The sequence below is a fragment of the Reyranella soli genome (assembly GCF_007992495.1).
Classification (GTDB): domain Bacteria; phylum Pseudomonadota; class Alphaproteobacteria; order Reyranellales; family Reyranellaceae; genus Reyranella; species Reyranella soli.
In genome coordinates, this window is sequence record NZ_BKAJ01000071.1 from 1 (window position 1) to 54304 (window position 54304).

Sequence of the window (54304 nt, forward strand, 5' to 3'; positions counted from 1 at the left end):
CCTCCCCCGTCATACGGGGGAGGATAAAGGAGGGGGCAAGCCACAGTCCGCGCTTAGGCCAGTTTCAGATCAGAATGATCGATACTTCGATAGATCACCCCTGGGGCTTTCCCCCTCCTGTATCCTCCCCCGTATGACGGGGGAGGAGATGAAGTGGTAGCCGGATGTCCCGCCTCCCCGCCGATCCCGAAGGCTTCATCCGCGCCAACACCGCCCTCGAGGCGCCCGCCATGGTGCCGGAGTTCAAGCTGTGGCTGGCCAGCGAATACGTGCCGATCTGGCAGGCCACCGAGGCGTGGCTGGAGGAGCAGAACATCGATCCGCCCTACTGGGCCTTCTGCTGGCCGGGCGGCCAGGCGATCGCGCGCTATCTTCTGGACAATCCTGACCAGGTGCGCGGCAAGCGCGTGATCGATTTTGCCGCCGGTTCCGGCGTCTCCTCGATGGCGGCGGCGCGCGCCGGTGCGGCGTCCGTGCTGGCGAACGACATCGACGCCCTGTCGCTGGTGGCGGCCCAGCTGAATGCCAAAGCCAATGTGCTGTCTTTCGAGGTCAGCACCGAAGACTGGCTGGCCGGACCCGATGGAGCCCCTGCTGCCGACGTGGTGATCGCAGGCGACGTCTGCTACGAGCGCGACATGTCGGCGCGTGCCTTGGCATGGCTGCGCAGCCACGCGCGCCTCGGTCGCCTGGTGTTGCTCGGCGATCCAGGCCGCAATTACTTCAGCGCCCAGGGCCTTCTGGAGCGCGCCCGCTATGAGATTCCGACCTCCCTTCAGCTCGAGAACCGCGGCATGCGGGAGACCGTCGTCTGGCAGGTGTTGCCTCACCTATAGGCAGGCCTAGCCAAGGCCGACACAATTCCTTAACTGTTCTTTCATAATCAATTCGAGTAACACCGCGTGGCCATGCCCAAGGCAACCATCAAGCCACAGGACTTCGCCACTCTTTATGAGGGCTTCACCGCACCGGTGTCGCGCTTCGATTGCGGCCGCAAGTGCGCGCCCCTCAATGGCGGGGAGCCGGTGTGCTGCTCGACCCAGAACGCCGTGCCGGTGGTCCACAAGGTCGAGTTCGACCTGCTGAAGACCCGCACCGACCTGTGGTCGAAGTTCAAGCCCTACGACTATGCCACCCGGCAGATCGTGGCCGAGCTGACCAGCGACTGCATGGCCATCCATTGCAAGGGCGCGCGCCATTGCGAGCGCGACAACCGCACCATCGCCTGCCGCGGCTTCCCCTTCTATCCCTACCTGACGCGGCAGAAGGAGTTCGTCGGCATCGGCACCTACTGGGTGTTCGAGGATCGCTGCTGGATGATGTCCAATCTCGAGATCGTCGACCGCGCCTTCGTCGAGCAGTTCGTCGCCACCTACGAGGCGCTGTTCATCAAGGACCACAGCGAGTTCACGACCTACGTCGACTTCTCCGCCTCGGCGCGCCGTGTCTATTCGCGCTGGAAGCGCGAAATCCCCCTGCTCGGCCGCCAGGGCGAGCTGCTGATCGTCGAGCCCTCGACCGGCAACATCCGGCCGGGCAAGAAGAAGGACTATCCCAAGATCGCGCCCTTCAACTCCGAAAAAGAGTATCGTGAGGCGGTGAAGGAAGCGGGCGGCGAGGTTCCGAAGGAAGGATTGCGCGCCGCCTGACCCCCCAGGGAGCAGCGGATCATGCGCCGAACTATTCTCGTCACGCTTCTGTCGTTGCTGGCGCTGCCGGCGTGGGCCCCAGCATGGGCCGAGGACATCGGCTCGGTCGGCTACCGCTTCAAGTGGCTCGGTCCCAACGACAAGATCGTCGTGGAAGCGTTCGACGATCCCGACATATCCGGTGTCACCTGCTACATCTCGCGCGCTCGCACCGGCGGTATCAAGGGCGCGCTGGGCCTGGCCGAGGATCCGCCCTATGCCTCGATCTCCTGCCACCAGGTGGCGCCGATCGACGCCGACAAGGTCGAGAAGGTCAAAAGCCCGCACGAGGTGTTCAGCGAGCGCGCCTCGCTGATCTTCAAGACCACCCAGGTCGTGCGCTTCTTCGACGCAAAGCGCCGCGCACTGGTCTATCTCACCTACACCGACCGCATCATCGAAGGCAGCCCGCAGAACTCGATCAGCGTCGTACCGATCGGCTTCCGGTAGATTCTTGCCGGACCGGGGGCCTCCAGGCCCGCTCATACTCTTCCGGACCGCGAGCCTTCGGCTCGCTCATGATTCATGAGCGGACCTGGAGGTCCGCGGTCCGGCAAGACCAATCAGTATTTAACCTTCGGCTGGAAGTCGCCACGGCCTTCCGGGGTGACGTCGAACATGTTCCACAGCGGGTCTACAAGGTCGTTGTGGCGATACTCCTGGCCGGGCTCGGCCGGCACGTACAGGAGCTCAGACGCCCAGAAGTGCCGGATCGTTCCGTCTTCTTCGCGCCGGAACACGTTCAGGATCGGCATGTCCCATTCTTCGCCGGGCTTGAACTCCTGCTGGTCGCGCATGGCCTCCGACAGAGCCGTCGAATCGCCGTAGTAGTCGCGGTCGTAGGTGTTGTCCGCCGTCGACAACAGCCGCAGATGCTGCCAGCCGCGCTGCTTGGCGAGATCCTGCAAACGCTTGAACGGTGACTTCGCCACAACGACGAGGTTGATGCGCTGGCAGATATGGAGCGCCGCGCCATCCAGCCCATCGAGGAAGTGCGTGCAGCCGGGACATGGTTCGGCGCGCTCCGGCCCGAACATGAAGCTGTAGACCGCGAGCGTCTCCTTGCCCGGCGCGAACAGCTCCGAGAGCTTGAGGCGTCCAGTCCTGCCGCTCGGCCGCTTGCCCTCGAAGACATAGTCCTCAGGGATCTCGCCGCCCTTCGGCAGGGCGCGGCGCTGCTGGGCAACACGCTCGATGTGCCGGCGCAGCTCCATTTCCTCCTGCAGCAAGGCGTTGCGCGCCTGACGGTAAGAGGTGCTTTCGTTGGGGAAGTGCAGGTGCTCTAGGCTCTGGTTCATTTCGCCGAAACGACCCACGGCCCCGTTCGGTTGCCTTGGGCGTGCCATAGCCACAGCCCAACACTGCATAGGCAATAGCCAGCCCGACGGTGCGGACTTCGACATAGGGGATATGCGCCACCACGCGCGACTTGATCAACACGTCGTACACGCCGCCGACGCCCAGGCTGCCATCGGAACAAGGCCTTCATCGATCCACCCGTCAACGATACAGGAAGGTTCCCAGCAGCACCCAGCGCGCCGCATCTTTCCCGCGCTTGGCGACCAGCGGCGTCGTGTAGTGCCAGAACGGCAGGCGATAGGCCGTCACCGTCGCCGGCTGCGCCACCGACACGATCTCACTGAAATGACCGGCCCGGCTGTAGACCAGCCATTGGTGGGCGACGCCCTGTGAGCACAGGCTGAGGTGCAAGTCGATGTAGCCCGAGCGCGCATCCTTGTTCTCGGGATGATGGTCGTTGTGCGGGCCGGCATAGTCGCCCGGGCCGTAGCGCAGCACCTGCAGGCCCCAGCCAGCAGCGAGGCGGCGGCCCACCAGTGCTTCGGCGAAGGCGCGGAAGGAGGCCGACCGCATCATGCGCGCAAGCCCGATGCGCTCTGCCGCTTTCACGCCGCGCTCGCGCCGGCTCTCGAAATAGATCGTGCGCGCGCGGCTGGTCTTGGGCAGCAGCTCGCCGTAGTCGTGGCGCATGGCGGAGATGCTTTCAGGCGGAATCGGCCGCTCCATGAGCTCGAGCTCGTCGACCAGCGACGCCTCAAGCGCCCGCCGCACGCGCTCGGCCTTGGAGCGGTCGATCAGGTCCGCTTTTGCCAGGAAGCGCGTCCGGGGATTGGCCAGCGCACCGCAAAGCGGGTGAGCGCCCGCCAGCACCCGCCGGCCCGTAGCGCTCAGCAGGTCCTCGAACTCCGTTGGAATGGCCGTCCGCGACATGATCCTCAACCGAGATTGCGGCAATCGCCTGTATCACACTGGATAGTTGTGTTGAACCTGTTTGATTCCCGCCGGCCCGGTCATTATGGATCGCCATGCCTTACGCCTCGCTTCGGGATTTCATTGCCCGGCTGGAACAAAGTGGCCGGCTGGTGCGCGTCAAGGCGCCGGTCTCGCCGCACCTGGAGATGACCGAGATCCAGACCCGCCTGCTGGCCGAGAAGGGCCCGGCGGTGCTGTTCGAGAACGTGGTGCGGGCCGACGGCACGCGCTCGGACATTCCGGTGCTGGTCAATCTGTTCGGCACTGTCGAGCGCGTCGCGTGGGGCATGGACCGCGAACCGCATGAGCTGCGCCAGGTCGGCGAGACGCTGGCCTTCCTGCGCCAGCCCGAGCCACCCGGCGGCTGGCGCGAGGCGCTCGACATGCTGCCCATGCTGCGCACCGTCATGGCGATGAAGCCGCGCACCATCAACAGCGCGCCCTGCCAGGAGATCGTGCTCAGCGGCGACGACATCGACCTTGGCCGCCTGCCCATCCAGACCTGCTGGCCGGGCGAGCCCGCGCCGCTCATCACCTGGCCGCTGGTCGTCACCCAGGGCCCCAACCCGAAAGGCGACAAGCAGGACAGCTTCAACCTCGGCATCTATCGCCTGCAGGTGACCGGGAAGAACACGACGTTGATGCGCTGGCTGAAGCATCGCGGCGGGGCGCAGCATCACCAACGCTGGAAAGGCGCCGGCAAGCGCGAGCCCCTGCCCGCCGCCGTCGTGATCGGCGCCGATCCCGGCACCATCCTCGCCGCCGTGACGCCGGTACCCGACACCCTGTCGGAGTACCAGTTCGCCGGCCTGCTGCGCGGCAAGAAGGTCGAACTGGTCGACTGCCGGACCGTGCCGTTGAAGGTGCCGGCCGAGGCCGAGATCGTGCTGGAAGGCCATGTCAGCCTCGACGACTACGGTGACGAAGGCCCCTTCGGCGATCACACCGGCTACTACAACAGCGTCGAGCGCTTTCCCGTGTTCACGCTGAGCGCCATCACCATGCGGCGCAATCCGATCTACCTCTCGACCTTCACCGGCCGGCCACCCGACGAGCCGAGCGTGCTGGGCGAGGCGCTGAACGAGGTGTTCATCCCCCTCTTCCAGCAGCAGTTCCCCGAGATCGTCGATTTCTGGCTGCCGCCCGAAGGCTGCTCCTACCGCATCGCCGTGGTGTCGATGAAGAAGGCCTACGCCGGCCACGCCAAGCGCGTGATGATGGGCGTGTGGAGCTATCTGCGGCAGTTCATGTACACCAAGTGGGTGGTCGTGGTGGACGCCGACATCGACGCGCGCAACTGGAAGGACGTGATGTGGGCGGTGAGCACGCGCATGGACCCGGCGCGCGACATCACCGTGATCGAGAACACGCCGATCGACTATCTCGACTTCGCCAGCCCGGTGTCGGGCCTGGGATCGAAGATCGGCCTCGACGCAACGACCAAGTTCCCCGGCGAGACCAACCGCGAATGGGGCCGCCAGATCCGCATGGATCAGGCCGTCATCGACAAGGTCGATGCGATGTGGAGCGAGCTCGGGTTGCCGGGCAGCGGGAAGAAGATCTGGCGCTGATCAGCGCCGCATTCCGGTCAGCACGTTCTCCGCGACGAGCTTTCGTCCGACCGCTGCGTCCGCTTCCGCGGCGCCTCGCGTCGCGCCGCTGATTGCCACCTTGTCGAGTCCGAGGGCTTGCACCTCCTTCAGGCGCTCGATGCAGCGTTCGGGTGGGCCAACAATGGCCATGCGGTCGACGAAGTCGTCGGTGAGCGTCGTCGCCTGGCGGGAGTCGCCTCTTGTATGCGCCTTCATGTCGTAGTTGCTGTGCAGCGCCTTGAGCACCTGCTGGTCACCGGCTGAGGTCGGCACCTCGGTCTTGCCGTGCATCACCGAGAAGCGCGCGAAGGTCGTGAGGCCGCCGCGCACCAGGCTGCGGGCGACATCCATGTCGGTGTGGCAGCCGAGATTGAGATAGGCGCCGAAGGTGATGCCGTCGGGATCGAGACCCGCCTCCTTGCGCGTCTTCTTCGCCAGCGCAATGCCCCACGTCAGGCGCTCGACGTCGGCGCCCAGCGCGAACATCACGCGGTCGGCCAGAAGGGCGGCGATGGCGATCACCTTGGGGCCGCTGGCCGCGACCTCGACCGGCACCTTGGCGCCGCCCGCGATCCAGGCGATGCGGCTCGACGGCGGCGCGTCGTGCAGGTGCAGTCCCGACATCGGCGGCGCCACGTCGGACGGGATATCGATGTCGTCGAAGGCGACGGCCTCGCCCTTGAGGTAGGTCTGGAGCTGGCGCAGATAGCGCTCGAACTGGGACAGTCGCGCCGGCGCGCGGCCAAGATGGGCCAGGGCCGAATCACCGCGGCCGATGCCCAGCACGGCGCGGCCGCCCGAGACGCGGTTGACGCTGGTGATGGCGGTCGCCGTCGCCGCGGCATGGCGCGTCACCGAGTTGGTGACGCCGGTGCCCAGCCCCAGCCCGGTCGTTGTCGTGGCAGCCAACGCCAGGGCGACATAGGGATCGCCCGACAGGTTCTGCGAATCGACGACCAGCATGCCGTCCCAGCCGGCGGCCTCGATTTCCTGCGCGGTGCGCGCGGCGCCGCGCGCCGAGGCCACGGTGGTCATCCACAATTGCACGTCATCCCTCCCCTGCGAGCTTGGTGCGTCCGTTGTGGGATGGACCGGCGGCGATGTAAACTCCCTTAACATGAGCTGGAAAAAGCGCGATCGCGAGGAGCGGGGCTATCACCATGGCAATCTGCGCGAAGCGCTGATCCAGGCCGCGCGCGAACTCATCAAGGAGAAAGGCCCGGCAGGCTTTACCTTCGCCGATGCCGCTCGCTCGGCGGGCGTCAGTGCGGCCGCCCCCTATCGCCATTTCCGCGATCGCGAGGCCCTGCTGGCCGACGTGGCGCGCGAGGGCTTCCAGCGCTTCGAGGCCATGCTGTCGACCGGCTGGGCAGGCGGCAAACCGGATGCACTCACCGCCTTCAACAATGTCGGCAAGGCCTATCTCGCCTTCGCCCGCGCCGAGCCCGCCTACTACGCCGCCATGTTCGAGTCAGGCCTGCCGCCCGATCTCAATGCAGATCTGCGCGCCGCCGCCGATCGCGCCTTTGGCGTGCTGCGCAGCGCCGCCGATGCCCTGGTGGCCCTGCTACCGGCCGGCAAGCGGCCGCCGGCCCTGATGATGAGCCTGCATGTCTGGGCGATGGCGCACGGCATAGCCTCGCTGTTCGGCCGCGGCGACGCCGGCCGCCGCACCCTGCCGATGACGGCCGAGGAGCTGCTGGAATCGCAAATGCTCATTTACCTACAGGGATTGGGTTTTCCCCAAAAAGTCTGACCGGCCCTTGACTCCGCGGGCCACGATGCCCAATGTAAATGTCGTTAACATTTACATCCGTTAACGCGCAAACGAGGGAGCCCCGCCATGACGGGCAGCTTGATGGAACGACTGGACGACATCCCGAAGCCCGCCTGGATCGCCCTTCTGGTCGTGAGCTTCATCCTCTTCTGGCCGATCGGCCTCGCCCTTCTCATCTACCTGAAATGGAGTGGACGCATGTTTTGCTCTCGCCGTTATGGCCACTGGTCCGGACCTGATGGCCGCGAAGCCCGTCGCGAAGCGCGCGAGGAATGGCGCGCCTGGAAGCGTCGTCATCGCTGGGGCGGCCCGAGCAGCGGCAACGTCGCCTTTGACGAGTACCGCGAGGAGACGCTGCGCAAGCTCGACGAGGAGCAGCGCGAGTTCCGCGACTTCCTCGACCGGCTGCGCGCCGCCAAGGACCGCGCCGAGTTCGACGACTTCATGAACGAGCGCCGCAACCGGCCGCCCGCCGCCGAACCGCCGGCTCCGACTCCCTCCGTTTAAACAGCCGGCTCTCCGCCCCTCCCGTCGCCCCCGACGGGAGGGGTTTTTCGTGGTCAATAGTCAAGCTTCATCGGCAGCCTGAGCTCGACCGACCGCTCAGCGAGATCGAGCAGCACGGCGAAGGCATAGCGGGCGTTCTGCTCGAGCGGCGCATTGTCGGCGAGCGCATCGCGCCCCCAGAGAGTGACGGTGTCGGCGTTCGCCTTCCAGGTCGCGGCATTGAGCTCCTCGAGCTGACGCCGCAAGGTCGCCGTCGAGCCCACGACCACGCGCCGGCCGTCGACATCCTCGCCCTCGAAGGTGAATTCGAACGGGTTGGGCAGCCACAGCTCGACGTTGTGCACGAGGTGGGAGTAGCGCGAGCGAAAGCCCGCGACGTTGCTGCGCATCAGGACGGGATCGTTGTCCCATTCCTCGGGCAGGGTGGCCGGCAGGCGCATCGCCGGGTGCTCGGCGTAGGCTGCCCACAGAACCAGCGATCCGAAGCCGTCCCATCCCGGGCGGCCCGTGTAGTAGGGCGCATCGAGGTCCTCGCTCCAGTCGAGCGGCTGGGCGATGCGGGTGTCGAGTGACTGGTTGAGCTCGACGCGCCAGGTGAGGATCGCCTGGAGGATTTCCTGGATATCCGGCTCCGGGTCGCCGGAGCCGACACGGCGCCCGATGCGGAACTGCGTGCCGCGCTCGCGAGCCGTTCTCTCCGAAACATTTTCCCACTCACCGGCATAGTAGCGCGTGAGCGACCCGACATAGACGTCGAGGGCCATGAACGAGGGGTCCTTTTTGCTTGTCCGGGCGGTGATCCGCCTCTGCCACTTCCAGTTGTTCTAGGCGGAATTTGAACCCGCGCAAACCACCGAAAGCAAATACCTGACTGACAGCGCGCGCATCGACATTTCCGTTGCGCAGGACAGCGTTGCAGGCCCCTCAGGGAACACTATCCACAATAGAATTCCACACAGGATATTCTATGGGAAGCTTAATGACGCCTATTGCGGCTCGATGTTGAGGCTCTTCACCAGCTCGATCCAGACCGGTCCCTGCTCCGCCAGGACCTTCTCGAAGAAGACATGGTCCTGGGCCGCCGTGTCGATGCCGAAGGTGTCGAGGATCTTCTGGATGCGCTCGCTCTTGCCCGCCTCGACCATCATGTCGGAAAGCTTGATCACGATGTCCTTGGGCATCGCGGCCGGCCCGACCAGGCAGATGAAGCCCTGCACCTGGAAGGCCTTGTCGTTGATCCCCTGCTCCAGGAACGTGGCGACATCGGGCAGCTTGCGCATGCGTGTGTTGGTCGGGACGGCGATCGCCCGGCCGTTGCCGCTTTGCAGCACGCCCGCCGCCGCGGCGTAGCTGCCGCTGCCGCCCTGCACCGCACCGGAGCCGACGTCGATCCACATCGGCGCCTCGCCGCGATAGTGGACGGCTTCCATCTTGAGCTCGAGCGAGCGGTTCAGCGCCTCGACGGCGCAATGGCTGTAGGAGCCCGCGCCGTAGGTGCCCAAGCTGACCTTGTTGTTGCGGGCGTACGCGGCGAACTCCTTGATGTTGTTGGCCGGCACGTTCTTGTTGACGATGGTCGGCAGGTGGCCCGCGTCCATCCATGAGATCGGCACGAAATCCTTGTCGGGGTCGTAGGGCAGCTTCTTGAACAGCACCTTGTTCATGATCATCGTGGTCGAGATCGTCCACATCAGCGTGTGGCCGTCGGGGGGCGCGCTCTTGACCTGCTCGGCGGCGATGGCGCCCGAGGCGCCCGCCTTGTTCTCCACCGTGACCGGCTGGCCGGTCTTCTGCGAAATCGCCTCGCCGTAGGCGCGCGCGAACGTGTCGGTGAGGCCACCAGCCGGGTAGCCGCAGATGATCCTGATGGGCTTGCTTGGCCAGGCCTGGGCGATGGCCGGGGCCGGAAGAGCGGCCAACGCAGCGGCGGCGGAACCATAGCGCAGCAACTCGCGACGCGACGCACGCACGATCATGAACATCCTCCCTGCGGCGCGTCTTTTGATTGACGACGGTCTTGACCGTTCTTGCTCGCGCCAAGCGTTTAGCATGGCTGCTAATTCAGGGACCGTAAAGGCGGTCCGCCGGCGAATATATGGCGACTTCGTTCCTTGGAGCGCGGACCTCCAGGTCCGCTCATGCTCTTCTGGACCGCGAGCTTCCAGCTCGCTCATGATTCATGAGCGCGCTGGGTCGCGTCAGACGCGACCAAGCGCGCGGTCCGGAAGACGAAGACCCATGAGCGGACCTGGTGGTCCGAGCTCCAATGAGTCCGGGTTATTGCGGCTCGATGTTCAAGCTCTTGACGACCTCGATCAGGACCGGCCCTTCCTCGTCGAGGATCTTCTTGAAGAAGACGCGGTCGCGGGCCGCCTCGTCGATGCCGAAGGTGTCGATGATCTTCTGGATGCGCTCGGTCTTGCCGCCTTCGACCATGAGATCGGACAGTTTCTGCACGATCTCCTCGGGCGTGCCCGCGGGCGCACAGCAGCCGACCCAGCCGCGCACCTGGAAGGCCTTCTCGGTGAGGCCCTGCTCGTAGAAGGTCGGCACGTCCGGGAGCTTCTTCATGCGCTCCATGGTGGGCACGGCGATCGGCCGGCCGGCCCCCGACTGCAGCACGGCGCTCGCCGAGGCGTAGCTGCCGCTGGCGCCCTGGACCGCGCCGGACGCCACGTCCTGCCACATCAGCGCCTCGCCCCGGTAGTGGACCGCTTCCATCTTGAGCCCGTAGTGGCGGTTGAGCTGCTCGGCCACGACGTGGGCGTAGGAGCCGGTGCCGTAGGTCGCGAGCGATACCTTGCGATCGCGCGCCCAGGCGGCGAACTCGGGAATGGTCTTGGCCGGCACGTCCTTGTTGATGATGGTCGGCAGGTGGCCGGTGTTGAACCAGGCGACCAGGGCGAAGTCCTTGTCGGGATCGTATGGCAGTTTCTTGAACAGCACCTTGTTCTGAACCATCGTCGTGGAGTTGGTGAACATCAGCGTGTAGCCGTCGGCCGGCGCGCTCTTCACCATCTCCGCGCCGATCGCGCCGGCGGCACCCGTCTTGTTCTCAACCACGACCGGCTGGCCGACTTTCTGGCCGACATATTCGCCGTAGGCGCGGGCGAAGACGTCGGTCAGCCCGCCAGCCGGATAGGTGACGATGATCTTGATCGGCTTGTTGGGCCAAGCCTGCGCAATGACTGGCGCCGGGAATGCCGCCAGCGCCGCTGTCGAACCGTAGCGCAACACGTCGCGCCGCGTCGGGCGAACAATCATCTCTGCCTCCCGGACGCGCCCGCCGTGACAGTCTTCTACGCCGTCTTGGTCGCGCCCGATTTCAGCATGGCGTCGATTTCGGCGGCGGTAAAGCCGGCCTCGCGCAGGATCTCGACGCTGTGCTCGCCGAGCCGCGGCTGTAGGCGAGTCACCTCGGGCTTGGTCTTGCTGAAGCGCGGCGGGATGTCGGGCATGCGCAGCTTGCCCTCGGTCGGATGATCGACTTCCTTCCAGAAGCCGGTCGCCTGAAGCTGCGGATCGACGAACAGGTCGTCGAGCGTGTTGACCGGTCCGTGCGGCACGTTCGAGGTCTTGAGCAGTTCGACCCATTCGGCGTTGGTGCGCGTGGCGCAGATCTCGGCCAGGGTCGCGTAATAGTGCTCGACGTTTTTCAGGCGATTGGCGAGCGAGGTGAAGCGCGCATCCGCCGCGAGATCGGGCCGGCCGACCAGGCCGCAGAACTCCTTCCAGTGCCCGTCGGTATAGGGCAGCAGGGCGAAGAAGCCGTCCTTCGAGGGATAGGGCCGCCGCTCCTTGTTGAGCACGCGCTTGTAGCCGGCCGTCTCGAGCGCCGGCCGAAAGGTCTCGCCGTAGAGATGCTCGACCATCACGAACGAGACCAGCGTTTCGTACATCGGCACTTCGACCGCCTGGCCCTTGCCCGTGCGCTCGCGCGCGAACAGGGCGGCCAGCAGGGCGGAGACCACGCCGTTGGAGCTGGTCTTGTCGGCGACGATGGTCGGCAGAAAGCGGGGCTGGCCCGCCACGACGCTCTGCAGCGCGGCCAGCCCCGAGCCTGCCTGGATGATGTCGTCGTACGCCGCCTTCGGCCCCATCGGGCCGGCCGAGCGGTAGCCGTAGGTCGCGAGGTAGACCAGGCGCGGATTGATCTTCTCGAAGGCCTCGTATTCCACGCCCAGGCGCTTGGCCGGCTCGGGCCGATAGTTGTGCATCAGCACGTCGGCGGTCTCGGCCAGCTTGAACAGCGCATTGCGGCCGGCGTCCTGCTTGAGGTCGAGCACGATCGAGCGCTTGGAGCGATTGCAGCCAAGATAGAACGCCGCCATGCCGGGATTGCGCGCCGGCCCGAGCTGGCGCGTGGTGTCGCCCTCGGGCGGCTCGATTTTCACCACATCGGCGCCGAGATCGCCCAATTGCTGCGCCGCCCACGGTCCCAGCACGACGGTCGTGCAATCGAGAATCCGAACGCCGGCCAATGGACCCGCCATGTACGCTTCCTCTTCTTCCAGTGTTTCCATCCGACTAGCACACCCACCCCCGGGCCGGCCACAGATCGGTCACCGGCTGCAGAATGGATGCCGTCGCGAACTTCCACGTACCCCTTTGCATCGGGAGACGCGCAACGTCACCCCCGACCAAACAGGAGGCTGTAATGCGTGGAGTAGCGATGAAGACCATCCTGGCCGCGGCGATCGCGGGCTCCAGCTTGCTCGTTGCCGCCCAGGCCAGCGCCCATGACTACGACAAGTGGGATCGCTGGGAGCACAAGCATCATTGGAAGCATTCGCGCGACTGGGACCGGCCATCGCGTGTGATCGTCGAACGCGAACGCCCGGTCTACATCGCCCCCGCCCGTCCGGTGGTGCTGGCGCCGGTGGCTCCGCTGGTCCCGGCCTACGGTTACGGCGGTGGTGGCGGCTACCACCAGGATCCCAGCGTGAACTTCAACTTCAGCTTCCCGATGCGCTAGCACTCACCCGCGCACCGGCCCTGCCTCCCCCTTTGCAGCCCCCGCGAGGGGGGAGGTTTCGGGCCAGTTGACTCCTGCCGTTTGCGCCCTATTGTGGCGCCCATGCTGCGACTGACGACGCTTCGACTTATTGGCTGATCCGCCGCTCCGGGCCTCCCGGGGCCCTGCGGATCGCTTGTCGTTCGTCTCATACAATCCACCAGTCGCCGCCACCCTCTCCGTATCTATCGCAGTGTTCGCCCCAAAAGGGGTTGCCCAGTAGCCGTTTGGCCGTGCGCGGCGCGAGGAGTCTATCGATGTCACCCCAGAAACCCATGATGCCGACCGCGGGCGAGAAGTACGTACCCTTCAAGCCTATCGACCTGCCCAACCGACAATGGCCGTCCAAGGTCATCACCAAGGCGCCGATCTGGTGCGCGGTGGACCTCCGGGACGGCAACCAGGCGCTGATCGAGCCGATGGATTCCGATCGCAAGACGCGGATGTTCAAGCTGCTCTGCCAGATGGGCTTCAAGGAGATCGAGGTCGGCTTTCCGGCGGCGTCGGAGACCGATTTCGACTTCGTGCGCGAGTTGATCGAGCAGAAGATGATCCCGGACGACGTCACCATCCAGGTGCTGACGCAGAGCCGTCCCGAGCTGATCGAGCGCACCTTCGAGGCCTGCCGCGGCGCCAAGCGCGTCATCGTCCATCTCTACAACTCGACCTCGACGCTGCAGCGCCGCGTCGTGTTCGGCATGGACTATAGCGGCATCATCGACATCGCCGTGTCGGGCGCCAAGCTGGTCAAGAAGCTCGCCGATGCCGATCCCAAGACCGAATGGGTCTACGAGTATTCGCCCGAGAGCTTCACCGGCACCGAGCTCGAGTTCGCGCGCGACATCTGCGCCGCGGTCTGCGACGTCTACCAGCCGACACCGCAGCACAAGGTGATCATCAACCTGCCGGCGACGGTCGAGATGGCCTCGGCCAACATCTACGCCGACCAGATCGAATGGTGCCATCGCAACTTCAAGTACCGCGATGCCATGATCCTGAGCCTGCATCCGCACAACGACCGCGGCACCGGCGTGGCGGCGGCCGAGCTCGGCTACATGGCCGGCGCCGACCGCATCGAAGGCTGCCTGTTCGGCAACGGCGAGCGCACCGGCAATGTCGACCTGGTGACCCTGGGCCTCAACATGTTCACCCAGGGTGTCGATCCGGAGGTCGACTTCTCCAACATCAACGAGATCCGCCAGACGGTCGAGTACTGCAACCAGCTGCCGGTCCATCCACGCCATCCCTATGGCGGCGACCTGGTGTTCACGGCCTTCTCGGGCTCGCACCAGGACGCCATCAACAAGGGCTTCAAGGCGCTCGAGGCCTCGAACAGCAAGGTCTGGGAGGTGCCCTACCTGCCGATCGACCCGGCCGATCTCGGCCGCAGCTACGAGGCGATCATCCGCATCAACAGCCAGTCGGGCAAAGGCGGCATCGCCTACATCCTGAAGACCGACTACGGCATCGACATGCCGCGTCTTCTCCAGGTCGAGTTCTCCAAGGTGATCCAGCAGATCGCCGACGAGACCGGCAAGGAGATCCAGCCGGCGCTGATCTGGGACACCTTCCGCAAGGAGTACCTCGAGAACCGCACACCGGTCGACTTCGTCAGCCACACCACGGTGCCCGAGCCCGGCCATCCCGACGTGCGTCTTCTCGATGCCCAGGTGAAGTTCAACGGCAAGGACCAGAAGATCAGCGGCCGCGGCAACGGCCCGATCGCGGGCTATGTCGATGCCCTGGGCAAGAACTGCGGCGTTGGCATCCGGGTGCGCGACTATCACCAGCACGCCACCGGCGCCGGCTCCGACGCCCAGGCGGTCAGCTTCATCGAAGCTGAAACGAGCGACGGCCGCGTGCTCTGGGGCGTCGGCATGGACTCAAACATTGTTACCGCTTCGTTGAAAGCGGTGACGTCGGCGGCCAATCGGTCGGTTGTCGCCAAATAGGGATTCCGTCCAACAGCGACGCGCTCTACCATCAGAGCGGGCGGGAACTTCCCGCCCGCTCTTTGTCTATCTGGAGGTTCGCATGCATCGTTTCGCTCCCGCCGTCTATGTACTTACCGGCATAATCATCGGCGGCTTGGCAGTGGCCTGCACCGCGGGGGCCAATCAGCCCAACATGCAGGCGGCCTTGAGCTCGCTGCAGGCGGCGAAGGCCGAGCTGATCCAGGCGCGGCCCAACAAGGGCGGCCATCGCGAGCGCGCCATCAACTTCGTCAACGCTGCGATCTCCGAAACCGAGAACGGCATCGCCTACGCCGGCAACTGACACGCCACCGAGAGGACCACTCCATGCTTCGCTCTTTTTCCAAGTCGCCGATCGCAATCCTGGTCACCGGCATCACCATCGGCACGATCGCCGGCGCCTGCATCGCCATGGCGGCCCAGCCCAACATGCAGGAAGCGTTGGGCCAGTTGCAGGCGGCGCGCGCCAGCCTGGTCAAGGCCGAGGCCAACAAGGGCGGCCATCGCGACCGTGCGATCGGCTTCGTCGATTCCGCGATCGCCGAAACCAGGGCGGGCATCGCCTACGCCCGGTGAGGTCGGTTGATCTCGACGAAACGGCTGTTTAGCGCGTAGAAGGGCGGTCATGGCCAAAGCGAAAAAGACCGCCCCCCGCAAGAAGCGCCCGGCGAGCAAGCCTGCTGCGAGTGCGCCGGACGCCAACCTGCTCGCCGACCTGATGAAATGGGCGAAGGCCGCCGGCGCCGACTCGGCCGACGCGCTCTACGTCAACGGCGAGTCCATTTCCGTCGCCCAGCGCATGGGCAAACGCGAGAAGCTCGAGAGCAGCGAAGGCCGCGATCTCGGCCTGCGCGTGTTCGTGGGCCAGCGCCAGGCCTTTGTCTCCTCAACCGACTTCGCGCCGGCCGCCCTGCGCACGCTGGCCAGCCGCGCCGTCGACATGGCGCGCGCCGTACCTGAGGACCCGGTGTGCGGCATCGCGCCGGAGGAACTGCTGGCCAAGGGCTGGCCCGATCTCGATCTCCACGACAGGAAGCGGCCGTCGGCCAAGGCGCTGCTGGCCATGGCGGCGGAGGCCGAGGATGCCGCGCGCGCCGTCAAGGGCGTGACCAACTCGGAAGGCGCCGAGGCAAGCTGGGGCCGCACCGCGGTGATGCTGGCGGCCAGCAACGGCTTCTCGGGCGGCTATCGCCGCAGCGGCTACTCGCTGTCCTGCGCCGTGCTGGGCGGCGAGGGCACGGGCATGGAGCGCGACTATGAATGGTCGAGCGCCGTGCATCTCGAAGACCTCATGGCGCCCGGCACGGTCGGCCGCAACGCCGGCAAGTTCGTCGTGCGCCGGCTCAATCCGCGCAAGGCCAAGAGCGCGCGCGTGCCGGTGATCTACGACCGGCGCATCTCGGGCGGGCTGATCGGCCATCTCGCGGGCGCCATCAACGGCCGTGCCGTGGCGCGCGGCACGTCGTTCCTCAAGGACAAGATGGGCGAGAAGATCTTCGCCGACGGCATCCGCATCCTCGACAACCCGCATCGCAAGCGCGGGCTGGGCAGCCGCCCGTTCGACGCCGAGGGCCTGCCGACCAAGCGCTATGCCGTGATCGACGACGGCCGGCTCACGACCTGGCTGCTCGACCTCGCCGCCGCTCGCCAGCTCAACCTAAAGCCGACGGGCCATGCCGCGCGCGGCACCTCGGGCCCGCCCTCGCCGACGACGTCGAACTTCTATCTCGAGAAGGGCAAGCTCTCGTTCGACGCACTTCTGGGCGACATCAAAAGCGGCCTCTACATCACCGACCTGATCGGCTTCGGCGTCAACGGCGTCACCGGCGACTACAGCCGCGGTGCCTCGGGCTTCTGGATCGAGAACGGCAAGCTCGCCTGGCCGGTGAGCGGCATCACTGTGGCCGGGAACCTGAAGGACATGTTCTTGAACATGACCCCGGCCAACGACCTGCAGTTCAAGAGCTCGACCAATGCGCCGACGGTGCGAATCGAGGGCATGACCATCGCCGGGTCATGATATTGTAGGGGCATGAACCCCCTCCTCAAGACAACGATCCTCGCCGCAACGACGGCATTCCTAGCCGGCACAGGAACAGGGCCGGCACTGGCGCAAGGTGATTTCCTCGACTGCCTGCAGACCATCAAGTCCGAGGCGACACGCCAGGGCGTGTCGGCAGCCATCGCCGACGGCGCCTTCCGCAACCTGACGCCCGACCAGAAGGTGGTCGATCTCGATGGCAAGCAGCCGGAATTCTCGCTGACCTACTCCAAGTATGTCGGCAGCGCGGTGTCGAACGATCGCATCGTCAAGGGCCAGCAGCGCATGGCCCAGCACCGCGCATTGCTCGACCAGCTCCAGGCCGAGTACGGCGTGCCGCCGCAATACATCATGGCCTTCTGGGGCGTCGAGACCAACTACGGCGGCTTCATGGGCGATTTCCAGGTCGTGCGCTCGGTGGCGACCCTGGCCTGCATGACCAAGCGCCGCGACTTCTTCAGCAACGAGACGGTGCAAGCGCTGCGCATCCTCGCCATGAACCACATGACGCGCGAGCAGATGCGCGGCTCGTGGGCCGGCGCCATGGGCAACATGCAGTTCATGCCCTCGACCTTCATGAAGTGGGGCGTCGACCGCACCGGTGACGGCCGCATCGATCTCTGGAACAGCCTGCCCGACGCCTTCGCCTCGGCCGCGAATTTCCTGCGCGGCATCGGGTGGAAGCCGCCGCTGCCGGCGGCAGAAGAGGTCTTCCTGCCGCAGAACTTCCCGCTCGAGCAGGCCGACACCACCATCGAGAAGCCGGTGCGCACCTGGGCGCAGATGGGCGTGCGCAAGGCGGGCAACGCGGCGCTGCCCAACTCCGACGAGCCCTCGTCGATCATCCTGCCGGCCGGCTATCGCGGCCCCGCCTTCATCCTCTATCCCAACTTCAAGGCGGTGATGAACTGGAACCGCTCGACGCTCTATGCGCTGTCGGTCGCCATTCTGGCGCAGCAGATCGCGGGCGGCCCGCCGGTCGCGCAGGGCGCGCCGGCCGACGACGAGCCACTCTCGCGCAACACCATCATCGACATGCAGAACCGCCTGGCCCGCCTCACGCTCTACACCGACGAGGTCGACGGCCTTTTGGGGCCCAAGACGCGCTCGGCAGTGCGGCTCTACCAGAAGCAGATCGGCATGCCCGCCGACGGCCATCCGACGCCGGAGTTCGTGCGCCGGCTGCAACAGGCGCGCTAGTCGCGCCGAAGGCTGCCGTTGACGGCGTTCATCGTCCTGAACAATCGGCGAGGCATTCACGGTCTCGCCGGCGCTTCGCTCCCGGCGGTCGACGCTTGGTGTACTGCCCATTTCGGCCGCGACACGCTGCAGTTCTGCCAGGTGCTGACGGCGCGCTTCAATGCCGGCTTTCTTTCCCTGAGAACGGTATCTGCAGGGCGCCTGTTCGTGCGGGCGAGCGTCTATCAGGCTGGGGTGCGCGTGGCCACGATCGCCCTTCGCTTCGATCCGCCGCAGCGGCGGGCGCATATCAGCTGGCTGGTCGTCACGCCGACCGGCCGCGGCGGCCCGACCAGCCGGCATCTGTTGCAGAACCTCCTTCTGATCGAGCGCGATTGCGGCATCGCCCGCATGACCCTCCAGGCGGGCCTCACCCATGGCGGCTACGTCTGGGCCGTCCACGGCTTCCTGCCCTCGCCGGACACCACCTGGCCAGCCATCGCCGCCCGATTGACGACAAAGTTCGCCGCCATGGCCTCGAGCTTCACGCCGGCCCAGGTGGCCGCGGTCGACGGGCTTCTGCGGTCTCCAGATCGGCGCGCCTTGCGGGCCATTGCAGCGCTCGCCATGCCGTTCGCCGGCACGACGCTCGGCAAGCACCTGCTGATGGGAGAGAGCTGGCCCGGTGAACTTGATCTTTCCGACGTGGCTTCTGCGACTATATATTTGCGGCGAATAGGATTGATCCCATGACCAGGAAGTCGAATCGCACCGCCCTCGCGTTTCGGGTGCCGGCCAATAGCGGACCGAAGCGGCTGGGCGTTCCCTTCACCCATCGCGGCGACAACCGCCGGCTCGTCGCGGTGGAAGAGGTCCTGTTCGCCGAAATGGGCGACCCGGATCTTGCCGGCGCCTTCGCGGGAGCCGAAATCGACCGGCTGGCGGCGATCTTCGGCCTGTCAGCGGAGGAGGTCGCCGAGCTCTACCGGCCTGCCGAGCTCAAGCCGGCCGCAGCAGGCGAACTGCACCGGCGGCGAGCCCGATCGACACGGGCAAGATAAGCGCATTGTCGCCGTCGATCTGGACGGGCTGATCGCGACCTTCGCCGGCGTCGTTCAGCACCGACACTTTCACGGAACGGCCGGTCACCACGCGATAGCCCGCCGTGCGCGGCAAGCGACCCAGCAGCAGCGCCATGCCGTAGCGGAAGGTATGCGAGCGGCCCCAGCGCTCGAACAGGCAGACATGCAGCAGCGGCTCGCCGAGCGCGGCGTTGGGCGCCACGACGTAGGGTCCGGCATAGTGGCGGCTGCGCGTCACGATCACCGACGACGCCTCGTGGCGGACACCGTCGATCTCGACCTGGTAGCGCACCGGCCGATAGCGGCGCGCCTCGACCAGTGAGCGCCAGACATAGGCGGCACGGCCCAGCCGGCGCTTGAGCGGCGCGCTCACGCCCGCCACGACCTTGGCGTCGAAGCCCGCGCCCGCCATCAACGAGAAGCAGCGCGCCCCGGTGCCGTTGGCCGCCTCGCCCGGCTGCATCACAAGCGCGCGGCCCGCCGTCATGGTGCGGGCGACCGCGGCGGCGGAAAAGCCCAGCCCCAGCTCATGCGCCAGCACGTTGGCCGTGCCCAGCGGCACGATGCCCACCGCCGGCGCGTCTTCGCCGCGTCCGGCAAGCCCGTTGACCACCTCGTTGATCGTGCCGTCGCCGCCGGCGACGGCGATCACGCCATAGCGCCTGGCATCACAGGTCGCCGCCAGTCGCCGCGCATCGCCTGCCGCCGTGGTCTCGACGACATCGACCGTCCACCCTTCCGCGCGGACGCGGGCGGCGACGGCATCGACCAGGCCGCGACGACGGCGTCCGGCGGTCGGATTGACGATCAGCAACAGCGCCTTGGCATCGATGGCGTTCATTGAACTGTCACACTCGATTAACAGCCACGCAACCGCCGACATACACAATCCGCTGCGTCACGCGCAATCGTGCCCAACAGATTTTGTGCCGGTCGAGTTTTATCCACATGACCGTGATCGAGCGTCATCAACCTGCCCGCCATCGCGCGATCTTCCTGTCCGATATCCATTTGGGCACGCGTGGTTGCCAAGCCGAGCTGCTGCTCGATTTCCTGAAGAGGAACGAGAGCGAGACTCTGTACCTGGTCGGCGACATTGTCGACGGCTGGCGCCTGAAACGCTGGTGGTACTGGCCGCAGGCGCACAACGACGTGGTGCAGAAGATCATGCGCAAGGCGCGCAAGGGCACCAACGTCATCTACATTCCCGGCAATCACGACGAAGCGGCGCGCCAGTACTGCCAGCTCACCTTCGGCGACGTGAAGGTCGAGGAGGAGGCGATCCACACGCAGCCGGATGGCCGCAAGCTCCTGATCATCCACGGCGATCAGTTCGACGGCATCGTGCGCTATGCGCGCTGGCTCGCCATCCTGGGCGACTGGGCCTACAGCGTGGCGCTGCGCATCAACACCACGTTCAACTGGGCGCGCCGCAAGCTCGGCCTGCCCTACTGGTCGCTGTCGGCGTACCTCAAGCACAGGGTCAAGAACGCGGTCCAGTTCATCGACAACTACGAGCACGCTGTGGCGAGCGAAGCGCGCCGCCGCGGTGTCGACGGCGTGGTGTGCGGCCACATCCACCACGCCGAGATCCGCACCATCGACGGCATCCTCTACTGCAACGACGGCGACTGGGTCGAAAGCTGCACCGCCCTGGTCGAGGACTTCGACGGCCGCCTGCGCATCGTGCGCTGGGCCGAGGAGGTCGCGCGCCGCGACGCCATGCTGCCGCAGCTGGCGCCTGTGCGCCTGGCGGCGGAGTAGCCGGATTGCGCATCGCCATCGTCTCCGACGCCTGGCGGCCGCAGATCAACGGCGTAGTGCGCACCATCGAGACGGTGTCCCAGCTCCTGCGGACCGACGGGCATGAGGTGGAAGTGTTCGGCCCCGACCGCTTCCGCACTCTGCCCTGCCCGAGCTACCCCGAGATCAGGCTATCGCTGTTCCCCAGTGCACGGCTGGCGCACATGCTGAGGCTCTACGCGCCCGACGCCATCCACCTGGTGACCGAGGGACCGCTGGGCTGGGCGGCGCGCAAATTCTGCCTCGCCCGAGACATTCCTTTCACCACCGCCTATCACACGCGCTTTCCGGAATATGTGCAGGCTCGCATCCGCTTGCCGCTATCCTGGAGCTACGCCTTCATGCGCCGCTTCCATGCGCCGTCGGCTGGAGTGCTGGTCGTGGCGCAGTCGATCCGTGACGACCTCACGCAACGCGGCTTCAAGAACCTCGTACCGTGGTCGCGCGGCGTTGACATAGCGGCCTTCCATCCGCGCTCGCGCACCCAGACAGGCGACGCCCGGCCGATCTGGCTCTATGCCGGCCGGGTCGCCATCGAAAAGAACATCAAGGCCTTCCTCGATCTCGACTTGCCGGGCACCAAGTGGGTGGTCGGCGGCGGGCCGCAGCTCGGCGAGCTCAAGCGCCGCTACAAGGATGCGCGCTTCTTCGGCTCGGTCGATACCGACGAGCTATCGTTGCGCTATGCCGAGTCCGACTGCTTCGTCTTCCCCAGCCGCACCGACACGTTCGGCCTGGTCATGGTCGAGGCGCTGGCCTCGGGCATACCGGTTGCGGGCTATCCCGTGCCAGGCCCGCTCGACGTGGTTACCGATCCGAAAGTCGGCGCGCTCGACGAGGATCTGCGCACCGCCTGCCTGGCGGCGATCGACCGCGATCCCGCCGACTGCCGGCGTCACGCCGAGGGCTTCACCTGGGAACGTTGCGCCGCACAATTCCTGGCCGCGCTGCAGCCGATCCCACGCGGCGTCTGGCAACCCTTGAAGCGCCGCGCCTTGCCGGATGCGGCGGCCTCATAAAGGCGGTTGAACTCCTCCAGGCTGCGAACCATCTTGAAGTCAGCCAGTGGAGGTCGCTATGCCAGCCCTCAACCACATCATCATCCCCGCCAAGGACAAGGACGCATCGGCGACCTTCCTCGCCGGGATTCTGGGCGTGCAGCCGCAGCCGCAATGGGGGCCGTTTCGTCCGGTGCAGACCAGCAACGGCGTCACCCTCGACTTCGTCGATTCCAAGGACGTGCGCACCCAGCACTATGCCTTCCTGGTCGACGACCAGGAATTCGACGCTTCGTTCGCGCGCATCCAGAAGGCGGGCGTCGCCTATTTCGCCGACCACGACAAGAGCGGACCCGGCGAGATCAACCATCACTGGGGCGGCCGCGGCGTCTACTTCGAGGATCCCAACGGGCATTTGCTCGAGCTGATCACCAAGCCGTACGGCAACGCGTCGGAGATCCATCCGTAACGCGCTTGATCGCCTCCCCCGTCATACGGGGGAGGCCGGGAGGGGGAAGGCCTCAGCAAGACTTCCGCAAGTTTCAGATCTGAAATTTTCGAGACCGCGTCTGCTGCTCGCCCCCTCCCTACCCTCCCCCGTAAGACGGGGGAGGAAAGAGAAGGGTTACTGAATCTGCATCGTCCGCTGGCCGGCCAGCACGGCCGCGCGACCCGCGTCGAGGCTGGCCTCGCGGATCGAACAGACTGACGAGCCCGGCGGCATCTCGACATCGATGAAGCGCATCTGACCCGGCGCCAGCGTGATCGACGAGGGATTGGCCGAACTGGCCGTGGTGCAGCTCATGGCGTGCCAGCCAGGGGCAAGCTCGACCCTCATCCAGGTCGTTGGCGCCAGGCGACCAATCACCATCGCACCGACCGTCACGTTGATGGGGGGCCCATTGTTCGTGGGATTGTAGAAATACACCGCCGCCATGCCGGCCGGCGGCGGACTGAATTGCTTGCCCGCTGCGTCCTGGGCCGGCGGCGCCATGGAGACCGGCGGCGGCCCGCTGCATCCCGCGACCAGCAACATCGCTGCCCCAACGATGGCGTGACGCATGGTCTCCCTCTCCTCAGCCGTTCGGCGGCTCGCCCGCCTTGATCCAGGCCTGATAGAGCTTCTTGGTGTCGTCGTTGGGCGGATAGGTACCGGTGATCGGGATGCCCTGCGAGACGCGGATGGCGACGAACTTCTCCAGCCGCTCCTGCTCGAAGGAATCGCGCGCCACCTCGTCGGCGAGATGGCGCGGCACGCAGATGGCACCGTCCTCGTCGGCGACGATGACGTCGCCGGGATAGACCGGCACGCCGCGGATGCCGACCGGCGCCTGCACCTCGACGGGATGGAGATGGTTCATGCTGGGCGGCGCGGCGGCGGCCGCGCAATACACCGGGAAATCGTCGATCTTGGAGATCACCGGCGTGTCGCGCATAGCGCCGTCGCTCAGTACGCCCGCCACGCCGCGCACCTTCAACCGGAGCGCCAGGATGTCGCCGATCGTGCCCGAGCGCGTGTTGCCTTCGGTGCCGATCACCAGCACACAGCCGGCCGGCGTCTCCTCGATCGCCTTGCGCTGGGCAGACGGCGGATCCTGGGGTGTCGGCGGCTTGTCGAGATCCTCGCGGCCGGGAATGTAGCGCAGCGTGTAGGCCGGCCCGACCAGCCGCACCGCCTTGGGATTGACCGGACGCACGCCGCTGATCGAGGTGTTGCGAAAGCCACGCTTCAGCATCTGCATCGAGACGGTGGCCGTGCTGGCATACATGAAGTTCTTGATGGTCTCGGCCGACAGCGGCTCGTTGCTCATGGTTCTTCCCCCCCAACATGACTCTCATCCCGAGGGCGAAGCCCGAGGGACCTTTACTGATCCGTAAAGGTCCCTCGCTTCGCTCGGGATGACAACGTTGCCTTCATCAACTCTGGTGCGTCACAACAACGAACCCTGATTGCCGCTGCCGCCATCGCGGCGGCGCGGCGGCGTTGCCGGACGTGGCGCTGGTCCCGCACTATCGGCCACGCGGGCGCCGATCTTGCCGTCGGCGAACTCGATGCTGAGCGTGTCGCCCGCACGCGTGCCGGCAGCGGTCAGCACCGGATGGCCGTCCTGGTCGCGCACCAGCGCGAAGCCGCGCTGCAGCACCGAATGGAAGGAATAGCTCTCCAGCAGCTTGCCGAGCTGCTCGACCTGGCGATGGCCGCGTTCCAGTGTTTCCGTCGCACTGCGACGCAGCCTGTCCGCGTACTGCTCGATGCGGTCTGCGCCGCGCTCCATCTTCTGGCGCGTATCGCTTACATAGCGCTTCATCACGCCTTCCAGCACACGCGCCTCGGCGCTGAGCGCCTGCTGCTTGGCGACCAGCACTGCCACCGGGCTCACCAGCCGGGCCGCCGCCAGGGCATGCGCCCGGCGCTCGACCAGGCCGCGGGTCGCCAGCGCCAGGCGTTCCCCGCTGACGTCGAGCCGCTGCTGGCGCTCCTCGATCAGGCGCAATGGATCGCCCAGGCCGCGCGCCAGGCCGGTCACAGCCAGCGTCGCCTCGCGCAGCACGCGGTTCATGCAGGAGATGGCGCGCTTGCCGAAGTCGAGCGTCTGCGCCACGAGATCCGCCCGTACCGGCACGGCCATCTCGGCCGCCGCCGTCGGCGTCGGCGCGCGACGGTCGGACGCGAAATCGATCAGCGTCGTGTCGGTCTCATGCCCGACCGCCGAGATCAGCGGGATGGTCGAGGCCGCCGCGGCGCGCACCACGATCTCCTCGTTGAAGGCCCACAGGTCTTCCAGGCTGCCGCCGCCGCGCGCCACGATCAGCACGTCGGGCCGCGGCACCGGTCCGCCTTCGGGCAGGCGGTTGAAGCCCGCGATGGCCTTGGCGACCTCGCCCGCCGCCTTCTCGCCCTGCACCGCCACCGGCCAGACCAGCACGTGGCGCGGGAAGCGGTCGGAAATCCGATGCAGGATGTCGCGGATCACCGCGCCGGACGGCGAGGTCACGACACCCACGACCTCGGGCAGGAACGGCAACGCTCGCTTGGCGCTGGCGTCGAACAACCCTTCGGCCGCGAGCTTCTTGCGCCGGTCCTCCAGAAGCTTCAGCAGCGCGCCTTCGCCCGCGAGTTCCAGGCGGTCGACGATGATCTGGTAGCGCGACGAGCCGGCATAGGTCGTGAGCCTGCCGGTGGCGATGACCTCCAGCCCCTCCTCGATGCGGATGCCGAGCCGCGGGATCGTGCCCTTCCAGCACACGCCGTCGATCACGGCGTTCTCGTCCTTCAGCCGGAAATAGCAGTGGCCCGAGCGCGGGAACGACGGCTGGCTGATCTCGCCGCGCACGCGCACGCGCGGAAACGCCGTCTCGATCTCCCGCTTCAGGGCAAACGAAAGCTCGGAAACGGTGAATTCCGGGACGTTGCTGGTGACTTGCTCAGGCGCCGTCGATTCCATGGCCAGACGCTACACCCGTGCATCAATGCGGGCGAGAGGGCCGGTCCAGGAGAGCAGTCGCGCGTCAGAGGTGACTAGTACGGCTCGCATCTTCAGCGCCGTGGCCACAATGAAACGGTCGGCCGGATCAGGATGAAGATCGGCGAGCGCAACCGACTCAATTGCGATCTCCCCATCCAGTGGAATCTCCTCGATACCGAGCTGAAGGGCGTCGATGCGCCACCGATCAACGGACTTCGTCAGAGCAACACGGTTCTTGGCGACCAGTATGGCGACTTCCCAAACGGACGCCGACGAAATCATGACGCGACTCGTACGCAACGCTTCGTCGATCTGCTCGACCGCCCGCGTCCCTATCCGGGCATTGCGTTCGAGTAGCCAAATGAGCGCGTTCGTGTCGAGGACTACGCTCATTCCTTGAGGGCTTCCCACTCGACGTCGAGCGGTTCGTCCAGATCACCCAGGACCTTTATGGACCCCTTCATGGCGCCAAGCAGCGTTGCCGGCTTTTGAACGAAAGGCACGATCTCGGCGATCGGCTTGCCATTCTTGGTCACGATTACCCGCTCATGCTTGGAGGCGACGTCGTCCAGCACGCCCAAAAACTTCGCTTTGCACTCCGAGGCTTTCATGGTTTTTGTCATCTCAGAACCCGCGATGTGACCATGGTCATGACTATTGGTCATATTGGCAGACCAGGGCGTGATTTCAAGGGGTTGTCGATATGCGGATTCTGGTCGTAGGCGGCGGTGGCCGCGAACATTCGCTCTGCTGGGCCATCTCCGCTTCGCCCCTGTGTACAAAGCTCTACTGCGCGCCCGGCAATGCCGGCATCGCGCAGGTAGCTGAATGCATCGACGTAGCCGCGGAGGACATCGCAGGCCAGGTGGCTCTGGCCAGACGGGAAAAGATCGATTTCGTCGTTGTCGGGCCCGAGGTGCCGCTGGCGATGGGTCTGGCGGATCGGCTGGCCGAGGCCGGCCTGAAAGTGTTCGGCCCGTCGCAGAAGGCGGCCCAGCTCGAAAGCTCCAAGGGTTTCACCAAGGAGCTGTGCAAGCGCCACAACATCCCGACCGGCGCCTACGAACGCTTCACCGACGCCGACAAGGCCGCGGCCTACATCAGGGCGCAGGGCGCGCCGATCGTGGTCAAGGCTGATGGGCTCGCCGCCGGCAAGGGCGTCGTCGTGGCCGAGACGGTCGAGCAGGCGATCGAGGCGGCACGCGACATGCTGTCGGGCAACCGCTTCGGCGCGGCCGGCGCCTCGGTGGTGATCGAAGAATTTCTGGTCGGCGAGGAGATGAGCTTCTTTGCCCTCAGCGACGGCGAGCATGTCCTGCCGCTGATCGGCGCCCAGGACCACAAGCGCGCCTTCGACAACGACAAGGGCCCCAACACCGGCGGCATGGGCGCCTATTCGCCGGCGCCGATCTTCGACGCGGCCATGCAGAAACGCGTCATGGACGAGATCATCCTGCCCACGGCGCGCGCCATGGCCGCCGACGGCATGCCATTCAAGGGCGTGTTCTATGCCGGGCTGATGATCACGGCCCAGGGGCCGAAGATCTTCGAGTACAACTGCCGCTTCGGCGATCCCGAGTGCCAGGTGCTGATGATGCGGCTGAAGTCCGACATCCTGCCGGCCCTGATCGCCTGCGCCGACGGCAGCCTGAAGCATTTCGACCTGCGCTGGTCATCGGAATCGGCGCTGACTGTGGTCATGGCCGCCAAGGGCTATCCCGATGCCTACCAGAAAGGCACCGAGATCCGCGGACTCGACGCCGCATCAAAGGTAGAGGGCGTGCAGATTTTCCATGCCGGCACGAAATTCGGAACAATGGGCCCCGACGGCAAGCGCGTGCTGGCCAACGGCGGCCGCGTGCTGAACGTCACGGCCATGGCGCCCACCGTCGCGGAAGCCCGCAACCGCGCCTACCGCGCCGTCGACCTCATAGACTGGCCGGAAGGGTTCTGCCGGCGGGATATCGCATGGCGGGTCGTCGGTTCGCACCGGTGACAGGCCGCTCGCTCAGGGGCTAGGGTCGATCCATGCCCGATTCACCAGACCTCTCGCAGCGCCTGCTGGCGCAGCTTCGCTTCCCCTGCGGCGACGTGCCGGATCCCGGCACCATCAAGAACGTCGCGCCCGGCATCTACTGGCTGCGCATGCCGCTGCCCTTCCAGCTCAACCACATCAACCTGTGGCTGGTCGAGGAGGAGGATGGCTGGACCATCGTCGATACCGGCATCAACACGCCCGAGACGCGCGAACTGTGGGAGAAGATCTTCGCCGAGAAGCTTTCAGGCAAGCCGGTGAAGCGGGTCATCGCGACCCACCTGCATCCCGACCATGTCGGCTTGGCCGGCTGGCTGTGCGGCCGCTGGGGCGCGCCGCTCTGGATGACGCTTGGCGAGTACATGAGCGCCATCGCCGCCCGGAACGACTTCATCGAGAACGAGGATCTGCGCGCTGCCCATCTGGCGCGCAACGGCGTGCCGGCCGATAGCATCCCCCTGTTCCATCGTCACAAGGGCGGCTACGCCAAGGGCGTGGGGCCATTGCCGCCGACCTTCCAGCGCCTGATCCATGCCCATCCCATCACGCTGGGCGGCCATCGCTGGGACGTCATCGTCGGCCGCGGACATGCGCCGGAGCACGCGTCGCTGTGGTGCCCCGAGCTCAACGTGCTGATCGCGGGCGACCAGGTGCTGCCCAAGATCAGCACCAATGTCGGCGTGTGGCCCAACGAGCCTGAAGCCGATTCACTCACCTGGTTCCTCGACGGCTTCTCGCGCTTCCGCCGGTTGCCCGCCAACGCGCTGGTGCTGCCGAGCCACGGCTTCCCCTTCGTCGGCCTGCACACCCGGCTCGACCAGCTCGTCGCCCATCACGACGCGCGGCTGAACGACATGACCGCCGCCATCGCCCATCGCGGCGCCGAAGGCTCCACCGGTTGGGACATGGTGCCGGTTCTCTTCCCGCGCCATCTCGACAACAACCAAATCGTCTTCGCCTTCGGCGAGACCTTGGCGCATCTGCACTGCCTGGAGACGCGCGCCCGCGTGAAGCGTGTCGTCGTCGACGGTGTGTCCCGCTTCGTCGCCCTGGTCGATCCTCACGCCCAGCCGCCGGCAGACGATTCGGACGCCGACGTCATGGATGTCGGAACGGCTTAGTCCTCGAAAGTCGCGAACTCGACGCAGACGCGCTGTCATCCCGAGCGAAGCGAGGGACCTTTCCTGTCGCCTCAAAGGCCCCTCGCTGCGCTCGGGGTGACAGCTACTCGCGCGCCCAGCGATAGCGGACGTCGGGCGTCTTCGGCGAGCATGGGTGTTGGCCTGGAAGCACCAGAGCTCCAGTGCCGCCGCGCCCGAGCGCTTGGCGGCCTCGATCAACAGGCTGCCGGCGCCCGCGCCGATGAAGTCCGGATGGGTGTAGAGCATGCCAACCTCCTCCCCTTGCTGGGCCAGGAACGCGACGATGCCTGTTTCTCCTTCGGCGACCGTGACGGCACATTCCTTCAGGATCACGTTCTCGACGAACCAGCGATCCTCTTCTTCGGTGTGGAGCATGGGCAGGAAGCTGAGCAGCCGATAGGAGGGCGAGAGCACCCGGGCGATCGCCGCAGCGTCTTCGGCCCGCGCCGGGCGGGTTGAGAATTTCGCCATCGCGTCATATTGAACCCGCCTCAGATGCGCGTCGACCTCTTCGACTTCGACCTCCCGGACGAGCTCATAGCCCAGCGGCCCATCCAGCCGCGCGACGCTGCACGCCTGCTCGACGTCGCGCCCGACGGACTGCACGACCGCACGGTGCGCGACCTGCCGTCCCTGCTGCGCCAAGGCGACCTGCTGGTCTTCAACGATACCAAGGTGATCCCGGCCCGGCTCAGGGGCGTGCGCGGCGGCACCGCCGGCCGGCAGGACGTCGCCGTCGAGGCGCTGCTGATCCGCGACCTCGGCGCCGGCCGTTGGCTCTCCTTTGCCCGGCCAACCAAACGCCTGCGGCTGGGCGATCGCATTGGCTTCACGGATTTTGGCGCGACGGTGGAGACCAAGAACGACGACGGCTCGCTGGTCCTCGCCTTCGACACGACGGGCCCGCGCTTTCTCGCGGCCCTCGAGCACAGCGGTGCGGTGCCCCTGCCGCCTTATATCCGCAGCGGCGTAGCCGATGCGCAGGACCGCGCCGATTACCAGACCATGTTCGCCCGCTTCGACGGCTCGGTCGCGGCGCCGACGGCGGGCCTGCACTTCACGCCCGAGCTGATGGCCTCGCTTGCCGACGCCGGTATCGCCACGGCGAGCGTGACCCTGCATGTCGGCGCCGGCACCTTCCAGCCGGTACGCGTGGACGATACCGACGCGCACACCATGCACGCCGAATGGGGCGAGGTGCCGGCCATCACCGCCCAGGCCATCGCCGAGACGCGCGCCCGCGGCGGACGCGTCGTTTCGATCGGAACGACGGCGCTGCGGCTCCTGGAAACGGTGGCGCGCGATCATGACGGCGCCGTCGCCGCCTGGATCGGCGAGACCGACATCTTCATCACGCCGGGCTTTCGTTTCCGCGCCGTCGACCTGCTGCTGACCAACTTTCATTTGCCGCGTTCGACGCTTTTCATGCTGGTCTCGGCTTTCGCCGGCCTGGAGCGCATGAAGGCCGCTTATGCGCATGCCGTGCGCGAGCGATACCGCTTCTATTCCTACGGCGATTGTTGTTTGTTGCGGCGATGAGTCTTTCCTTCGAATTGCTGGGCACCGACGGCGCGGCGCGACGCGGCCGCATCGGCACGGCGCACGGCACCGTCGAGACGCCGGCCTTCATGCCGCTCGGCACCGGCGGCACCGTCAAGGCGATGCTGCCGCAGTCGGTCGCCGAGACCGGCGCGGAGATCGTGCTGGGCAACACCTTCCACCTGATGCTGCGGCCGGGCGCGGAGCGCGTCGCGGCGCAGGGCGGCCTGCACAAGTTCATGAACTGGCCGCGGCCCATACTGACCGATTCGGGTGGCTTCCAGGTGATGTCGCTGAAGGACCTGCGCAAGCTCGATCCCGACGGCGTCACCTTCCGCTCGCCGTTCGACGGCTCGCAGCATCGGCTGACGCCCGAGCGCTCGATCAAGATCCAGCACCTGCTCGACACCAACATCACCATGTCGTTCGACGAATGCACGAGTTGGCCGGTTGCCGAGGACGCCGCCGCCTTCTCCATGCGACTGTCGATGAAATGGGCCGAGCGCGGCCGGCGCGCCTTCGTCGACCGGCCGGGCTACGGCCTGTTCGGCATCGTGCAGGGCAGCGTCTTTCCCGATCTGCGGGCCGAAAGCGTCAAGGCCCTGATCGACATCGGCTTCGACGGCTATGCCGTGGGTGGCCTGGCCGTCGGCGAGGGCCAGCAGGCGATGTTCGGTGTTCTTGATGTGACAACGCCGATGCTGCCCGACGACCGGCCGCGCTACCTGATGGGCGTGGGGCGGCCAGCTGATATCGTCGGCGCCGTGAAACGCGGCATCGACATGTTCGACTGCGTGCTGCCGACGCGCGGCGGCCGCACGGCTCAGGCTTTTACGCGCCGCGGCGAGCTCAATCTGCGCAACGCCCGCCATCGCGACGATCATCGGCCTATCGACGAGCAGTGTGCCTGTCCCGCCTGCCGGCATCACAGCCGCGCCTATCTGCATCACCTGATCCGCGTCGAGGAGATCCTTGGGGCGATGCTTTTGACGTGGCACAATCTGCAATATTACCAGGACATCATGCGCGGCCTCAGGGACGCCATCGAAGGCGGCTCGCTCGACAGCTGGGCTGCCGCCTTCGAGGAGGAACAGGGCCGCGGAGACATACCGCCATTGTGACGGAGCGTGCGTAATGCCGAACGAGGCGCTGATCGTGGTCGACGTGCAGAACGATTTCTGCGAGGGCGGCGCTCTCGCCGTCCCGGGGGCGCGCGCGATCGTGCCGCTGGTCAACCGCCTGATCGGCCGCCACGACCATGTCGTTCTGACGCAGGACTGGCATCCGCCGGGCCACGCCTCGTTCGCCAGCGCCTGGCGCGATGCCGAGCCCTTCACCACAACGCAGTTCCCTTACGGCCAGCAGACGCTGTGGCCGGACCATTGCGTGCAGGGCACATCGGGTGCGGAATTCCATGCTGAGCTCGAGATCACCAAGGCGCAGATGATCGTGCGCAAGGGCTTCCATGCAGGCATCGATTCGTACTCGGCATTCCGCGAGAACGACCGCATGACGCGCACCGGATTGGACGGCTACCTGAAGGCACGCGGCTTCACGCGGCTGATCTTCTGCGGCTTGGCGCTCGACTACTGTGTCGCCTGGTCGGCGATCGATGCGCGACAGGCCGGCTTCGACGTCGCCGTGGTCCAGGAAGCGACCGCCGCCATCGACCTCGACGGCAGCAAGAAGCGCATGCTGACCGAGATGCGCCAAGCCGGGATCAATTTGAACGCGACGGCGTAGCCCCTCATCCACCTCCTCTGTCATACGGGGGAGGCCGGGAGGGGGAAGGCGTCAGTACCGCCTCCTCCAATTTCAGATCTGAAATCTGATAGGCCGCCACTGCGGCTCGCCCCCTCCCTACCCTCCCCCGTATGACGGGGGAGGAGGATGAGGAGACTACTGCTTCACCAGCTCCACCCGCCGGTTCTTCGCCTGGCCGTCCTCGCTGTCGTTGGGCGCCAGGGGACTGAGCGGGCCGACGCCTTTGGCGACCATGCGGTCGGCGGCGATGCCGTACTTGGCGGCCAGCGCCTTGGCGACGGCCTCGGCGCGGCGCTGCGACAGGTCGGTGTTGTAGGCCAAGGTGCCCTTGTTGTCGGTGTGGCCGACGATGAAGACTTTCAGCCCAGGCGTGGACTTCAGCAGGGTCGCCATCTCCGCGAGCTACTTGTCGGATTCGGGCTTGATGTCGGCCTTGTCGAAATCGAAGTAGATGCCGTAGATCGCGACACGCCCGTCCTTGCCCAGCGCGCCACCGATCTGATCGGCCGAGACGAAGGCCAGGTTCTGCTGCATGGCCTTGGTCTCGAGCACCTCGACGATGGCCAGCACGCGGCCCTTCAGCGCCGCCGAGATATTGCCCATCGAGCCGCCCGTCTGGGTCGCGACATAGATCGAGACATAGACGTCGCCGCCGCTTTCACGCTTCCACTCGCCGACCCACAGCCGCTGGTCGGCCGCCGGATCGACATACTCCAGGGCATTGGACGTGAGATCACGGCGCTCGCGGTTATACGCGGCACCTTCCGGCTTCAGCGCCCGGGCCACGGCATAGAGCTTGTGGAACTCCTCGCCGCACTCGGCCTTGCTGCACTGGAACAGGGTCTTGGCGCCCTTGGCCTCGAGCTCGCCGGTGTAGTTGCGCAGGACTTCGAGCGTCGAGCGCCCCTCGGGGATCACATAGACGGTGCGCGTCAGCCGTCCCTCGACGACCTGCGTCTTCTCGTAACGCAGCTTCTTGTCGGGCTCTTGGTAGTAGGACGCGCCGATCGCCTTGCCGAGCGGCAGGGTGAGCTCGTCGAAGTCCTTGCGCGTCTGCGCCAGGACGAACGAGCCGGCGTAGCGCGGCACGACCTGGTCGCCCGAGCCCGGCGCGTTCGAGCCGAGCTCCTTGGTGAAGCGCGGCTCGACCTGAGCGTATCCCGTTAAGGGGGCGGTAGCTGCGAGAAGGGCGACGACGGCGGCGAGAAGCGCCCGCCGCATCAGACGCGCTCGATGGCGAGTGCGATGCCCTGGCCGACGCCGATGCACATGGTGCAGAGCGCACGCCGGCCGCCGGTGACCTCGAGCTGGTTCAGCGCCGTGATCATCAGCCGGCCGCCCGAGGCGCCCAGCGGATGGCCGAGCGCGATGGCGCCGCCATTGGGGTTCACGTTCTCAGCGTCGTCCGACAGGCCGAGCTGGCGCAGCACGGCCAGCGCCTGGGCGGCGAACGCCTCATTGAGCTCGACCACGTCGAAGTCGCGGATGGTCATGCCGAGCTTGGCGAGAAGCTTCTGCGTCGCCGGCACCGGGCCGATGCCCATGACGCGCGGCGGCACGCCGGCCGATACTGCGGCGAGGATGCGCGCCCGCGGCGTGAGGCCGTTGGCCTTGGCGGCCGCTTCCGAGGCCACGATCATGGCGCAGGCGCCGTCGTTGATGCCCGACGAGTTGCCCGCCGTCACCGAGCCACCGTCGCGGAATGCCGCCGGCAGCTTGGACAGTGTCTCCATCGTGGTGTCGCCGCGCGGATGCTCGTCCTTGTCGACGATGATCTCGGTCTTACCCTTCTTGACGCAGACCTTGATGATCTCCTTGTCGAAGAAGCCGCGATCCTGCGCGGCCTTGCAGCGGCGCTGGCTGCGATAGGCGAAGGCGTCCTGGTCGGTGCGGCTGATCTGGTGCTCACCGGCGACGTTCTCGGCGGTCTGGCCCATCGGGTCGACGCCGTAGACGGCCTTCATGCGCGGATTGATGAAGCGCCAACCCAGCACCGTGTCTTCGAGCTTCATGCCGCGGTCGAACGCACCCTCGGACTTGCCCATGACATAGGGCGAGCGCGTCATGCCCTCGACGCCGCCCGCGATCATCATGTCGGCCTCGCCGAGCTTGACGGCGCGGGCCGCGTGGCCCGCCGCCTCCAGCCCCGAGCCGCACAGGCGGTTGACCGTGGCGCCCGCCACCTCGACCGGCAGGCCGGCCAGCAGGCCGGCCATGCGGGCGACATTGCGATTGTCCTCGCCCGCCTGGTTGACGCAGCCATAGATCACGTCGTCGACCGAACCCCAGTCGACATTGGCGTTGCGTTGCATCAGCGCCTTGATCGGATGGGCCGCGAGATCGTCGACGCGCATGGCGGCGAGGCCACCGTTGTAGCGTCCGACGGGGGTGCGAATGGCGTCGCAGATGAAGGCTTCGGTCATCCTGGGTACTCCCACACTTTGCGTCTGCCCGGTTAGCACTGCGCCCCCCGCCTCGCCAGTGCCTTGCCGGTCGGGGCATTGCAGGGCAGCCCGCGCTGCCGCACGCGGCTCGGCAAGCTTTTCCCTCGACGGTTGCGAAAATCGAGTAAATTCCTAGGGGCGGAACCGCCGTGGGGGAGGCTTGGCTGCTCACCCTATGAGACCGCCGAACCTTGGCGGGCATTCCCACAGGAAGCGCCGGATGCCGATTGTCCCCAAAAGAAGCCGGCCAAAGCGCGACAGCTCGGCCTAGTGGTAGCCGGCATCATGGGCAGCCAACGCTTCTAGTTCGACCTCTGGGCGATGCGGTCGACACGACGGCGCGCATCGCCTCGGTCTGCCACGAGTGCCGCGGCCGCAGTCGCGGCCCGATCGCGCTCAACGGCAAGGGCAATGTCGAGCTGATCGAGGTCGTGTCGGCCTGACGCCTTCCTCGAGACAACTCATGTTCCTCTCCCCCGTTAGGGCAGGGCAATCGCATGTGGCGTTTTCGGATTCCGATCGTGCACCAAGGGCGGCCGGCGGATTCCGAAATTGCGCTGGCACAGCTCGGCGGATTCCAACCTTTCGCCAAGCCCCGCAAAATGGGCCACATGCGATAGCCCTGCCCGTTAGGGGGAGAGGAACATGAGAGGGGAGGAAGATCATTTCTTGGGCCGACGGACAGCCCTCACCTTGCCGCTGGTGCCGCCGCCGCAGAAGAACCGATCGCCGCCGTCGGATTCGAGGCCCGACACGCCGGTGCCGGCCGGCATCTCCAGACTTTCCAGGACCTCGCCCGTCCGCGGATCGATCCGCCGCACGTCGCTCTCCTCGCCCTCCCAGGTGCCGTGCCAGAGCTCGCCGTCGACCCAGGTGACGCCGGTGACGACGCGATTGGATTCGATGGTGCGTAGGATGGCGCCGGTCTCGGGATCGATTTGGTGGATCTTGCGGCCGCGATGCTGGCCCACCCACAACGTGCCTTCGGCCCAGGCGAGGCCCGAATCGCCGCCGTTGCCGGGAGCCGGGATCGTCGCCAGCACTTGGCCGGTCTTGGGGTCGATCTTGTGGATGCGATCCTCGGCGATCTGGAACAGGTGCCGGCCGTCGAAAGCCGTTCCCGCATGCGAGGCGACGTCGATCGAGCGCTCGACGTTGCCGTTCGCCGGATCGAAGGCCTTCAACGCATCTCCGGTGGCAAACCAGACGTGCCGGCCATCGAAGGTGACGCCGTTCACGCGGTCGGCACCGGGGAACGGTCCGTATTCACGGAGGATTTCAGCGGGGGATCGTTTCATGTCGTTTCTCCTCGACCAAGGCCCCTCGCTGCGCTCGGGGTGACAGCCACGTCTGATCTAGTCGCTCGGCAGTGGACCGGGGAGTAACAAGGTTGTCGTGAAACCCGGCACCGGCTGGCTGAGCCAGCGACGCGCCCGCCCGAGGCCGAACGATTGAACCTTCCCTGCCGCCGCCAGCGCATCGAGGGCGCGCTGCACGGTCCGCTGGCTGGCCCCCAGGGCCAACGCTAGGGCCGAGCTCGACCACGATTCGCCATCGGCCAGGAAGGCAAGAACTTCCGCATGCTCCTCCTCGACGGGCCGCGCCAGGACGACGATCTCGCGATTGCGCCGCGGCGCCAGCGCAAACCCCTGGCTGGTCGCGCTCACGTCGGCCAGCTTGCGAAGCGCCGAGCGCAGCCGGCCGATCTCCACCCGCAACCGCGCGCGATGCGATTCGTCGGCATGCCGGCCGCGGAATGCCCGCGCAATGAGCGTGGCCCTCGGCACGTCGGCCGGCCACGCCTCGCCCAACGCCCGGGCGAGCGCGAACAGGACCGGACGCCGTGCGAGTGAGACCACCGTGCCGGCATCACGCACGGCATGTCGGCACGCATCGACGACGAGCGCCTTCGATTCCAGCAGCGCCTCGACGTCCTCGAGCCTGAGGAGCCGTTGGTCGCCCTGCGTCACCAGCCGCGCCGCTGGCGCGTCCAGCACCTGCGATGCGCTGTCGACCTCGGCGATCAGCGCCGGAATGCCGGCGTCGTGCGCCGCACGCGTCGCCCGGGCGAGAGCCGCCCGCGCGGTCTTCGTGCTCAGGCGCCGCAGCGCGATCCCGGCCACGACCAGCTCGTGGTTGGCTTTCAACGCCGCCGGCAAGGGCGCGGGATCGACGCCGGCAAGCACCCGCTCGGCCTCGTCGAGATGGCCAATGAGGAGCAGGCGCCGGAGCTCGAGGATACGGGCATGGGCGGCATTGATGGGATCGCCATGCGCCTCGAGGGTCGCCCGCGCCGCATCGAGCGTCTTCGCCGGCCAGCCCAGGTCGCGCGAGACCAGGGCGATCTCGGCCTCGGCGACGACGCAGCGCGCCCGGGCCACGGCTTCCCTCGGGCCGAAGGCGCGGGCGGCACGGCGCAAGAGAACCTTGGCCCGGTCGAAATCGCCAAGCTGCGCCATTGCGATGCCGCGAAGGGCAAGGGCCGGCGGATCGTCGCGCAGGGCGACCCGCTTCAGGGCGCCCAAAAGATCGCCCGTTGCCAGGGCGCGCGCGGCGGCCGTGATCAGGGAGTCCATTGGACTCCAAGTCTATCACGCAGAGCCGGGCGACAACCTTACCGTCGGAACTGCGCGTATTGGGCGTAGCCGCCGTAGGGGCGTTCGAAGCGCACGACCTTGCCGCATTGGCGGGCGAGCGACGACAGCTCGGCCTGCAGCGCATCGCGCGGGCTGACATGAAAATGGCGCAGCCAGCGCCGCAGGCCGGCGCGGAACAGCACCGGCAACCGCTCCTGGCCGCCGAAGTCGACGATATGCAGCTCGCCATCCGGCGCCAGCCAGGTCGTCGCCTGCGCCAGCGCCGAGGTCCAGCCGGGGATCATCGACAGGCTGTAGGAGAAGAAAACGCGCGAGAAGCAGGGGACGCCGAACAGCCAGGCGGGATCGAAGGCGGTGGCGTCGGCGCGCGCCAGCACGATGCGGTCGCCAACCTCGGTGCGTGCCACGACCTGGCGCGCGGTGCTGAGCATCTCGCCCGAGATGTCGATGCCGTAAAACCGCGCCTGCGGCCATCGGCGCGCGGCGGCGATCAGGTTGCGCGCGGTGCCGCAGCCGATCTCGAGCACGCGGCCGTCGGCCGGCGGCGCCAGCCGGTCGATCAGCTCGTCGCGGCCCAGCAGGTAGTACTTGCGCGTAAGATCATAGACGTGACGCTGTCGCCGATAGATGCGGTCCATCAAAGCCGCCTCGCCCGCCACGTCAGCCCTCGAGGACATAGAGATGGAAGCCGCCATAGATCGCCGAACGGTCGCGGTCGGTGAGCTCGCGCGACAGCGTCTCCTCGTAGTGCCAGCGGCCCAGCAGGTCGGGATCGAGCCGTCCCGTCAGCAACGACGGTTCGGCCGCCGTCCGGAAGATGACGCGCGCGCCAGGCTTGGCGGTGCGCGTGATCTGGCGCCACAGCGCGTCAAGTTGGTCGTCGGTCATCCAGTCCTGGGCGTCGAGCAGGATGTAGCGGTCGCGCGACGCATCGGGGCAGCTCGCGAGGTACTCCGTGATCGACCGGTTCATCACCTCGACGCGATTGGCGCGGCTGCGCACGGCATGGAAATGTTCGCGCCGGAGATAGGGCGGCAGCGGGCCATTCGCCTCACCGGCGTAGGAGCGGCCGAAGGCCTGCCAGGCGAAGTAGTTGTCGTCGAGGCTGAAGCCGCAGGCCAACCGCTCGACGCGCGAGCGCAGCACGGTGCGCATGTCGCTGCCGCCGGCCAGCGCCTCGTACTGGGCCGGCGGGATGCCGAGACCGTAGAGGGACAGGCGATTGGCCGTCGCCCAGCGCACCGCGGGCTTGTCGAACAACGGCGCCAGCATGGTCTCGAAGAAGCGCCGCTGCTCCTCGATCGACCGGGCGGTCAGAAGCTGGCGCAGGTCGACGCCGTAGAGACGCGCCGCCACGTGGCTGACGCCGATGAAGCGGCCGAGCACGCCGTGCCGGTAGGCATTGCGCGCGAAGATCGAGATCCGACGCCGGCCACCCTGATGCAGGCTGCGGCCCTGCCAGTAAAGACGGCTCTCGACGTCGAGATAGGGCGCGATCAACCGATCGTAGGCGTCGATGTTGGCCGGATCGTCGGCCGCGCCGAAGAAGCGGTAGAACGCCTGCCACGTCGGCAGACGGCGGGCGGCCGTGAGCTTCAGCCGGTTCAGCGCGACATGCGCCAGGCTGAGATCGACGGCGGTGATCTTGGCCGGATCGGCCGTCAGGTAGGAGAGCACATTGCAGCCGCCCGAGGCGATGGCGACGACATGGCAGTCGGGGCCGAGCGCCAGCGCCTCGAGGTCGATCTCCGGGTCTTCCCAGATCTGCGTGTAGACCAGGCCGCGGAACAGCCGCTCGAACAGGCGTTCGAGAAGACCTTCCCGGGACAATGCTCGATGGCGGCGTACCGCATGCTTCAGGCGGACTCGGCTCTCGCCTCGCGGATCAGCCACTCAAGCACTCCGAAAACAGCTCAATCCGCTACATATAGCCCACGATCCATTCCAGTTTGATGACGGTCATCGATATGTTGATCGGCGGGCTTGGCGCCGTTGATCGTCCTCGGACGCCGGCGCCGGTTGCCGGCGATCAGGTCGCGATAGATTTCCAGATATTCCTCGGCCATGCGACGCGCGGTGAAACGCTCCTCGAAGCGGGCGCGGATGCGCGGGCGCGACAGGTGTGCGAGCTGATTGCGGATGGCGTCGACGGCAGCGGCCTCGCTATCGACGATCAATCCGGTCACGCCATGCTCGATGACCTCGGGCACCGAGCCGCTGGGGAAGGCGATGACGGGCGTGCCGCAGGCCATCGCTTCGATCATCACCAGGCCGAACGGCTCGGGCCAGTCGATAGGCATGAGCAGCGCCAGCGCGTTACCCAGGAATGCCGACTTCTGCGAATCGTCGATCTCACCGATGTACTCGACGCCCGGCAGGTCGAGCATCGGCCGGATGTCGCGCTCGAAGTAATCGCGATCGACGCGATCGACCTTGGCAGCAATCTTGAGCGGCAGCCCCGCCTCCACCGCGATTCGAATCGCGCGATCGACCGACTTCTCCGGCGCGATGCGTCCGAGGAAAGCGAGGTATGCAGGTTCTACCTTGCCTGGAGTCAGCAGGTCTCCAGGCAGGCCGTGATAGATCGTCTTCATCCAACGTGCCTGCGGCACCGGCTTGCGCTGCATGTCGGAGATCGAGATGACCGGCACGGAGCCAAACGCGTTGAACACCGTTTGATGTTCGGGCAGGTCGAGGCGGCCATGCATGGTGGTGATGAACGGCGTGGCCTGCCGCGAGAACACCGAGAAGGGCAGATAATCGAGATGGAAATGCAGGACGTCGAAGCGGCTGGAGAGCCGGCGCACGCGCTCCAGCATGGCGATGTGCAGCGCCATCGGGTCGCGCACCGTGTCGTCGAGACGCAGGGCGCGCGGCCACATCGCTTCGAGCTTGGCCGCGGTGCGCGAGTTACCGCTGGCGAACAACGTGACGTCGTGACCAAGCGCCACGAGCTCTTCGGTGAGCCAGGACACGACGCGCTCGGTGCCTCCGTACAGTTCCGGTGGGATCGCCTCGGTCAACGGTGCAATTTGCGCAATTCGCATGAAACCCGCCTCCTTGTTGAACGCTGTGGCCGGACACGACAAACCCCGGCTTGGACCGGGGTTCGACGAATGAGCGTAGCCGGTGTTGACCGCGAAATGTGGTCCGCGGGCGGCAGCCCTTTTTTTGTCACAGCGCGTCTCGCGAATCTTCGGTAACGACAGAGGACCCCAAAATCGTGACGAACGGAATGGATCGCCTCAGCGCCTACGCCAAACGACCCGTTGCTTTCCTGCTGCGCTACGTGCGCCGGCGGCCGCTGTCGCATGCCGCGATCCTCGCGGCGGTGATCGGCGCCGTCGCCTGCTCGGTGAGCTCGCAGTATGGCGTGAAATTCCTGGTCGACGTCCTGTCGGGCAACGCGGCCGACGGCGCGATCTGGCTTGCCTTCGCGCTGCTGGTGTCATTGATCGCCGCCGACAATCTGTTGTGGCGTCTGGCCGGCTGGATCACCAGCCATGCCTTCGTCGGCGTCACCGGCGATCTGCGCAGCGAGCTCTTTCGCCATCTCACGGGACATGCGCCGAACTATTTCTCGCAGCGACTGGCCGGCACGCTGACGGGCCGCATCACCGCGACGTCAAATGCCGCATTCGCAGTGGAGAATCTTTTCATCTGGAACGTCCTGCCGCCCTGCCTGGCGACGCTGTGCGCCATCGGCTTCCTCGCCGTCGTCAGCGTGCCGATGGCGGCGGCCCTCACCGCCATCGCGGCCCTGGTCATGCTGCTGCTGTTCAAGCTGGCGGCCCGCGGCACGCCCCTGCATCACGGCTTCGCCAATCGTGCGGCCAAGGTCGAGGGCGAGCTGGCCGACGTCATCGGCAACATGCCGCTGGTCCGCACCTTCGGCGCCATCCATCGCGAGCACAGCCGGTTCGACCGCACGGTCGGCCGCGAGCTGACCGCGCGCCGCCGCAGCCTGCAGTACCTGGAGCGGGTGCGCCTGCTGCATGCCGTTCTGACCATCGTGCTGACCGTGGCGGTGCTCGCCTGGGCGATCGTGCTGTGGCAGCGCGGTCAGGCGAGTGCCGGCGACGTCGTGCTGGTGTGCACGCTGGGCTTCACGGTGCTGCATGCCACGCGCGACCTCGCCGTGGCGCTGGTCGACGTCACGCAGCACATGGCGCGTCTGGCCGAGGCCATCGGCACGCTGCTGCAGGAGCACGAACTGCGCGAGCATCCCGCGGCAGTGCCGCTGGCGTGGCGGAGCGAGCGCATGCCGCACGCGGCCTTCGACAACGTCGCCTTCAGCTATCCCGGCGGCCGTCGGGTATTCGAGAACTTCACGCTCGACATCACCGCGGGTCGTCGCACCGGCTTGGTCGGACCTTCGGGCAGCGGCAAGTCGACGGCGCTCGCCCTGCTGCAGCGCTTCCACGACCTCGAGCGCGGCCGCATCCTGATCGATGGCCAGGACATCGCCCACATCACGCAGGAGAGCCTGCGCCGCGCCATCTCCTTCGTGCCGCAGGACATCTCGCTGTTGCACCGCTCGATCCTGGAGAACATCCGCTATGGGCGGCCCGAGGCCTCCGACGTCGAGGTCAGGGCGGCGGCCGAAGCGGCGCGCTGCGACTTCATCGAGGCGCTGCCCAGCGGCTACTCGACCATCGTCGGCGACCGCGGCACGCGCCTGTCGGGCGGCCAGCGCCAGCGCATCGCCATCGCCCGCGCGCTCTTGAAGGACTCGCCGATCGTGCTGCTCGACGAGGCGACGTCGTCGCTCGACACCGAGGCCGAGGAGATGATCCGCCAGGCGCTGGACCGGCTGATGCAGGGCCGCACCGTGATCGCCATCGCCCACCGCCTGTCGACCTTGCGCGGCTTCGACCGCATCGTCTTCCTCGAGCACGGGCGCGTGCTGCAGGACGGCCCGCCCGACGATCTGATGCGCCGCCGCGGGCCCTATCGCGCCATGGTCGAGAGCGAGGTCGCGCGCCTGCGCCAAGCGGCCTGAATCGCCGGCCTGAAAGCCTACTTGACGGGATGACTGGTTAGGTGGACCGTGCGGCCATGGCCGCCCAAGCCTTTGCCCTTTTTGACACGCCGATCGGCAGCTGCGGCATCGCCTGGAATGCCAAGGGCATTGCCGGCTTCCATCTGCCGTTGGCGACCGTCCAAGCCACGCGCGCGCGCCTGCAGCAGCGCTGGTCGGGCGCGGTCGAGAGCACGCCGCCACCCGGCGTGCAGCGTATCATCGAGCGCATCCTGGCGCTCCTGAACGGCGAGGCGATGGATCTCAGCGACATCCCGATCGATCTCGCCGATGCGCCCGAGTTCCATCGCAAGGTCTACGAGGTCGCGCGCACCATTCCGCCCGGCCGGACCATGACCTACGGCGAGATCGCCAAGCGCTTGGGCGTGCCGCACGAGTCGCGCGAGGTCGGTCAGGCATTGGGGCGCAATCCCATCGCCATCATCGTGCCCTGCCACCGCGTGCTGGGCGCCGACGGCAAGATGGGCGGCTTCTCAGCCTCGGGCGGCGTCGCCACCAAGCGGCGCATCCTGGAGATCGAGGGTGCCGCGGCGCTTTCGGCCGGCCCGTTGTTCGACCGGCGATGACGGGCTTCGGCTTCGATCCCAAGCGTGCCGTCGCTCACCTGCGCAAGGCCGACCCGGGGCTGGCCGAGGTGATCGGCGTGGTCGGCCCGTTCGGCATGCAGCTGAAAGTCTCGCGCAGCCTGTTCGGCGCACTGGCCGAGGCGATCGTCTATCAGCAGCTGTCCAACAAGGCCGCGGCCACCATCTACGGCCGTATCGAAGCGCTCTATCCGCGTGCCAAGGATGGCTTCACGCCGGCGCACATCCAGCGCACGGCCGACGACAGGCTGCGCGGCGTCGGCCTGTCGCGCGCCAAGGTGCTGGCTTTGCGCGACCTTGCGGAGAAGGTCGCGCAACGTCGGTTGCCGACGCTCGATGAGGCGCATCTACTCGACGACGGCACGCTGATCGAGCGGCTGATCGAGGTGCGCGGCATCGGCCGTTGGAGCGCCGAGATGTTCCTGATGTTCCGGCTCGGCCGGCCCGACGTGTTGCCAGTCGACGACTACAGCCTGCGCAAGGCCTATGCGACAGCGTTTCGCAAGCGCACGCTGCCCACGCCTGAGGCGCTGGCCAAGGCCGGCGAGAAATGGCGGCCCTTCCGTACGGTGGCGAGCTGGTATCTTTGGCAGACCCTTAACAAGTGAAGCTTCGTTCACGCGTGCCACTGGAGTGACACGTTCGCCGTGACATAATCGGGTCATGGCACTTCCCTTCTCGAACACTGTCCCCCGTACGATCGAACGCCTGCGCAATGCCTTCGTCGAAACCGCCCGTGGCGCCCGCGAAGTCGCAGGCCTGCCGCTCAGACCCGACCTGCCGGACGACGACATCCCGCGCCTGAAGGGCCGCATCGACGCCTGCCTCGAGGGCAAGGGCGGCGAGACGGCGCGGCGCGGGCGCGCGGCGGAGCTGGGACAGGCCTACCTCTCGCTGTCGCCCGCAGGCCGCAAGAAGTTCCTGCTGACGCTTGCCCACGGCTACGGCCTGCCGCGCGAGGCGGCGGCGGCCGCCGTCGAGCGCTGGCGCGCCGGCAAGGAGCCGCCGCGCGCCCTGGTCCGCGCGCTCGAGCCGCCGGCGGTGCGCCTGCTGCGCGAGTTCGTCGGCGTGCCGCAGGGCGTGAAGTTCGTGGTCGACTTGCGCGCCGAGCTGTTGACCCTGGGCAAGAGCGATGCCGCCGCGCGGGCGCTGAGCGAGGATCTGCGTCCGTTGCTCAGTGCCTGGTTCGACGTCGGCTTCCTCGACCTGGTGCGCATCGATTGGAAAGCTTCCGCGGCGCTGCTCGAGAAGCTGGTCGACTACGAGGCCGTGCATGCCATCCGCTCGTGGCGCGATCTCAAGAACCGGCTGGATTCGGACCGCCGCTGCTTTGCCTTCTTCCATCCGCGCATGCCGGACGAGCCGCTGATCTTCGTCGAGGTGGCGCTGGTCGACGGCATGGCGGGCAACGTGCAGCGCCTGCTCGATGCGCGCGCCGAGACGCACGATCCCAAGGACGCCAACACGGCGATCTTCTATTCGATCTCCAACTGCCAGCAGGGCCTGGCCGGCATCAGCTTCGGCAACTTCCTGATCAAGCGCGTGGCCGAGCAGCTCGCCCGCGACCTGCCCAACATCAAGGACTTCGCCACCCTCTCGCCGATCCCCGGCCTGCGCCAGCACGTCGACGGCCGCCTGAAGAACGAAGGCGACGATGCGCTGACGCAGGGCGAGATCGCCTCGCTGGTGCCGGTGACCAACCAGGCCGCCGGCGCCGCCGCCGTGCGCCAACTGCTCGACCGGCCGACCTGGTGGGAGGTGCCGGCGATCAACAAGGCGCTGCGCCCCATCCTGTCGAGGCTGGCGGCGCGCTACCTCACGACGACCGACGAGAAAGGCCGCGCGCTCGATCGCGTGGCGCATTTCCATCTCGGCAACGGCGCGGTGGTCGAACGGCTGAACTGGCTCGCCGACACCAGCGCCAACGGGCTGAAGCAGTCCTACGCCATGATGGTGAACTACCGCTACAAGCTGGGCGACGTCGACGCCAACCACGAGGCCTACGCCACCGGCAAGATCGTCGCCAGCCGCGAGGTGCGGGCGCTGGCCAAGGGATAGGCGCTGTTCGGCAGTGAGATGAGTTTCCGGCATTATCGGCATTTCCGACGTAGGTCGTAGTGCTGCGTCGGACGTCGACCCACTATTTGTGGGGGCTTGCCGGCGAATTCGGACATTTCCGCAAATATCGCAACGGGATTTCGCTCGGCCAGATGAACCGGCCCGACGGCAGCCGCGCGCGGTGGTGTCGGATGAACGATGCATAGAGCGGAGCCGCCGTATGGCGACACACGGCAAATATAACTAAAGTGCTCACATAGATCAACTATAGTTTTGGCGACCATGGACCGCCAAAAACCGAGGCGAGCATCGGCACCAGCAGAGGGCTAGGGCAGCGGATCGCCGTCTCGTCGTGCCTTCGCGATGCGCTCGGTGGCGCCCTCCTCATTGATGGTGCCGATGCCTTGCGCGGCCTTGGCTCGAACCCACCAGCCGACCAGCAGCATGAACGCGCCGATGCCCGACAGCGTGAGCGCGAACGAGCTCGGTCCCGGCTCGAGAAAGGCCACAGCGGGATTGCCGGGATCGTAGGCGACCTTGGCCTGCGAGCCGATGGGATGGCGCTCCCTCATCTTCGCGGCACCGGCGGAGTTCTGCATTCCGAAGTCGTAAGGCTCGACGCCGCCCGCCACGTAGTCGCGATCGCCGACACGATACTGATAGAGCACATGGAAGCTGTTCCAACCGTCCTCGATCGAGCGGCCGTCGGGGCCGCGGCTGGTGCTGGTCTGGCGCAGCAGCTCGGCGCTGGTGATGGTGGCATCGGCGCGCGGCCACTTCAGCGTCAGCGCGCCCCGCGCGACGCCGTAGATGCCGATGGCCAAGATCACCGCGGCCAGCACCATGAGGTTGCGGCCGAACGCCATGCCGCCGCGATTGGGCGGGGCGTTCTGCTTTCGCCCGCGCGCCACAAGCGGCCTACTTGTTGAGATACTCGAGCTTGAGCCCCGGCCGCGGCCATTCGAAGCTCACCAGCTTGCCGGTGAGCGAGAGCGTGGCGAAGGCCGTACGCAGATCCTTGCCGCCGAAGCAGACGTTGGTGACCATCGGGTCGGGCAACTTGTACTGCGTCACCGACTTGCCGTCGGGCGAGATGTCGGAGACCGCGCCGGTGATCAGGGTGGCGACGCAGATATGGCCCGCCGAATCGACGGCGAGCGAATCGAACATCTGATAGCCGCCCAGCCCCGTGACCACGCGACCCTTCTCGCCGCGGAACGGCCCGTTGGCCGACTTGATCTCGCCCGGCGAAGAGAGCTCGAACGACCAGCAGCGCGCGGTCGGCGTCTCCACGACATAGAGCGTCTTGCCGTCCGGCGAGAGGCCGCAGCCGTTGGGCCGCTCCAGCGGGAAGATCTTCTCCTCGATCTTCGAGCCATCGGCCTTGGCGTAGTAGACCGCGCCGCGGTCGGTGTGGCGCTCGTGCGTCTTGCCGAGGTCGGTGAACCAGAAGCCGCCGGCATCGTCGAACACCAGGTCGTTGGGTCCGTTCAGCTTGCGGCCGTCGCACGAATCGTAAAGCGTCTCGAACTTGCCGGTCTCGGGATCGACCACCTGAATCGAGCCGCCTTTGTAGTCGGCCGGCGCCGTGCCCGGGAACGTGCGGCCGTCCGGCAGCGTGATCCAGTTGAAGCCACCGTTGTTGGTCACGTAGATCTTACCCTTGGGGCCCATGGCCGCGCCGTTTGGACCGCCGCCCAGGTTTGCGATCACGTGCTGCTTGCCGTCGGGCGTGACGCGGGTCAGCGTCTGGCGCCCGATCTCGACCAGGATCACCGAGCCGTCGGGCATGGCGACGGGCCCTTCCGGAAATTTCAGGCCCGAGGTGATCTCCTTGTGCGGCGTCGTCATGCTTGCTTTCCCCCTACTTGCCCTTGAAGGCGGGCTTGCGCTTGGCGAGGAAGGCCAAAACGCCTTCCTTGAAATCCTCGCTGCGGCCGAGCTCGCGCTGGAAGTCGCGCTCGAGATCGAGCTGCTGGCTGAGCGGATTGCCCGAGGCGCGGTTCATCGCCTCCTTGATGCGCGCCAGCGACAGGGTCGGCCCGTCGGCCAGGCCGCGCGCCACCTCGGTCGCCGTCTTCATCAGCTCGCCGTCCTCGACGACATCCCAGATCAGGCCCCACTCCTTGGCCTGCTCGGCGCTGATCTTGGGCGCCAGCATGGCGAGCGCGCGCGCCCGCTGCTCACCGACCAGGCGCGGCAGGAACCAGGTGCTGCCGCCATCGGGCAGCAGGCCGATACGGGCGAAGGCCTGCAGGAAGCTCGCCGATTTCGCAGCGATCGCGATGTCGGCGGCGAGCGCGAAGCTCATGCCGACGCCGGCCGCCGGTCCGTTCACCGCGGCCACGATCGGCTTGGGCATCGAGCGCATCAGGCGGATCACCGGATTGAAAAACGTCTCGAGCGCCGAGCCCGAATCGCCGCCCTCCTTGCCTCGGTCGGGATCGCTGAGGTCGGCGCCGGCGCAGAAGCCGCGGCCTGCGCCGGTCAGCAGCACGGCACGCACCGAGCCATCGGCGGCCAGCGCCTCCCAGCACTCCTTCAGCTCGGCGATCATCTTGCGCGAGACGGCATTGAGCTTGTCCGGCGCGTTCAGCGTCAGCGTGGCGAGGCCCTGGTCGTGGGCGACGGTGATGGCGGTGTAGCTCATGGTCTTCAGCGTCCTGCGAACTCGGCCGGCCGTTTGGCGAGGAAGGCCGTCACGCCCTCGCGGAAATCGGCGCTACGGCCGAGCTCGCGCTGGCTGTCGCGCTCGAGGTCGAGCTGCTGGTCGAGCGTGTTGGTGGCGGCGGCGTTGATCGCCTTCTTGATCGCGGCATAGGACAGCGTCGGCCCGCTGGCGAGCTGGCGCGCGAGCTTGGTCGCTTCGGCCATCAGCGCCGCGTCATCGACGGTCTGCCAGATCATGCCCATGCGCTCGGCCTCCTCGGCCGGCACCGACTTGCCCAGCATGGCAAGCCCGCGCGCCCGCGCGTCGCCCACGGTGCGCGGCAGGAAATACGTGCCGCCGAGGTCGGGCAGCAGCGAGATGCGCACGAAGGCCTGGTCGAAGCGCGCCGACCGCGCCGCCAGGACGATGTCGCAGGCCAGCGCCAAGTTGGCGCCGCCGCCCGCCGCTACGCCGTTGATGGCGCCGACGATCGGCTTGGGCAGCTCGCGCATGGCGCGGATCATGGGATTGAAGATGCGATCCATGTTGGCGCCGAGATCGGGCGGCACGTTGGCCGTCGAATCGACCGTGCCGCCACCCGACAGATCGGCGCCGGCGCAGAAGCCGCGGCCGAGCCCGGTCAGCAACACGCAGCGGATATCGGCATCGTCGCGGGCGCGCGCCAGCTCGTGGTTCATCGCTTCGATCAACGCGTTGTTCATGGCGTTGAGCCGCTGCGGGCGGTTGAGCATCAGGGTTAAAACGCCGCCTTCGAGAGCGGCGATGACGGGGGTTCGTTCCATGGTTCGGCAGCCTTACACGCCGGCCCCCCTCGTCGCCAGCCGCGCCATCCGGTCGCGTCGCATCGCGGCACGTGCTGGCCTATCCCCTCGGCGATGACCACGATCCTGATCCTGGTCGGCACCGAATCGGGCAATGCCCAGATGGTGGCCGATGCGCTGAAGCCGGTGCTCGATGCGGCGGGTCATGCCGTCGACGTCACCGACAAGGCGGCGACGACCGCCGATCTCATGGCGCACGATGTCCTGCTGGTGATCTGCGCGACCCACGGCTCGGGCGACATCCCGACCAACATCCTGCCGCTCGCCGAGACGCTGGGGCGCGAGCGGCCCGACCTGTCGGGCCATCGCTACGGCGTCATCGCGCTCGGCGACATGACCTACCAGGACACGTTCTGCGGCGGCGGCAAGAAGGTCGACAGGGTGCTCGAGCTCTGCGGCGCGCGCAGGCTCGGCGACCGCCTGGAGGTCGATGCCTCGAGCCAGCCCCTGCCCGACGAGGAAGCGCTGGGCTGGGTCGAAGGCTGGAAGGTCCTGGTCTAGCAAGCGCGTCAATCCGGCAGGGTGAAGATCTCGACCGGCGCAGGCACGCCGCGCAACCGGTGCTTGCCGAGCGACTTCATCGGCACCTGGCAGGCTTCGTTGAATTCGGCCGAGGCGCAGACCTTCACGCCCAGTGCCTTGGTCATGCCTTCCAATCGCGAGGCGCGATTGACGGCGGGGCCAATGACGGTGAAGTCGAGCCGGTCCTCGGTGCCGACATTGCCGAAGGTCACGTCGCCGACATGCAGCCCGACGCCGAATCGCACCGGCTCGTGGCCAACCGTGGCACGCGCCTCGTTGGCCGCCTCGATATCGGCGATCAGCTGCCGCGCGGCGCCCACCGCCTGGCCCGTCACCATGGGCAGGAACAGCGCATCCTCGGCCGGGAAGTAGGCCATCACGCCGTCGCCGATGAACTTCAGGATCTCCCCACCATGGGTCTTGAGCGCATCGCCGACGAGCTGCAGGTAGTTGTTCAGGAGATCCAGCACTTCGGCTGCCGGCAACCGCTCGTTCATGCCGGTGAAGTCACGCAGGTCGGAGAACCACAGCACGGCGCGGATCTCCTCGCCCTCGCCGCGGCGGATGGCGCCGTTCAGCACGCGCTGGCCGACCTCGGGTCCGAGATAGGTGTTGGCCACGGTCTCGGCGACGGAGTGCTCGATGTGCATCTCGGTCACCGCGCCCATCAGGTCGACCAGCCGCGTTAGGTCGGCGACGTCCTCGTCGGAGAAGCCCAGGCGATTGTCGGTGGCGAAGGTGACCACGGGCAGCGCGCCCTCGCGGCGGATGTGCATGGGCAGCGCCATGTAGTCGACGCCGCCGTCAGCCCTGAGCTCGTGCAGCAGGACGTGGTCCTGCTCCGTGAGGTTGGCCAGCCGATGGCGTACCAGCCGGCCCTGCTCGCGCGCCGCCTGCAGGGGGCTGCCGATATAGGCCGGCGTGAACTGGATTCCCCAGGCGCGGGCGATCTCCTGCACCCTCTCGCCACGCCGCCACATGTAGCCCATGGCCTGGAGCTGGGGATGGACGAGCTGCAGGCCGATATAGGCGCGCCATACCGGGATGCCGGTCTGCAGCACGCGGTTCATCAGTTGCTCGATGAAGGCGGCCGGCCGCAGCACGAGGCGGCCCTCGTGCGCCAGCCACTCGCCGATCGGCGCCAGGCGGTCGCCCGTGGAGACGCCGGCGTTCAGGAGCCCACCACCGCCGCCACCTCCTCCGTCGAGGTCCGATAGACCTTGTTGGTCGTGAGGTCGGCGATCTTCTCGATGTTGTCGGCCACGTCCTCCAGGGTAGGCGCGCGGCCGGTGATGCGTACGCCCGGCGCCTCGCGGTACTCGATGCGCGCGAAGTTGCCGGCGCCGGCGCTCCAGATCTCGCCGGTGCGCTGGCACTGCTCGCTGCAGAGGTAGGCGACCATGGGCGAGACGAAGGACGGGTCGAGCTTGGCCAGCATTTCCGGCGTCATCAGGCTCTCGGTCATGCGCGTGCCGGCGACCGGCGCGAGCGCATTGACGAAGATGTTGTACTTCTGACCTTCAAGCCGGAGCGCATTCATGAAGCCCACGACAGCGAGCTTGGCGCCGCCATAGTTGGCTTGGCCGAAATTGCCGTAGATGCCGGAGTTCGACGAGGTGACGACGACGCGGCCATAGGCCTTGGCGCGCATAATCGGCCACGCCGCATGGGTTACGTAGGCGGTACCGAGGAAGTGGACCTTCACCACGAAGTCGAAATCCTCGACCGTCATGTTGTGGAAGGTCTTGTCGCGCAGCACGCCCGCATTGTTGACCACGATGTCGACCGTGCCGAAGGAATCGACCGCGGTCTTGACGATGTTGGCGGCACTCTTGGGATCGGCGACCGAATCGTAGTTCGGCACCGCCTGGCCACCCGCCGCCTTGATCTCCGCCACGACCTTGTCGGCAGCGGCGTGATTACCACCCTTGCCGTCGACCGCACCGCCCGGATCGTTCACCACCACCTTGGCGCCACGGCTGGCCAGCAGCAGCGCATGCGCGCGGCCGAGCCCATTGCCGGCACCGGTGACGATGGCGACGCGATTGTCGAAGCGGATTGTCATTCCTTGATCTCCCCAATGTCCTTGTTCATGAAGCTACCGATGTTTGTTCGCGGAGCGCTGGTTTCAACCCTCTTAGGCCGCTCGAGCCGCGATGATCTTGCGACGCTGTGCAGGCGACAGTTCCTTGGTAGCCATCTTGAGGTCGTACCAACTCTGCAGGTTCATCCAGAATTCCGCACTATTGCCGAAGAACAGGGCCAACCGCACCGCAGTATCGGCCGTGATCCGCCGCCGATTATTGACGATCTCCGCAATGCGATTGGGGGAAACACCGATGGCCTGAGCCAGCTCGTTTTGCGACAGGCCGTACGCGGCGAGAAATTCATGCTTCAGCATATCGCCCGGCGTTACGGGTGCGTACTCGGACTTCGCCATCTCAAACCTCAGTGATAGTCGATGATCCGCACGTCGTGTGCATCACCATCGATCCATCGGAATATGACTCGCCATTGGTCGTTGATCCGAATGGAGTGAAAACCATCGAGATCGCCCCTCAGCTTCTCCAGTCGATTCGCTGGCGGCACGCGCAAGTCTTCAAGTCGTGACGCCGCGTGGATCGCTACCAGCTTCCGTTTTGCCCTGTCGGCGAATCCGTGAAACGCCCGAACCAGTTCATCGTCAAACAAGGCCCGGGTTCTGCGGTCGCCAAACGACCTGACCATGTCTTCGACTATACCGCATCCCGGTATACCATCAAGATTCGACTCCTCAGCCTCGCTGTAGAATCACCACCGATGCGACGGCTTCTTCCATGCCGATGACGCCGCCGCCGTTCTCGGCCAGCGCAATCTCCGCGCCCTTCACCTGCCGCGCGCCGGCCTCGCCGCGCAACTGCGTGGTGAGCTCGGCCAGCATCGACAGGCCCGTGGCACCGACCGGATGGCCTTTCGAGACGAGGCCACCCGAGGTGTTGACCGGCAGCTTGCCGTCCGGCCCGGTCGCGCCGGAGTCGATGAACTTGCCGCCCTCGCCCTCAGGGCAGAAGCGCAGCATCTCGCACTGGTAGATTTCGCAGAAGCTGGTGGCGTCGTGCACCTCGGCGACGTCGATATCGTCGGGCCCCAGCCCCGCCATCTTGTAGGCCTTGTCGGCAGCAGCGCGCGTCAGGCCCGGCTCGTCGAGATTGCGGTACTTGCCGCCGGAGAAGCCCACGCCGGCGATGCGCACGGCGCGCTCCCTGACATTGGCCGGCAGCTTCTCGAGGTATTCCTTCGAGCACAGCAGCGCCGCCGCGGCGCCATCGCCAATCGGCGCGCACATGGCGCGGGTCAGCGGGTAGGACACCGGCTGGTCCTCGAGGACGGACTGCGTCGTCATCTGGAAGCGGTACTGCGCCTTGTCGTTCAGCGCGCCATAATTGTGGTTCTTGGCGGCGCCGGCGGCGATCTGCGCCTGCGTCGTGCCGTACTTCCACATGTGCCACTTGGCCTGCATGGCGTAGGTGTCCATGAAGATGGTGCGGTCGTCGCCCGGCGCGAACTTGGAGCCGACCATCTCGCCCACCCGGTTCATCTCCTCGACCAGCCGGTCGTGCTGACTGGTTATGTAGCCCTGGTTGAACAGGCCGGCGGTGCGCTCGGGCGCGTCGGGGCTGAAAAGCTTCTCGATGCCGATGCAGAAGGAGAGCTCATGCGTGCCGGCCAGAATGTCCTTCCAGGCGCCCATGAAGGCGGTCGAGGCCGTGGCGCAGGCATTCTCGACGTTGAACATCGGCACGCGCTCGGGGAACAGCCCCTCCTCGACCAGCGGCTGGAACAGCGCCTGGGCGCGGATCGAGTTCTGGCCCCAGAAGCCCATGCCGCAATTGCCCATCCAGCCCGTTTCGATGTCGGCACCATTCTTCATGCCGGCATCCGAAAGCGTGCCGAGATAGGCCTCGCGCGCCAAGTCGCCCCAGCTCATGCCCGGATGCTTCTTGAAGGCCGTGGTATAGGAGCCAATTACATATACATCGCGCACGGTCGTTCCCTCGGTTGGCTTTGGCCGCATTTGAGCGTATCCAAACGACCTACGCTAGGAGAAGCAGCATGGCCGCTACGGCCCAGGTCAAAGCCCCCAACGTCGACGTCACGATCGCCGAGCTGAAGAAGCTGTTCGGCGACCGGGTCAGCACCGCGCACGCCGTGCGCGAGCAGCATGGCAAGGACATCTCCTTCCACGAAGCCCACCTGCCCGACGCCGTGGTGTTCGTCGAATCGGCCGAGGAAGCTCAGCGGGTCGTGCAGATCTGCGCCCGGCACAAGACGCCGATCATCGCCTTCGGCACCGGCACCTCGCTGGAGGGCCATATCAGCGCGCCCAACGGCGGCATCTCGCTCGACCTCAGCCGCATGAACAAGGTGCTGCAGGTCAACGAGGCCGACCTCGACGTCGTGGTCCAGCCCGGCGTCACGCGCAAGCAGCTCAACGAGTACATCCGCGCCACCGGCCTGTTCTTCCCGATAGATCCCGGGGCAGACGCCTCGATCGGCGGCATGACCAGCACGCGCGCCTCGGGCACGAACGCGGTGCGCTACGGCACCATGCGCGAGAACGTGCTGGCGCTGCAGGTGATCACGCCGGACGGCCGCCTGATGCGGCTCGGCCGCCGCTCGCGCAAGTCCTCCGCGGGCTACGACCTGGTGAAGCTGTTCGTGGGCTCCGAGGGCACGCTCGGCATCATCACCGAGATCACGCTCCGCCTCTACGGCATCCCCGAATCCATGGTCTCGGCGACCTGCGCCTTCGATTCGCTGGAAGGCGCCGTCAACACCGTGATCCAGACCATCCAGTCGGGCATCCCGGTGGCGCGCATCGAGCTGATGGACACCGAGACGGTCGACACCGTGAACAAGTACTCCAAGCTCAGCTTGCCCTTGAAGAGCACCCTGATGCTGGAGTTCCACGGCACCGAGGCCAGCACCAAGGAGCAGGCCGAGATGGTGCAGGCGCTGGCCGAGGAGAACGGCGGCGGCCACTTCGCCTGGACCAGCCAGGCCGAGGAGCGCACCAAGATGTGGCAGGCGCGCCATGATGCCGCCTGGGCGGCCAAGGCCGCCAAGCCCGGCTGGGGCATGTGGGCGACCGACGTCTGCGTGCCGATCTCGCGGCTCGCCGAATGCATCCTCGAGACCCAGAAGGACATCGTGGCGAGCGGCCTCTATGCGCCGATCGTGGGCCATGTCGGCGACGGCAACTTCCATCTCACCATGATGGTGAACCCCGACGATCCGACGTACCTGAAGCGCGCCGAAGGGTTGAACGACCGCATGATCGCCCGCGCGCTCAGCCTCGGCGGCACCTGCACCGGCGAGCACGGCGTGGGGCTGGGCAAGATCAAGTTCCTCTACGACGAGCATGGCGAGGCCATGTCGCTGATGCGCTCGATCAAGAAGGCGCTCGATCCCGACAACATCATGAACCCCGGCAAGATCATGGGTCCGATCAACTGACGGTCGGCCGGGCATTTCCGCATTTCGCGCATTTTGCGCTACCCCTCCGAGCTGAGCGCCATGCTCTTCCGGACCGCGAGCTTCCAGCTCGCTCATGATCATGAGCGCGCAAGATGCGCGCGGTCCGGAAGAGCATGAGCAACATAACACTGGTATATTAAAAGCACTACGGTTATTTTCTTACATTTTTGCGTGCCA

The 54304-nt window shown here is 66.7% G+C and carries 61 protein-coding genes (1 of these 61 cut by a window edge); 31 read left to right on the forward strand and 30 right to left on the reverse strand.

Going from position 1 to position 54304, the window contains the following annotated elements; genetic code table 11:
- Positions 1–164 precede the first annotated feature (164 nt).
- The 3 genes from RSO01_RS19830 to RSO01_RS19840 all read left to right on the forward strand — a co-directional run bounded on the left by RSO01_RS19830 (position 165) and on the right by RSO01_RS19840 (position 2138).
- The gene (locus RSO01_RS19830; RefSeq protein WP_147151093.1) at positions 165–836 is read left to right on the forward strand and encodes a class I SAM-dependent methyltransferase; all 672 of its coding nucleotides are present in this window, start codon (positions 165–167) and stop codon (positions 834–836) included.
- Between the two features lie 72 nt (positions 837–908).
- A complete protein-coding gene (locus tag RSO01_RS19835; protein WP_147151095.1) occupies positions 909–1649 on the forward strand; it encodes a hypothetical protein in 741 nt (246 codons plus the stop codon).
- Between the two features lie 21 nt (positions 1650–1670).
- Positions 1671–2138 carry a CreA family protein gene (locus RSO01_RS19840; RefSeq protein WP_147151097.1) on the forward strand — a complete coding sequence of 156 codons (468 nt, stop codon included), beginning with the start codon at positions 1671–1673 and terminating at the stop codon, positions 2136–2138.
- A 113-nt stretch (positions 2139–2251) separates the two neighbouring features.
- Here RSO01_RS19840 and RSO01_RS19845 read toward each other — a convergent pair whose 3' ends face one another.
- Positions 2252–2986 (reverse strand): DUF899 family protein, encoded by a 735-nt coding sequence (locus RSO01_RS19845; RefSeq protein WP_147151099.1) that lies wholly within the window; start codon positions 2984–2986, stop codon positions 2252–2254.
- Positions 2987–3188: 202 nt separating this feature from the next.
- Complete coding sequence (locus RSO01_RS19850; protein ID WP_147151101.1) at positions 3189–3917, reverse strand: hypothetical protein; 729 nt, start codon at positions 3915–3917, stop codon at positions 3189–3191.
- 95 nt (positions 3918–4012) lie between these two features.
- On the opposite strand from RSO01_RS19850, the gene RSO01_RS19855 reads away from it, so the two are divergent.
- A complete protein-coding gene (locus RSO01_RS19855) occupies positions 4013–5530 on the forward strand; it encodes a UbiD family decarboxylase (protein ID WP_147151103.1) in 1518 nt (505 codons plus the stop codon).
- On the opposite strand, the gene RSO01_RS19860 is transcribed toward RSO01_RS19855, so the two are convergent.
- Entirely contained in the window at positions 5531–6598 is a 1068-nt protein-coding gene (locus RSO01_RS19860; protein WP_170303205.1) for an LLM class flavin-dependent oxidoreductase, read from the reverse strand.
- 70 nt (positions 6599–6668) lie between these two features.
- On the opposite strand from RSO01_RS19860, the gene RSO01_RS19865 reads away from it, so the two are divergent.
- Together RSO01_RS19865 and RSO01_RS19870 are read left to right on the forward strand one after the other, a co-directional pair.
- Positions 6669–7307 (forward strand): TetR/AcrR family transcriptional regulator, encoded by a 639-nt coding sequence (locus tag RSO01_RS19865; protein ID WP_147151107.1) that lies wholly within the window; start codon positions 6669–6671, stop codon positions 7305–7307.
- Positions 7308–7394: 87 nt separating this feature from the next.
- A complete protein-coding gene (locus RSO01_RS19870; protein ID WP_147151109.1) occupies positions 7395–7835 on the forward strand; it encodes a DUF2852 domain-containing protein in 441 nt (146 codons plus the stop codon).
- Between the two features lie 53 nt (positions 7836–7888).
- Here the strand turns inward: RSO01_RS19870 and RSO01_RS19875 are convergent, their stop codons facing one another.
- The 4 genes from RSO01_RS19875 to RSO01_RS19890 form a co-directional block, all read right to left on the reverse strand.
- Positions 7889–8599, reverse strand: a complete 711-nt coding sequence (locus tag RSO01_RS19875) for a hypothetical protein (protein ID WP_147151111.1) — start codon at positions 8597–8599, stop codon at positions 7889–7891.
- Between the two features lie 222 nt (positions 8600–8821).
- Positions 8822–9811: a Bug family tripartite tricarboxylate transporter substrate binding protein gene (locus tag RSO01_RS19880; RefSeq protein WP_147151113.1), complete on the reverse strand. Its 990-nt coding sequence runs from the start codon at positions 9809–9811 to the stop codon at positions 8822–8824.
- 301 nt (positions 9812–10112) lie between these two features.
- Positions 10113–11099, reverse strand: a complete 987-nt coding sequence (locus RSO01_RS19885; RefSeq protein ID WP_147151115.1) for a Bug family tripartite tricarboxylate transporter substrate binding protein — start codon at positions 11097–11099, stop codon at positions 10113–10115.
- A gap of 35 nt (positions 11100–11134) precedes the next feature.
- Positions 11135–12328: a CaiB/BaiF CoA transferase family protein gene (locus RSO01_RS19890; protein ID WP_147151116.1), complete on the reverse strand. Its 1194-nt coding sequence runs from the start codon at positions 12326–12328 to the stop codon at positions 11135–11137.
- A gap of 164 nt (positions 12329–12492) precedes the next feature.
- Here RSO01_RS19890 and RSO01_RS19895 point away from each other — a divergent pair, with 164 nt between their 5' ends.
- The 8 genes from RSO01_RS19895 (at position 12493) to RSO01_RS19930 (ending at position 19103) form a co-directional block, all read left to right on the forward strand.
- Positions 12493–12810 (forward strand): hypothetical protein, encoded by a 318-nt coding sequence (locus RSO01_RS19895; RefSeq protein ID WP_147151118.1) that lies wholly within the window; start codon positions 12493–12495, stop codon positions 12808–12810.
- 296 nt (positions 12811–13106) lie between these two features.
- Positions 13107–14801 (forward strand): 2-isopropylmalate synthase, encoded by a 1695-nt coding sequence (gene leuA / locus RSO01_RS19900; protein ID WP_147151120.1) that lies wholly within the window; start codon positions 13107–13109, stop codon positions 14799–14801.
- Positions 14802–14883: 82 nt separating this feature from the next.
- Positions 14884–15126, forward strand: coding sequence for a hypothetical protein (locus tag RSO01_RS19905; protein ID WP_147151122.1), 243 nt, complete (start codon positions 14884–14886; stop codon positions 15124–15126).
- A 23-nt stretch (positions 15127–15149) separates the two neighbouring features.
- Positions 15150–15398: a hypothetical protein gene (locus tag RSO01_RS19910; RefSeq protein ID WP_147151124.1), complete on the forward strand. Its 249-nt coding sequence runs from the start codon at positions 15150–15152 to the stop codon at positions 15396–15398.
- A gap of 49 nt (positions 15399–15447) precedes the next feature.
- Complete coding sequence (locus RSO01_RS19915; protein WP_147151126.1) at positions 15448–16842, forward strand: TldD/PmbA family protein; 1395 nt, start codon at positions 15448–15450, stop codon at positions 16840–16842.
- 12 nt (positions 16843–16854) lie between these two features.
- Entirely contained in the window at positions 16855–18063 is a 1209-nt protein-coding gene (locus tag RSO01_RS19920) for a lytic murein transglycosylase (RefSeq protein WP_147151127.1), read from the forward strand.
- Between the two features lie 18 nt (positions 18064–18081).
- Entirely contained in the window at positions 18082–18795 is a 714-nt protein-coding gene (locus RSO01_RS19925; RefSeq protein WP_147151129.1) for a hypothetical protein, read from the forward strand.
- The gene (locus tag RSO01_RS19930) at positions 18792–19103 is read left to right on the forward strand and encodes a hypothetical protein (RefSeq protein ID WP_147151131.1); all 312 of its coding nucleotides are present in this window, start codon (positions 18792–18794) and stop codon (positions 19101–19103) included. Before RSO01_RS19925 ends, RSO01_RS19930 begins: the two co-directional genes overlap by 4 nt.
- Here RSO01_RS19930 and RSO01_RS19935 read toward each other — a convergent pair.
- Positions 19042–19965: a diacylglycerol/lipid kinase family protein gene (locus RSO01_RS19935; RefSeq protein WP_170303206.1), complete on the reverse strand. Its 924-nt coding sequence runs from the start codon at positions 19963–19965 to the stop codon at positions 19042–19044. The two genes, RSO01_RS19930 and RSO01_RS19935, sit on opposite strands and share 62 nt — an antisense overlap.
- A 107-nt stretch (positions 19966–20072) precedes the next feature.
- On the opposite strand from RSO01_RS19935, the gene RSO01_RS19940 reads away from it, so the two are divergent.
- Genes RSO01_RS19940 through RSO01_RS19950 form a run of 3 tightly spaced genes read left to right on the forward strand, consistent with a single transcriptional unit; the run spans position 20073 to position 22394 of the window.
- Positions 20073–20888, forward strand: a complete 816-nt coding sequence (locus tag RSO01_RS19940) for a UDP-2,3-diacylglucosamine diphosphatase (protein WP_147151134.1) — start codon at positions 20073–20075, stop codon at positions 20886–20888.
- 5 nt (positions 20889–20893) lie between these two features.
- Positions 20894–21946, forward strand: a complete 1053-nt coding sequence (locus tag RSO01_RS19945) for a glycosyltransferase family 4 protein (protein ID WP_147151136.1) — start codon at positions 20894–20896, stop codon at positions 21944–21946.
- A gap of 58 nt (positions 21947–22004) precedes the next feature.
- Entirely contained in the window at positions 22005–22394 is a 390-nt protein-coding gene (locus RSO01_RS19950) for a VOC family protein (protein WP_147151139.1), read from the forward strand.
- Positions 22395–22550: 156 nt separating this feature from the next.
- On the opposite strand, the gene RSO01_RS19955 is transcribed toward RSO01_RS19950, so the two are convergent.
- From RSO01_RS19955 to RSO01_RS19975, 5 genes are all read right to left on the reverse strand, one after another.
- Positions 22551–22988, reverse strand: coding sequence for a DUF2846 domain-containing protein (locus RSO01_RS19955; RefSeq protein WP_147151141.1), 438 nt, complete (start codon positions 22986–22988; stop codon positions 22551–22553).
- 13 nt (positions 22989–23001) lie between these two features.
- Entirely contained in the window at positions 23002–23736 is a 735-nt protein-coding gene (locus RSO01_RS19960) for a ribonuclease activity regulator RraA (RefSeq protein WP_147151143.1), read from the reverse strand.
- A 120-nt stretch (positions 23737–23856) separates the two neighbouring features.
- Entirely contained in the window at positions 23857–25371 is a 1515-nt protein-coding gene (xseA, locus tag RSO01_RS19965) for an exodeoxyribonuclease VII large subunit (RefSeq protein WP_147151145.1), read from the reverse strand.
- Between the two features lie 9 nt (positions 25372–25380).
- Complete coding sequence (locus RSO01_RS19970; RefSeq protein ID WP_147151147.1) at positions 25381–25785, reverse strand: type II toxin-antitoxin system VapC family toxin; 405 nt, start codon at positions 25783–25785, stop codon at positions 25381–25383.
- The gene (locus tag RSO01_RS19975) at positions 25782–26003 is read right to left on the reverse strand and encodes a type II toxin-antitoxin system Phd/YefM family antitoxin (protein WP_170303207.1); all 222 of its coding nucleotides are present in this window, start codon (positions 26001–26003) and stop codon (positions 25782–25784) included. Before RSO01_RS19975 ends, RSO01_RS19970 begins: the two co-directional genes overlap by 4 nt.
- A 92-nt stretch (positions 26004–26095) precedes the next feature.
- Here RSO01_RS19975 and purD point away from each other — a divergent pair, with 92 nt between their 5' ends.
- The 6 genes from purD to pncA all read left to right on the forward strand — a co-directional run bounded on the left by purD (position 26096) and on the right by pncA (position 31851).
- Entirely contained in the window at positions 26096–27388 is a 1293-nt protein-coding gene (purD, locus tag RSO01_RS19980; RefSeq protein ID WP_147151151.1) for a phosphoribosylamine--glycine ligase, read from the forward strand.
- A gap of 32 nt (positions 27389–27420) precedes the next feature.
- A complete protein-coding gene (locus RSO01_RS19985; RefSeq protein ID WP_147151153.1) occupies positions 27421–28548 on the forward strand; it encodes an MBL fold metallo-hydrolase in 1128 nt (375 codons plus the stop codon).
- A 150-nt stretch (positions 28549–28698) separates the two neighbouring features.
- Positions 28699–29028, forward strand: a complete 330-nt coding sequence (locus RSO01_RS19990; protein WP_147151155.1) for a hypothetical protein — start codon at positions 28699–28701, stop codon at positions 29026–29028.
- A 36-nt stretch (positions 29029–29064) separates the two neighbouring features.
- The gene (queA, locus tag RSO01_RS19995) at positions 29065–30108 is read left to right on the forward strand and encodes a tRNA preQ1(34) S-adenosylmethionine ribosyltransferase-isomerase QueA (RefSeq protein WP_147151157.1); all 1044 of its coding nucleotides are present in this window, start codon (positions 29065–29067) and stop codon (positions 30106–30108) included.
- The gene (gene tgt / locus RSO01_RS20000; RefSeq protein WP_147151160.1) at positions 30105–31229 is read left to right on the forward strand and encodes a tRNA guanosine(34) transglycosylase Tgt; all 1125 of its coding nucleotides are present in this window, start codon (positions 30105–30107) and stop codon (positions 31227–31229) included. The genes queA and tgt overlap by 4 nt, the downstream gene beginning before the upstream one ends.
- Positions 31230–31242: 13 nt before the next feature.
- Entirely contained in the window at positions 31243–31851 is a 609-nt protein-coding gene (gene pncA, locus RSO01_RS20005) for a bifunctional nicotinamidase/pyrazinamidase (protein ID WP_147151162.1), read from the forward strand.
- 156 nt (positions 31852–32007) lie between these two features.
- Here pncA and RSO01_RS20010 read toward each other — a convergent pair whose 3' ends face one another.
- Genes RSO01_RS20010 through pcaF form a run of 3 tightly spaced genes read right to left on the reverse strand, consistent with a single transcriptional unit; the run spans position 32008 to position 34295 of the window.
- The gene (locus RSO01_RS20010; RefSeq protein WP_147151164.1) at positions 32008–32265 is read right to left on the reverse strand and encodes an OmpA family protein; all 258 of its coding nucleotides are present in this window, start codon (positions 32263–32265) and stop codon (positions 32008–32010) included.
- A gap of 9 nt (positions 32266–32274) precedes the next feature.
- The gene (locus tag RSO01_RS20015) at positions 32275–33093 is read right to left on the reverse strand and encodes a DUF4892 domain-containing protein (protein ID WP_147151165.1); all 819 of its coding nucleotides are present in this window, start codon (positions 33091–33093) and stop codon (positions 32275–32277) included.
- Positions 33093–34295 carry a 3-oxoadipyl-CoA thiolase gene (gene pcaF / locus RSO01_RS20020; protein WP_147151166.1) on the reverse strand — a complete coding sequence of 401 codons (1203 nt, stop codon included), beginning with the start codon at positions 34293–34295 and terminating at the stop codon, positions 33093–33095. Before pcaF ends, RSO01_RS20015 begins: the two co-directional genes overlap by 1 nt.
- 248 nt (positions 34296–34543) lie before the next feature.
- On the opposite strand from pcaF, the gene RSO01_RS20025 reads away from it, so the two are divergent.
- A complete protein-coding gene (locus RSO01_RS20025; RefSeq protein WP_147151168.1) occupies positions 34544–34759 on the forward strand; it encodes a hypothetical protein in 216 nt (71 codons plus the stop codon).
- 219 nt (positions 34760–34978) lie between these two features.
- Here the strand turns inward: RSO01_RS20025 and RSO01_RS20030 are convergent, their stop codons facing one another.
- The 5 genes from RSO01_RS20030 to RSO01_RS20050 are packed head-to-tail and all read right to left on the reverse strand — an operon-like array spanning position 34979 to position 39960.
- On the reverse strand, positions 34979–35614 hold the full coding sequence (locus tag RSO01_RS20030) for a Vgb family protein (RefSeq protein ID WP_147151170.1): 636 nt from the start codon (positions 35612–35614) through the stop codon (positions 34979–34981).
- A gap of 57 nt (positions 35615–35671) precedes the next feature.
- Positions 35672–36892: a helix-turn-helix domain-containing protein gene (locus RSO01_RS20035; RefSeq protein ID WP_147151172.1), complete on the reverse strand. Its 1221-nt coding sequence runs from the start codon at positions 36890–36892 to the stop codon at positions 35672–35674.
- Between the two features lie 38 nt (positions 36893–36930).
- Positions 36931–37551: a class I SAM-dependent methyltransferase gene (locus RSO01_RS20040; RefSeq protein WP_246158605.1), complete on the reverse strand. Its 621-nt coding sequence runs from the start codon at positions 37549–37551 to the stop codon at positions 36931–36933.
- A gap of 22 nt (positions 37552–37573) precedes the next feature.
- Positions 37574–38806 (reverse strand): BtaA family protein, encoded by a 1233-nt coding sequence (locus RSO01_RS20045; RefSeq protein ID WP_147151176.1) that lies wholly within the window; start codon positions 38804–38806, stop codon positions 37574–37576.
- A 20-nt stretch (positions 38807–38826) separates the two neighbouring features.
- Complete coding sequence (locus RSO01_RS20050; protein ID WP_147151178.1) at positions 38827–39960, reverse strand: glycosyltransferase family 4 protein; 1134 nt, start codon at positions 39958–39960, stop codon at positions 38827–38829.
- Positions 39961–40148: 188 nt separating this feature from the next.
- Here RSO01_RS20050 and RSO01_RS20055 point away from each other — a divergent pair, with 188 nt between their 5' ends.
- From RSO01_RS20055 to RSO01_RS20065, 4 genes are read left to right on the forward strand one after another with little or no spacing between them, the layout of a single operon-like run.
- Positions 40149–41915: an ABC transporter ATP-binding protein gene (locus RSO01_RS20055; protein ID WP_147151217.1), complete on the forward strand. Its 1767-nt coding sequence runs from the start codon at positions 40149–40151 to the stop codon at positions 41913–41915.
- 56 nt (positions 41916–41971) lie between these two features.
- Positions 41972–42520 (forward strand): methylated-DNA--[protein]-cysteine S-methyltransferase, encoded by a 549-nt coding sequence (locus RSO01_RS47395; RefSeq protein WP_170303208.1) that lies wholly within the window; start codon positions 41972–41974, stop codon positions 42518–42520.
- Positions 42517–43146, forward strand: coding sequence for a DNA-3-methyladenine glycosylase family protein (locus RSO01_RS47400; protein WP_170303209.1), 630 nt, complete (start codon positions 42517–42519; stop codon positions 43144–43146). The genes RSO01_RS47395 and RSO01_RS47400 overlap by 4 nt, the downstream gene beginning before the upstream one ends.
- Before the next feature lie 55 nt (positions 43147–43201).
- Positions 43202–44596 (forward strand): malonyl-CoA decarboxylase domain-containing protein, encoded by a 1395-nt coding sequence (locus RSO01_RS20065; protein WP_147151180.1) that lies wholly within the window; start codon positions 43202–43204, stop codon positions 44594–44596.
- Between the two features lie 326 nt (positions 44597–44922).
- On the opposite strand, the gene RSO01_RS20070 is transcribed toward RSO01_RS20065, so the two are convergent.
- The 4 genes from RSO01_RS20070 to paaG are packed head-to-tail and all read right to left on the reverse strand — an operon-like array spanning position 44923 to position 48049.
- Positions 44923–45507, reverse strand: coding sequence for a DUF3592 domain-containing protein (locus RSO01_RS20070; RefSeq protein ID WP_147151181.1), 585 nt, complete (start codon positions 45505–45507; stop codon positions 44923–44925).
- A 7-nt stretch (positions 45508–45514) separates the two neighbouring features.
- A complete protein-coding gene (locus tag RSO01_RS20075) occupies positions 45515–46447 on the reverse strand; it encodes an SMP-30/gluconolactonase/LRE family protein (protein WP_147151183.1) in 933 nt (310 codons plus the stop codon).
- A gap of 13 nt (positions 46448–46460) precedes the next feature.
- Complete coding sequence (locus RSO01_RS20080) at positions 46461–47246, reverse strand: enoyl-CoA hydratase-related protein (RefSeq protein ID WP_147151185.1); 786 nt, start codon at positions 47244–47246, stop codon at positions 46461–46463.
- Between the two features lie 5 nt (positions 47247–47251).
- Entirely contained in the window at positions 47252–48049 is a 798-nt protein-coding gene (paaG, locus tag RSO01_RS20085) for a 2-(1,2-epoxy-1,2-dihydrophenyl)acetyl-CoA isomerase PaaG (RefSeq protein ID WP_147151187.1), read from the reverse strand.
- Between the two features lie 93 nt (positions 48050–48142).
- Between paaG and RSO01_RS20090 the strand changes: the two genes are divergently transcribed.
- A complete protein-coding gene (locus RSO01_RS20090; protein ID WP_147151189.1) occupies positions 48143–48589 on the forward strand; it encodes a flavodoxin domain-containing protein in 447 nt (148 codons plus the stop codon).
- Between the two features lie 8 nt (positions 48590–48597).
- On the opposite strand, the gene RSO01_RS20095 is transcribed toward RSO01_RS20090, so the two are convergent.
- The 5 genes from RSO01_RS20095 to RSO01_RS20115 form a co-directional block, all read right to left on the reverse strand.
- The gene (locus tag RSO01_RS20095; protein WP_147151191.1) at positions 48598–49713 is read right to left on the reverse strand and encodes an adenylate/guanylate cyclase domain-containing protein; all 1116 of its coding nucleotides are present in this window, start codon (positions 49711–49713) and stop codon (positions 48598–48600) included.
- 68 nt (positions 49714–49781) lie between these two features.
- The gene (locus RSO01_RS20100) at positions 49782–50675 is read right to left on the reverse strand and encodes an SDR family oxidoreductase (protein WP_147151193.1); all 894 of its coding nucleotides are present in this window, start codon (positions 50673–50675) and stop codon (positions 49782–49784) included.
- A 72-nt stretch (positions 50676–50747) separates the two neighbouring features.
- A complete protein-coding gene (locus RSO01_RS20105; RefSeq protein WP_147151195.1) occupies positions 50748–51050 on the reverse strand; it encodes a HigA family addiction module antitoxin in 303 nt (100 codons plus the stop codon).
- A gap of 8 nt (positions 51051–51058) precedes the next feature.
- A complete protein-coding gene (locus tag RSO01_RS20110) occupies positions 51059–51337 on the reverse strand; it encodes a type II toxin-antitoxin system RelE/ParE family toxin (protein WP_147151197.1) in 279 nt (92 codons plus the stop codon).
- Positions 51338–51383: 46 nt separating this feature from the next.
- Positions 51384–52664 carry a thiolase family protein gene (locus RSO01_RS20115; RefSeq protein ID WP_147151199.1) on the reverse strand — a complete coding sequence of 427 codons (1281 nt, stop codon included), beginning with the start codon at positions 52662–52664 and terminating at the stop codon, positions 51384–51386.
- Between the two features lie 38 nt (positions 52665–52702).
- Between RSO01_RS20115 and RSO01_RS20120 the strand changes: the two genes are divergently transcribed.
- Both RSO01_RS20120 and RSO01_RS20125 read left to right on the forward strand, forming a co-directional pair.
- Positions 52703–54106, forward strand: a complete 1404-nt coding sequence (locus tag RSO01_RS20120) for an FAD-binding oxidoreductase (protein ID WP_147151200.1) — start codon at positions 52703–52705, stop codon at positions 54104–54106.
- 94 nt (positions 54107–54200) lie between these two features.
- Positions 54201–54304: the beginning of a hypothetical protein gene (locus tag RSO01_RS20125; protein ID WP_147151202.1), read on the forward strand. It continues 556 nt past the right edge of the window; the window shows 104 of its 660 coding nt (coding positions 1–104); its start codon is at positions 54201–54203; its stop codon lies off the right edge, out of view.

Coding starts and splice junctions, on each gene's coding strand:
- RSO01_RS19835 (WP_147151095.1), top strand. CDS start 909: ATGCCCAAGGCAACCATCAAGCCACAGGACTTCGCCACTCTTTATGAG.
- RSO01_RS19935 (WP_170303206.1), bottom strand. CDS start 19,965: ATGAACGCCATCGATGCCAAGGCGCTGTTGCTGATCGTCAATCCGACC.
- RSO01_RS20040 (WP_246158605.1), bottom strand. CDS start 37,551: ATGGACCGCATCTATCGGCGACAGCGTCACGTCTATGATCTTACGCGC.
- RSO01_RS47395 (WP_170303208.1), top strand. CDS start 41,972: ATGGCCGCCCAAGCCTTTGCCCTTTTTGACACGCCGATCGGCAGCTGC.
- RSO01_RS20055 (WP_147151217.1), top strand. CDS start 40,149: ATGGATCGCCTCAGCGCCTACGCCAAACGACCCGTTGCTTTCCTGCTG.
- RSO01_RS19855 (WP_147151103.1), top strand. CDS start 4,013: ATGCCTTACGCCTCGCTTCGGGATTTCATTGCCCGGCTGGAACAAAGT.
- RSO01_RS19845 (WP_147151099.1), bottom strand. CDS start 2,986: ATGAACCAGAGCCTAGAGCACCTGCACTTCCCCAACGAAAGCACCTCT.
- RSO01_RS19950 (WP_147151139.1), top strand. CDS start 22,005: ATGCCAGCCCTCAACCACATCATCATCCCCGCCAAGGACAAGGACGCA.
- RSO01_RS19885 (WP_147151115.1), bottom strand. CDS start 11,099: ATGATTGTTCGCCCGACGCGGCGCGACGTGTTGCGCTACGGTTCGACA.
- RSO01_RS20030 (WP_147151170.1), bottom strand. CDS start 35,614: ATGAAACGATCCCCCGCTGAAATCCTCCGTGAATACGGACCGTTCCCC.
- RSO01_RS19850 (WP_147151101.1), bottom strand. CDS start 3,917: ATGTCGCGGACGGCCATTCCAACGGAGTTCGAGGACCTGCTGAGCGCT.
- tgt (WP_147151160.1), top strand. CDS start 30,105: ATGAGTCTTTCCTTCGAATTGCTGGGCACCGACGGCGCGGCGCGACGC.
- RSO01_RS20080 (WP_147151185.1), bottom strand. CDS start 47,246: ATGAGCTACACCGCCATCACCGTCGCCCACGACCAGGGCCTCGCCACG.
- leuA (WP_147151120.1), top strand. CDS start 13,107: ATGTCACCCCAGAAACCCATGATGCCGACCGCGGGCGAGAAGTACGTA.
- RSO01_RS19990 (WP_147151155.1), top strand. CDS start 28,699: ATGGGTGTTGGCCTGGAAGCACCAGAGCTCCAGTGCCGCCGCGCCCGA.
- RSO01_RS19955 (WP_147151141.1), bottom strand. CDS start 22,988: ATGCGTCACGCCATCGTTGGGGCAGCGATGTTGCTGGTCGCGGGATGC.
- RSO01_RS47400 (WP_170303209.1), top strand. CDS start 42,517: ATGACGGGCTTCGGCTTCGATCCCAAGCGTGCCGTCGCTCACCTGCGC.
- xseA (WP_147151145.1), bottom strand. CDS start 25,371: ATGGAATCGACGGCGCCTGAGCAAGTCACCAGCAACGTCCCGGAATTC.
- RSO01_RS19870 (WP_147151109.1), top strand. CDS start 7,395: ATGACGGGCAGCTTGATGGAACGACTGGACGACATCCCGAAGCCCGCC.
- RSO01_RS19985 (WP_147151153.1), top strand. CDS start 27,421: ATGCCCGATTCACCAGACCTCTCGCAGCGCCTGCTGGCGCAGCTTCGC.
- RSO01_RS19960 (WP_147151143.1), bottom strand. CDS start 23,736: ATGAGCAACGAGCCGCTGTCGGCCGAGACCATCAAGAACTTCATGTAT.
- RSO01_RS20115 (WP_147151199.1), bottom strand. CDS start 52,664: ATGCGGCCAAAGCCAACCGAGGGAACGACCGTGCGCGATGTATATGTA.
- paaG (WP_147151187.1), bottom strand. CDS start 48,049: ATGGAACGAACCCCCGTCATCGCCGCTCTCGAAGGCGGCGTTTTAACC.
- RSO01_RS20110 (WP_147151197.1), bottom strand. CDS start 51,337: ATGGTCAGGTCGTTTGGCGACCGCAGAACCCGGGCCTTGTTTGACGAT.
- RSO01_RS19875 (WP_147151111.1), bottom strand. CDS start 8,599: ATGGCCCTCGACGTCTATGTCGGGTCGCTCACGCGCTACTATGCCGGT.
- RSO01_RS20050 (WP_147151178.1), bottom strand. CDS start 39,960: ATGCGAATTGCGCAAATTGCACCGTTGACCGAGGCGATCCCACCGGAA.
- RSO01_RS20015 (WP_147151165.1), bottom strand. CDS start 33,093: ATGCGGCGGGCGCTTCTCGCCGCCGTCGTCGCCCTTCTCGCAGCTACC.
- RSO01_RS19880 (WP_147151113.1), bottom strand. CDS start 9,811: ATGATCGTGCGTGCGTCGCGTCGCGAGTTGCTGCGCTATGGTTCCGCC.
- RSO01_RS19830 (WP_147151093.1), top strand. CDS start 165: ATGTCCCGCCTCCCCGCCGATCCCGAAGGCTTCATCCGCGCCAACACC.
- RSO01_RS19915 (WP_147151126.1), top strand. CDS start 15,448: ATGGCCAAAGCGAAAAAGACCGCCCCCCGCAAGAAGCGCCCGGCGAGC.
- pcaF (WP_147151166.1), bottom strand. CDS start 34,295: ATGACCGAAGCCTTCATCTGCGACGCCATTCGCACCCCCGTCGGACGC.
- RSO01_RS19840 (WP_147151097.1), top strand. CDS start 1,671: ATGCGCCGAACTATTCTCGTCACGCTTCTGTCGTTGCTGGCGCTGCCG.
- RSO01_RS19920 (WP_147151127.1), top strand. CDS start 16,855: ATGAACCCCCTCCTCAAGACAACGATCCTCGCCGCAACGACGGCATTC.
- RSO01_RS20075 (WP_147151183.1), bottom strand. CDS start 46,447: ATGACGACGCCGCACAAGGAGATCACCTCGGGCCTGAAATTTCCGGAA.
- purD (WP_147151151.1), top strand. CDS start 26,096: ATGCGGATTCTGGTCGTAGGCGGCGGTGGCCGCGAACATTCGCTCTGC.
- pncA (WP_147151162.1), top strand. CDS start 31,243: ATGCCGAACGAGGCGCTGATCGTGGTCGACGTGCAGAACGATTTCTGC.
- RSO01_RS20105 (WP_147151195.1), bottom strand. CDS start 51,050: ATGGCGAAGTCCGAGTACGCACCCGTAACGCCGGGCGATATGCTGAAG.
- queA (WP_147151157.1), top strand. CDS start 29,065: ATGCGCGTCGACCTCTTCGACTTCGACCTCCCGGACGAGCTCATAGCC.
- RSO01_RS19865 (WP_147151107.1), top strand. CDS start 6,669: ATGAGCTGGAAAAAGCGCGATCGCGAGGAGCGGGGCTATCACCATGGC.
- RSO01_RS20100 (WP_147151193.1), bottom strand. CDS start 50,675: ATGACAATCCGCTTCGACAATCGCGTCGCCATCGTCACCGGTGCCGGC.
- RSO01_RS19970 (WP_147151147.1), bottom strand. CDS start 25,785: ATGAGCGTAGTCCTCGACACGAACGCGCTCATTTGGCTACTCGAACGC.
- RSO01_RS20120 (WP_147151200.1), top strand. CDS start 52,703: ATGGCCGCTACGGCCCAGGTCAAAGCCCCCAACGTCGACGTCACGATC.
- RSO01_RS20010 (WP_147151164.1), bottom strand. CDS start 32,265: ATGGCGACCCTGCTGAAGTCCACGCCTGGGCTGAAAGTCTTCATCGTC.
- RSO01_RS19895 (WP_147151118.1), top strand. CDS start 12,493: ATGCGTGGAGTAGCGATGAAGACCATCCTGGCCGCGGCGATCGCGGGC.
- RSO01_RS19910 (WP_147151124.1), top strand. CDS start 15,150: ATGCTTCGCTCTTTTTCCAAGTCGCCGATCGCAATCCTGGTCACCGGC.
- RSO01_RS19890 (WP_147151116.1), bottom strand. CDS start 12,328: ATGGCGGGTCCATTGGCCGGCGTTCGGATTCTCGATTGCACGACCGTC.
- RSO01_RS19930 (WP_147151131.1), top strand. CDS start 18,792: ATGACCAGGAAGTCGAATCGCACCGCCCTCGCGTTTCGGGTGCCGGCC.
- RSO01_RS20035 (WP_147151172.1), bottom strand. CDS start 36,892: ATGGACTCCCTGATCACGGCCGCCGCGCGCGCCCTGGCAACGGGCGAT.
- RSO01_RS20065 (WP_147151180.1), top strand. CDS start 43,202: ATGGCACTTCCCTTCTCGAACACTGTCCCCCGTACGATCGAACGCCTG.
- RSO01_RS20090 (WP_147151189.1), top strand. CDS start 48,143: ATGACCACGATCCTGATCCTGGTCGGCACCGAATCGGGCAATGCCCAG.
- RSO01_RS19905 (WP_147151122.1), top strand. CDS start 14,884: ATGCATCGTTTCGCTCCCGCCGTCTATGTACTTACCGGCATAATCATC.
- RSO01_RS19975 (WP_170303207.1), bottom strand. CDS start 26,003: ATGAAAGCCTCGGAGTGCAAAGCGAAGTTTTTGGGCGTGCTGGACGAC.
- RSO01_RS19940 (WP_147151134.1), top strand. CDS start 20,073: ATGACCGTGATCGAGCGTCATCAACCTGCCCGCCATCGCGCGATCTTC.